Annotated in this window: 38 protein-coding genes (1 of these 38 only partly in view); 14 read left to right on the top strand and 24 right to left on the bottom strand. The window is 66.0% G+C overall.

The window, feature by feature from the left end:
- The coding region (locus AC1DDG_RS11500; RefSeq protein WP_476876170.1) for an HNH endonuclease signature motif containing protein at positions 1–377 on the top strand (377 nt) is incomplete at its 5' end.
- 382 nt (positions 378–759) lie between these two features.
- Here AC1DDG_RS11500 and AC1DDG_RS11495 read toward each other — a convergent pair.
- On the bottom strand, positions 760–1650 hold the full coding sequence (locus AC1DDG_RS11495; protein WP_476876169.1) for a methyltransferase: 891 nt from the start codon (positions 1648–1650) through the stop codon (positions 760–762).
- A gap of 205 nt (positions 1651–1855) precedes the next feature.
- Between AC1DDG_RS11495 and AC1DDG_RS11490 the strand changes: the two genes are divergently transcribed.
- Both AC1DDG_RS11490 and AC1DDG_RS11485 read left to right on the top strand, forming a co-directional pair.
- Positions 1856–2893 (top strand): lactonase family protein, encoded by a 1038-nt coding sequence (locus AC1DDG_RS11490; RefSeq protein WP_476876168.1) that lies wholly within the window; start codon positions 1856–1858, stop codon positions 2891–2893.
- 156 nt (positions 2894–3049) lie between these two features.
- Complete coding sequence (locus tag AC1DDG_RS11485; protein WP_476876167.1) at positions 3050–5863, top strand: alpha-amylase family glycosyl hydrolase; 2814 nt, start codon at positions 3050–3052, stop codon at positions 5861–5863.
- A 45-nt stretch (positions 5864–5908) separates the two neighbouring features.
- Here AC1DDG_RS11485 and malQ read toward each other — a convergent pair whose 3' ends face one another.
- Together malQ and AC1DDG_RS11475 are read right to left on the bottom strand one after the other, a co-directional pair.
- Positions 5909–8356 (bottom strand): 4-alpha-glucanotransferase, encoded by a 2448-nt coding sequence (gene malQ / locus AC1DDG_RS11480; RefSeq protein WP_476876166.1) that lies wholly within the window; start codon positions 8354–8356, stop codon positions 5909–5911.
- Between the two features lie 187 nt (positions 8357–8543).
- Positions 8544–8909, bottom strand: coding sequence for a hypothetical protein (locus AC1DDG_RS11475; RefSeq protein ID WP_476876165.1), 366 nt, complete (start codon positions 8907–8909; stop codon positions 8544–8546).
- Between the two features lie 233 nt (positions 8910–9142).
- Between AC1DDG_RS11475 and AC1DDG_RS11470 the strand changes: the two genes are divergently transcribed.
- Positions 9143–11761: a GH32 C-terminal domain-containing protein gene (locus tag AC1DDG_RS11470; protein WP_476876164.1), complete on the top strand. Its 2619-nt coding sequence runs from the start codon at positions 9143–9145 to the stop codon at positions 11759–11761.
- Positions 11762–12027: 266 nt separating this feature from the next.
- Here the strand turns inward: AC1DDG_RS11470 and AC1DDG_RS11465 are convergent, their stop codons facing one another.
- Positions 12028–12321 (bottom strand): putative quinol monooxygenase, encoded by a 294-nt coding sequence (locus AC1DDG_RS11465; RefSeq protein WP_476876163.1) that lies wholly within the window; start codon positions 12319–12321, stop codon positions 12028–12030.
- An 80-nt stretch (positions 12322–12401) separates the two neighbouring features.
- A complete protein-coding gene (locus tag AC1DDG_RS11460; RefSeq protein WP_230121303.1) occupies positions 12402–13400 on the bottom strand; it encodes a LacI family DNA-binding transcriptional regulator in 999 nt (332 codons plus the stop codon).
- 165 nt (positions 13401–13565) lie between these two features.
- On the opposite strand from AC1DDG_RS11460, the gene AC1DDG_RS11455 reads away from it, so the two are divergent.
- From AC1DDG_RS11455 to AC1DDG_RS11430, 6 genes are all read left to right on the top strand, one after another.
- Positions 13566–14684 carry a substrate-binding domain-containing protein gene (locus AC1DDG_RS11455; RefSeq protein ID WP_230121295.1) on the top strand — a complete coding sequence of 373 codons (1119 nt, stop codon included), beginning with the start codon at positions 13566–13568 and terminating at the stop codon, positions 14682–14684.
- A gap of 148 nt (positions 14685–14832) precedes the next feature.
- The gene (locus AC1DDG_RS11450) at positions 14833–15879 is read left to right on the top strand and encodes an ABC transporter permease (RefSeq protein WP_230121294.1); all 1047 of its coding nucleotides are present in this window, start codon (positions 14833–14835) and stop codon (positions 15877–15879) included.
- A complete protein-coding gene (locus tag AC1DDG_RS11445) occupies positions 15876–16670 on the top strand; it encodes an ATP-binding cassette domain-containing protein (RefSeq protein WP_230121293.1) in 795 nt (264 codons plus the stop codon). Before AC1DDG_RS11450 ends, AC1DDG_RS11445 begins: the two co-directional genes overlap by 4 nt.
- Positions 16671–16754: 84 nt before the next feature.
- On the top strand, positions 16755–17705 hold the full coding sequence (locus AC1DDG_RS11440) for a carbohydrate kinase family protein (protein WP_476876162.1): 951 nt from the start codon (positions 16755–16757) through the stop codon (positions 17703–17705).
- Between the two features lie 218 nt (positions 17706–17923).
- The gene (locus tag AC1DDG_RS11435) at positions 17924–18991 is read left to right on the top strand and encodes a quercetin 2,3-dioxygenase (protein ID WP_476876161.1); all 1068 of its coding nucleotides are present in this window, start codon (positions 17924–17926) and stop codon (positions 18989–18991) included.
- 22 nt (positions 18992–19013) lie between these two features.
- Positions 19014–20624, top strand: a complete 1611-nt coding sequence (locus tag AC1DDG_RS11430) for a glycoside hydrolase family 43 protein (RefSeq protein ID WP_476876174.1) — start codon at positions 19014–19016, stop codon at positions 20622–20624.
- 13 nt (positions 20625–20637) lie between these two features.
- Here the strand turns inward: AC1DDG_RS11430 and AC1DDG_RS11425 are convergent, their stop codons facing one another.
- The 14 genes from AC1DDG_RS11425 to AC1DDG_RS11360 all read right to left on the bottom strand — a co-directional run bounded on the left by AC1DDG_RS11425 (position 20638) and on the right by AC1DDG_RS11360 (position 39969).
- Positions 20638–21150, bottom strand: a complete 513-nt coding sequence (locus AC1DDG_RS11425) for a DinB family protein (RefSeq protein WP_476876160.1) — start codon at positions 21148–21150, stop codon at positions 20638–20640.
- 129 nt (positions 21151–21279) lie between these two features.
- Positions 21280–22521, bottom strand: a complete 1242-nt coding sequence (locus AC1DDG_RS11420) for a DUF3500 domain-containing protein (protein WP_476876159.1) — start codon at positions 22519–22521, stop codon at positions 21280–21282.
- Complete coding sequence (locus AC1DDG_RS11415) at positions 22499–24394, bottom strand: FAD-dependent monooxygenase (protein ID WP_476876158.1); 1896 nt, start codon at positions 24392–24394, stop codon at positions 22499–22501. The genes AC1DDG_RS11420 and AC1DDG_RS11415 overlap by 23 nt, the downstream gene beginning before the upstream one ends.
- Positions 24394–25251 (bottom strand): fumarylacetoacetate hydrolase family protein, encoded by an 858-nt coding sequence (locus AC1DDG_RS11410; protein ID WP_476876157.1) that lies wholly within the window; start codon positions 25249–25251, stop codon positions 24394–24396. Before AC1DDG_RS11410 ends, AC1DDG_RS11415 begins: the two co-directional genes overlap by 1 nt.
- 113 nt (positions 25252–25364) lie before the next feature.
- A complete protein-coding gene (locus tag AC1DDG_RS11405; RefSeq protein WP_476876156.1) occupies positions 25365–26198 on the bottom strand; it encodes an alpha/beta hydrolase fold domain-containing protein in 834 nt (277 codons plus the stop codon).
- Positions 26199–26296: 98 nt separating this feature from the next.
- Positions 26297–27358, bottom strand: a complete 1062-nt coding sequence (locus tag AC1DDG_RS11400) for an alpha/beta hydrolase fold domain-containing protein (RefSeq protein ID WP_476876155.1) — start codon at positions 27356–27358, stop codon at positions 26297–26299.
- Positions 27355–29994, bottom strand: a complete 2640-nt coding sequence (locus AC1DDG_RS11395) for a glycoside hydrolase family 78 protein (RefSeq protein WP_476876154.1) — start codon at positions 29992–29994, stop codon at positions 27355–27357. Before AC1DDG_RS11395 ends, AC1DDG_RS11400 begins: the two co-directional genes overlap by 4 nt.
- Positions 29995–30253: 259 nt before the next feature.
- The gene (locus AC1DDG_RS11390; protein WP_476876153.1) at positions 30254–30613 is read right to left on the bottom strand and encodes a VOC family protein; all 360 of its coding nucleotides are present in this window, start codon (positions 30611–30613) and stop codon (positions 30254–30256) included.
- Between the two features lie 34 nt (positions 30614–30647).
- Positions 30648–31649, bottom strand: coding sequence for an alpha/beta hydrolase fold domain-containing protein (locus AC1DDG_RS11385; RefSeq protein ID WP_476876152.1), 1002 nt, complete (start codon positions 31647–31649; stop codon positions 30648–30650).
- The gene (locus AC1DDG_RS11380; RefSeq protein WP_476876151.1) at positions 31646–34348 is read right to left on the bottom strand and encodes an alpha-L-rhamnosidase; all 2703 of its coding nucleotides are present in this window, start codon (positions 34346–34348) and stop codon (positions 31646–31648) included. Before AC1DDG_RS11380 ends, AC1DDG_RS11385 begins: the two co-directional genes overlap by 4 nt.
- 11 nt (positions 34349–34359) lie before the next feature.
- Complete coding sequence (locus AC1DDG_RS11375; RefSeq protein ID WP_476876150.1) at positions 34360–35367, bottom strand: oligopeptide/dipeptide ABC transporter ATP-binding protein; 1008 nt, start codon at positions 35365–35367, stop codon at positions 34360–34362.
- The gene (locus tag AC1DDG_RS11370; protein ID WP_476876149.1) at positions 35364–37394 is read right to left on the bottom strand and encodes a dipeptide/oligopeptide/nickel ABC transporter permease/ATP-binding protein; all 2031 of its coding nucleotides are present in this window, start codon (positions 37392–37394) and stop codon (positions 35364–35366) included. Before AC1DDG_RS11370 ends, AC1DDG_RS11375 begins: the two co-directional genes overlap by 4 nt.
- Complete coding sequence (locus tag AC1DDG_RS11365) at positions 37391–38344, bottom strand: ABC transporter permease (protein ID WP_476876148.1); 954 nt, start codon at positions 38342–38344, stop codon at positions 37391–37393. The genes AC1DDG_RS11370 and AC1DDG_RS11365 overlap by 4 nt, the downstream gene beginning before the upstream one ends.
- Before the next feature lie 68 nt (positions 38345–38412).
- Positions 38413–39969: an ABC transporter substrate-binding protein gene (locus AC1DDG_RS11360; RefSeq protein WP_476876147.1), complete on the bottom strand. Its 1557-nt coding sequence runs from the start codon at positions 39967–39969 to the stop codon at positions 38413–38415.
- Positions 39970–40265: 296 nt separating this feature from the next.
- On the opposite strand from AC1DDG_RS11360, the gene AC1DDG_RS11355 reads away from it, so the two are divergent.
- A complete protein-coding gene (locus tag AC1DDG_RS11355) occupies positions 40266–41519 on the top strand; it encodes a glycoside hydrolase family 1 protein (RefSeq protein WP_476876146.1) in 1254 nt (417 codons plus the stop codon).
- Between the two features lie 133 nt (positions 41520–41652).
- Positions 41653–42522 carry an IclR family transcriptional regulator gene (locus AC1DDG_RS11350; RefSeq protein WP_476876145.1) on the top strand — a complete coding sequence of 290 codons (870 nt, stop codon included), beginning with the start codon at positions 41653–41655 and terminating at the stop codon, positions 42520–42522.
- Between the two features lie 51 nt (positions 42523–42573).
- On the opposite strand, the gene AC1DDG_RS11345 is transcribed toward AC1DDG_RS11350, so the two are convergent.
- The 5 genes from AC1DDG_RS11345 to AC1DDG_RS11325 all read right to left on the bottom strand — a co-directional run bounded on the left by AC1DDG_RS11345 (position 42574) and on the right by AC1DDG_RS11325 (position 50262).
- The gene (locus AC1DDG_RS11345) at positions 42574–44217 is read right to left on the bottom strand and encodes an amidohydrolase (protein WP_476876144.1); all 1644 of its coding nucleotides are present in this window, start codon (positions 44215–44217) and stop codon (positions 42574–42576) included.
- Positions 44207–45664 (bottom strand): APC family permease, encoded by a 1458-nt coding sequence (locus tag AC1DDG_RS11340; RefSeq protein ID WP_476876143.1) that lies wholly within the window; start codon positions 45662–45664, stop codon positions 44207–44209. Before AC1DDG_RS11340 ends, AC1DDG_RS11345 begins: the two co-directional genes overlap by 11 nt.
- Before the next feature lie 524 nt (positions 45665–46188).
- On the bottom strand, positions 46189–47736 hold the full coding sequence (locus tag AC1DDG_RS11335) for a glycoside hydrolase family 32 protein (RefSeq protein WP_476876142.1): 1548 nt from the start codon (positions 47734–47736) through the stop codon (positions 46189–46191).
- Positions 47737–47952: 216 nt separating this feature from the next.
- A complete protein-coding gene (locus AC1DDG_RS11330; protein WP_230119275.1) occupies positions 47953–49008 on the bottom strand; it encodes a LacI family DNA-binding transcriptional regulator in 1056 nt (351 codons plus the stop codon).
- A 21-nt stretch (positions 49009–49029) separates the two neighbouring features.
- Complete coding sequence (locus AC1DDG_RS11325) at positions 49030–50262, bottom strand: Gfo/Idh/MocA family protein (protein WP_476876141.1); 1233 nt, start codon at positions 50260–50262, stop codon at positions 49030–49032.
- 153 nt (positions 50263–50415) lie between these two features.
- Here AC1DDG_RS11325 and AC1DDG_RS11320 point away from each other — a divergent pair, with 153 nt between their 5' ends.
- Both AC1DDG_RS11320 and AC1DDG_RS11315 read left to right on the top strand, forming a co-directional pair.
- Positions 50416–51360 (top strand): carbohydrate ABC transporter permease, encoded by a 945-nt coding sequence (locus tag AC1DDG_RS11320; RefSeq protein ID WP_476876140.1) that lies wholly within the window; start codon positions 50416–50418, stop codon positions 51358–51360.
- A gap of 12 nt (positions 51361–51372) precedes the next feature.
- Positions 51373–51724 carry the 5' end (the start) of a carbohydrate ABC transporter permease gene (locus AC1DDG_RS11315; protein ID WP_476876139.1) on the top strand. 551 nt of this gene lie beyond the right edge of the window, so 352 of the gene's 903 nt are visible here — the first part of the coding sequence; it begins with the start codon at positions 51373–51375; its stop codon lies beyond the right edge, outside the window.

The raw sequence follows: 51724 nt of genomic DNA, 5'->3' as shown, positions 1-51724 counted from the left end.
CCGTCCGCAAAATCGCCTGCGACGCCGACATCATCCCCATCCTCCTCGGCAGCCAAGGCCGCATCCTGGACATCGGCCGCACCACCCGGATCTTCCCACCCCACCTCCGCAAAGCCCTCACCGCCCGCGACCAAGGCTGCGCCTTCCCCGCCTGCACCATCCCCGCCCCCTGGTGCGAAGCCCACCACACCACCTACTGGTCACACGGCGGACCCACCAACACCGACAACGGCGTCCTCCTCTGCACCCACCACCACCACCTCATCCACAAAGAACAATGGCAAATCCACATCCAAACCGGCATCCCCTGGTTCATCCCCCCACCCCACATCGACCCCACCCAAAAACCCCGACGCAACCACCACCACCGAACATAAAACGCTGCCCCAACGGACCTGGCTGGCATGTCACTCCAACCCGGATCCACCGTTATTCAGACACTCCCCCGGTCCACGGTTGTTCAGACGCTCCGATTTACTTGAATCTCTGAACCACGGTGCGCTCAAGCCAGATGCGGTGCTTAGGAGGAGGCTCATGTGCGGTGTTAATTTCGAGGCACTCGATCGGTTGGCAGTTCACGGACTATGCGGCAGGACGTATGACTAGGGGCAGAGCGGAAAGCAAGGTTTGCCGTGATTGCGGGCGCTGCCCGCCCGCGTGACGGTTATTCTGTGGTCTCCGGGTCCCGCAGGTGCCGAAGCACGGCAGCAGGGCCACCCACAGCGCCGACTACGCGAGCTGGCAGCCTATAGTGGTGGCCTACAGTAGGGGCCGCAGTCCTATGACAACGGTGGCGTCCAGCTCCTCAGACCCGACAATGCGAGGCGTCAACCCACCCTCGGCTACGGCTGTTGCAGTCAGCTTCGCTTGGCGTCGGCTCGTTTCGATGAGCAGGTGACCTCCGGGCCTAAGCCATGTAAGCGCTGCGGCCGCTACGTTCCGCTGGATATCGACTCCGTCCGGCCCGCCGTCGAGGGACACCGTCGGCTCGTGGGCGCGGGCTTCGTGGGGCATGCTGCTGATGGACTCCGTGGGCACGTAAGGTGCGTTGACGGCGAGGATGTCTATGTTCCCTCTAATTCGAGCGGGCAGAGCCGAGTACAGATCGCCTTCATAGACGCTGCCGCCGACGGGATCAACATTTCGCTGCGCACAGCGCACCGCAACAGGGTCGACGTCGGAAGCGTGCAGCTCGATGCCCGCCACGAGCGCCGCCAGCGCCCTGCCTACAGCTCCCGAGCCGCAGCAGAGGTCCACCACGACCGAGCCCTCGCCGGAACCCAGATCGCCGGCAAAAGGAGCCGAACGGCTGCCTTTTGGACTTGCAGGCGCTGACCCCGCCGCGGTCACTGAAACCGCAGACTTCGTTCGCAGGAGCGCTGCAGCTTCGCGGACCAGGAGTTCCGTGCGGCGGCGGGGAACGAAGACCCCGGGCTCCACTGCAATCCGCAGACCGCAGAACTCCGCCCAGCCCAGAATGTGTTCGAGGGGAAAGCCCTCAACCCGCCGTTCAACGGCCGCGCCCAGCTCCTGGGGAGTGAACGGTGCGGCTAAAAGGAGTTCGGCTTCGTCCTCCGCGAAAACACAGCCTGCGGCGCGAAGCTGGGCGGTGACGGCAGAACGGGAAAGAGATGGATGCGCAAACGGCATGGGAGCATCCTTCGGTTGAAAGATGGGCGCTCCGCGCATCGGCTAGCCTCGGCGGTCCGGACGGCGGCGGGCAGGGAGAACCCAGACTGGCATTGCGCTAATGGTTCTCACCTCCCCTGGCTCTCCAAAGCGGCGCACACTTCGACGCCTGCGAATCTTCATGTTAGCTGACCCGGAACCCGGCAGTCGTTGGCAAGATGGAGCCATGACGCCCAGCGAAAACCACCCGCTCATCTGGACCGGCTCGTACACTGCTGACAGCGGTGGGCACGGCGCCGGCATCGGAGCCATCTCGGTGGCTCCTGACGGAACCCTCATCTGGCGCGGCACCGCTGCGAAGGCGGATTCGCCGTCGTTCCTGGCCGCGCATCCCTCCCTGCCCGTGGTCTACGCCGTCGGTGAGAGGGTGCAGTCGGTGCAGGCGTATCGCCGACGCGGCGAGTTCGGCCTGGAAGCCTTCGGCGAGCCGTGGCCTGCCGGCGAGGCTGCCTGCCATGTGGCGGTCGATCCCCGCAGCAGGTTCCTTGTTGTTGCCTGCTGGGGCGACGGGCAGGTGCTGCTCTACGAACTGGATGACGACGGCGCCATCACCGCCCGCTTCTCAGCGGCACCTTCTGCGGATCCCTACGACGGCGGCCGGCCAAGCCGTGCCCAGGCCAGCCTGATGCTCGCCGACGGCCGGGTCATGACCACGGACCTGGGTCACGACCTGCTTCGGGTGTGGCAGTACCTCCCCGAGGCTGGTCTGTCACTGGATCACGAGGTGCTACTTCCCAAGGAGGCCGGCCCCCGCCATCTGGTGCAGCATGCCGACGGAACCGTATTCGTAGTCTCCGAGTACTCCATCGAGGTTTTTGCCGTGCGGGCCGCGTCCGGCACCGGACGGTTCGAGCTCGTCGGCGAAGGTCCGGCAACGGCGGGCGGAGCACAGGAAGGCGATTCGCCAGCGGAGATCGCCCTCTCCCCCGCCGGGCACCATGTGTATGTAGGAGTTCGCGGTTCCAACCGGATCTGTGTGCTGGAGGTCCACGCAACGTCGGGGCAACTTCGCCCTGTCGCAGACTTTCCGAGCGGAGGCGATTGGCCCAGACATCACTTGGTCCGCAACGGCTGGCTTCACGTCGCCCATGAGCGTTCCCACGACGTGACAACTTTCCGGCTTGACCCCGAAACCGGCCTGCCCGGCGACGTGCACCACCGCTTGGTGGCGGGTTCCCCTACGGCCTTGGTTGTGGCAAGCTAAACCGAATCGACAAACCCAATACAGGATTCGTCACTTCTATTACGGCCGCGCATAAACCGTTGTAATGATGGCTTCTGAGGCTGGGCAGGTCGTCACGCAGGTCACCCGGCCGGACCGGGATAAGCAGCAGAGTCGCTTCGCGGAAGGTTTTCAGCCATGTTCACCAACCCTGTCCAGTTCCTCTTGCGCCCGCGTGCAGGCGCGGGTCCGTCTGGCCTCGCCCGTGCCGCCGCGGCCGCAGCATCCGCCCTGGTTCTCGTGGCGGCAGCCGCGCTTCCGGCCCAATCGGCACAGGGCGCAAAGGGGCCCGGGTCGCCATCAGGTGACCGGCCGCCGTCGGGCCTTCATGCCCTGCGGGCCCCGGTCACGGACGAGAACTTCTACTTCGTCATGGCGGACAGGTTCAGCAACGGTGACGCGGCCAACGACGACGGCGGACTCGGTCCGGATCCGATGGTGTCCGGCTTCGACCCCAAGCGCAAGGGCTTCTACAACGGCGGCGACCTGACCGGCCTGCTGGACAAGATCGACTACATCCAGGGGCTGGGAACCACATCCATCTGGCTGACACCAAGCTTCAAGAACAAGGCCGTGCAGCCGGAGGACAACTCCGCCGGCTACCACGGTTACTGGGTCACGGACTTCACCCAGATCGACCCGCATCTGGGCACCAACGCCGAACTCAAGAAACTCATCGATGAAGCCCATGCACGCGGCATGAAGGTGTACTTCGACATCATCACCAACCACACGGCGGATGTCATCGGCTACAAGGAAGGCGCCCGCACCGGCTACGTTTCCAAGGACAAGGCGCCCTACCGCACGGCAGCGGGCGCGGCGTTCGATGACCGCGATTACGCCGGCAAGGCGGACTTCCCCAAGCTTGACGCTGAGAAGTCCTTCCCCTACACGCCGGTCCTGGACCCGGCAGAGAAGAACCTCAAGGTGCCGAGCTGGCTCAACGATCCCACGCTCTACCACAACCGCGGGGACACCACCTTCGCCGGTGAGAACTCCTCTTACGGCGACTTCTTTGGCCTGGACGACCTGTTCACCGAGCACCCCGCCGTGGTGAAGGGAATGACGGAGGTCTACGAAACATGGATCAAGGATTTCGGCGTGGACGGCTTCCGCATCGACACCATGAAGCACGTGAACGACGAGTTCTGGCAACAGTTCGGCCCGGATGTCCTCAGCTATGCGAAAGCGCAGGGCAAGGACGAGTTCTTCATGTTCGGCGAAGTCTTTGACACTTCCAAGAGCTTCACGTCCCAGTTCACCACCCGCGACAAGATGCAGGCGGTGCTGGACTTTCCTTTCCAGGAGGCTGCCCGCAATTTCGCGTCTCGCGGCCAGAATGCCCGGCAGCTGGAGACATTCTTCGCCGGGGACGACTGGTACACAGACGCCGACTCGAACGTGTATGAGCTGCCCACGTTCCTGGGGAACCACGACATGGGCAGGATCGGCAGCTTCATCACCTCGGACAACCCGGACGCGGACGATGCCGAACGTGTTGCCCGCGACGGGCTCGCCCACGAGCTGATGTACTTCTCGCGTGGAAACCCGGTGGTCTACTACGGCGATGAGCAGGGCTTCACCGGCCCCGGCGGAGACCAGGACGCACGCCAGACACTGTTCGCGAGCCAGGTGCCCGCTTACCTCGACGACGATCTGCTCGGCACCGACGCTACCCACGCCACCGACAACTTCAACACCGGGCACCCGCTGTACGGCAAGATCAGCGAACTCGCCAAGCTGACGAAGGATCATCCGGCACTGCGAAACGGTGCCCACCAACACCGTTACGCGTCGGACGGTCCCGGGATCTACGCGTTCTCGCGCACCGACGCCAAGGACCAGCGCGAGTACGTGGTGGCGCTGAACAACAGCGAGCAGCCCCAGACGGCGTCCGTCCCCACCTACATCGGGAAGCGCGCCTACAGCCTGGTCTACGGAGACGCCGCGACCGAATCCAAAACTTCGCCTGAGGGCAAGCTGACCGTCACGGTTCCGCCGCTGTCCGCCGTGGTCTACAAGTCCTCCGGCCGCATTCCGCACTCGAAGGCGGCACCCGCCATCTCCCTGCAGGCGCCGGCTGCGGCGGCAGCCACCGCCACGTCGCAAGGTGACAATGGCCGGATGCAGGTAACGGCCGACATCGACGGCTCGTCGTTCTACGAGGTCACCTTCCAGGCGAAAACGGCTGGCGGGGACTGGGAGTCCATCGGCACCGATGACACTGCGCCCTACCGGGTCTTCCACGATGTCGCGGGGCTCAAACCCGGGACGGCGTTGAAGTACCGGGCAGTCGTCCTGGACAACGGGGGCCACACGTCGGTCAGCAGCCCGCGCACCGCCACCGTGCCCGCGCCGGTGCTGACCATCCAGCAGCCCAAGGAAGGAAGCACCGTTCAAGGCACCGCGGAAGTTGTTGCCACCGCCGATCCGGAAAAGGCCAGCCACGTGGTGGGCTTCGAACGGAGTGTGGCCGGAGGTCCATGGACGGCCATCGGATCGGATGATGGTTCATCCCCCGATTACACCGTGGTTGATGACGTGGCTGCACTGAACCTCGCCGACGGTACCAAAGTGAGCTACCGGGCGACGATGAGCGGCCTTGGCTTCAAGGTGGCCAGCGGCGTGCGGACCGTGGTGGTGGGAGCCGCCCCGCAGCCCGAGTCGGTCACTGTTGCAGGCAGCCTGAACAGCGAGATGGGCTGCCCGGACGACTGGCAGCCGGCGTGCACGTCGGCGTTTATGACATTCGATCCGGTGAACCGCGTCTGGAAGCTGGCCGCGGACCTGCCCGCGGGCACTTACGAGTTCAAGGCGGCCATCAACGGTTCCTGGGACGAGAACTACGGCCAGGACGGGGCGCCCAACGGTTCGAACATCGTTTTGAAGCACGACGGCGGCCCGGTCACCTTCCGGTACAACCACACCACGCACGTGATCACGGCCAGCTGAGGCGGCCCGGCTTTCGCACGCAGGCACAAGTCCGGCCCGGCCGCACTACCCGCGGATCGATTCCTCTACCGCGGCCAAGAGGGAGTTGAACCGGTCGTTCCCGTCCAGGCTGTCGATCAGCACGGAGCCACCGTCGGAATCGGCCAGCGGAACCTGCCAGTTGGGGTACTGGGCAGACGTTGTCCCCGGCTGGTTCTGCACCCTGCGCTCCCCCACGGCGTCCACGAGTGCCACGCCAAGCAGTACGGACGGGGTCTGCGCCAGCAAGCGGTGCAGGGCCTCGATCCGTTCCTCCTCCGTACCGGCGCCATCGGCCGGGAGCAGCCCGCGCTGCCGAAGCAGCAGCATCATCTTTTCGAGCGTCGCGTTGTGCTCGATGCGCTCCTCCTCCGCTGACCGCTCCAGCAGCCCCAGCCCGCTGCGAAGCGTCACGTGGTCGCCGGCGAGGTAGCCCGCCGTCGGCGGAAGGTCGTGGGTGTTCACGCTCGAGAGTGCCTGCAGACGGTACTTTTCGGGTGCGAGCGGAGCATCGCCGTCGTTCTCAAACCACAAAATGGAGGTCCCCAGGATGCCGCGGGCGGCAAGGTAATCACGGACCCACGGCTCAAAGGTGCCCAGGTCCTCCCCGATCACCACGGCGCCGGCACGCTGCGCCTCAAGCGCGAGGATGCCGATCATGGCGTCGTGGTCGAAGCGGACGTAGGCCCCGTTTTCCGGAGAGTTGCCCGCGGGCACCCACCAGAGGCGGAAGAACCCCAGTATGTGGTCCACCCGGATCCCGCCCGAATGCCGCAGAATCGTTGCCAGCATCTCCCGGAAGGGCCGGTAGCCGGCCTCGGCCAGGCGGGTGGGATGCCATGGCGGCTGGTGCCAGTCCTGCCCCAGCTGGTTGTACATGTCCGGGGGCGCCCCGACGCTGACGCCGGAGGCGAGGACTCCCCTAAGTGTCCAGGCGTCGGAGCTTTGGAGGTCCACCCCGACGGCGAGGTCATGCACGACTCCGAGGCGCATTCCGGCGCGCTTGGCTGCGGCCTGGGCGAACTCGAGCTGTTCATCGCAGAGCCACTGAAGCCAGCGGTGGAAATCGATCCGGTCTGAAAGTTCGATCCGCAACTTTTCCACGAGGGGAGAGCCCAGGGCTGCCGCAGGATCGGTCCAGAACGGATCGCCAGCGTCGATATCTTCCCGGATGGCGCACCACACGGCGAAGTCATCCAGGCCGGTCCCGGCCCCGCGGCAAAATTCCTCGAATGCACGCTGCCGGGAGGGCGAACGGCGGACCCCGTAGAGCAACTCCAGCGCAGCCAGCTTGGCGGCATACGCCGTGTCCCGGTCCAGCCGCGAGGAGTCCTTGTTCAGTTTCCGCGCCTGCTTCATCAGGCCGTGGACCACAGCCTGCTTCTTCGGCTTCAGGTACGCCAACTCCGGAATCGACTCGATACGGAGGTAGAGCGGGTTGAAAAAGCGGCGGGTGGACGGTGAGTACGGCGAAGGCTCCACCGGAGGCACGGGGTCAGCCGCGTGAAGCGGGTTCACGAGCACGTAGTCGGCGCCGCGGGAACCGGCGAGCGCCGCAAGCTCCGCCAGGTCGGCGAAGTCGCCCACACCCCAGGACCGCTTGGACCGCGCCGAATACAGCTGCGTGGCCAGGCCCCAGCCGCGGCGCTCCTCGAGCGGCGCGGCAGTGGTCAGCCTCGACGGAACCACCACAAGGGTGGCCTCGGCAACCTTGCCCTCCGACTCCGCGCGAAGCGTGTGCCAGCCTTGTCCGGTGTTCGCCGGCATCTCGAAGGTTGCCCGGCCGGTAGTCACGCCGTCGACATCGCGCGGCTCTATCCAGATGTCCTGCTGCGGGGCGTCGAGCTCACGCCCGTCCTCGGTAATGACGCTGACGCGGACGGCGGAACCGTCCCTGACGTGCACCGGCACCTGGACGGGTGTCCCTTCCTGAACCACGACGGCGGGAGGCAGCATCCGCCGCCACGGCGCCAGTTCCGCTTCGGCCAGGGCATGCTCGATGAGCTGGTCGGTGTGGGCCTGGACCCCAAGGGCCGCCAGGACACGGATCAGGGTTGCGGGTGCAACTTCGTGCGGCAGCCCGTCCCATCCCTGATAGGTGGTCCCCACGCCGTGGGCGTCTGCGAGCCAGTGCAACAGCTCGGGCCTCACGGAACCGGTGCCAACTGGGGCGGAGCCGGCTGCTTCGGCGTCAGTGCGGGCGGAGCCGGCTGCTTCGGCGTCAGTGCGGGCGGAGCCGGCTGCTTCGGCGTCAGTGCGGGCGGAGCCGGCTGCTTCGGCGCCAGTGCGGGCGGAGCCGGCTGCTTCGGCGTCAGTGCGGGCGGAGCCGGCTGCTTCGGCGTCAGCGTGTGCGGAGCCAGCTGCTTCGGCGCGGGCGGAACTGCCGGGCGCATGGACTCCCGCTGCCGGGCCGGCAGCAGATGGATCTGCTGCTACTCCGGAACCTGGCGCTTGCTGCTGGCTGGAAGCCTTCATTGATGTCCGCCTCGTCTGCTTGGATCGGCCAAAACTTGCAGTGCTCCCGTTGCGACCGGCACTATTCGGCTGCCAGGCATCGGTTGGTTCCGATTATTGCAGGGCGGGGAGGGACAGGGGCCACACCCACGGACGGCCGGGCGGGGCGCCCGGCACTCCCGGCCGCTCTCAAGCGACTGCGGGCCCGTCAGTGCAGGTCGGGGCCACCGCGGAATCGGCCGGCAGCGCAGGCCTTCTGCAGCTGTTTCACCGATTCGCTGGGCACTTCGTCTCCGGCTTGGGCGATCTCTTTCAACGGGGCGGTGATCTCGGACGGAACCCCCGCGGTATCGGCACCGGCCACGAGTCCCGTGAGCGCGGCCTTGTCCGAGGCGCTGACGAGGCCGTCCCTCAGCAACGCGCAGATTTGGCTTTTGACTTGGTCGGCCGCGGCGTTGGCAACTCCGGACGCGGCCGAGCTGGCCGCATTCTGCACGGCCTCCTGAGCTTGGCCGCACCCCGCCAGAAGCAGCAGCGTGGGAACCATGACCAGAGCTAGGAGACGTCGTTTCATGCTTCCCACACTAACAACCGGCCGCCCCGGTGTGCGCCGCGGCCGAACAGTTCGCGTGGACAACGGTGTCAGATTTGGGCGGGCGCCGATGTGTCGATGGGAGTCTATATCTATCCGTTGACTTGTCTCGTGGACTTAATTTAGCGTTCCACACACTGACAACGTTGTCTTGAAGAAAGGCACGCGCAATGAAGGGCGACCTCAGCGAAATGCACAGCAAAAAATCTCGAATAATGCAGACATGTTCTGCCCTCACTCTGGTGGGACTCACCCTGGCCGCGGCACTGGCCGGGGCGGGTCCGGCGTCGGCTGCGGAGGCAGTTGGAGACGAGCAGTACAGGCCAGCGATCCACTTCACGCCTCAACAGAACTGGATGAACGATCCCAACGGGATGGTCTACTACAACGGCGTTTACCACCTGTTTTACCAGCACAACCCATCGGGAAACACGTGGGGGAACATGTCCTGGGGCCATGCCACGTCCACCGACCTGACGCATTGGAAGGAGCAGCCGCTGGCCATCCCCACCGATGACCAGCAGGACATTTTCTCCGGAAGCGTGGTGGTGGACAAGAACAACACGTCCGGCTTCGGTACCGCGGCAAACCCGCCCATGGTGGCCATCTTCACCAGCGCCTACAAGGATGCCTCGCCGTATAAAGGACTCCAGGCGCAGTCACTCGCCTACAATCTGGACCAAGGTCAGACCTGGACCAAGTACAGCGCCAACCCGGTACTCAACCGCAACTCCGCGAACTTCCGCGACCCCAAGGTCTTTTGGTACAACTCCCCGACCGGCGGCGGCTACTGGGTGATGGCCGCCGTCGAGGCCACCGAGCACAAGGTGGTCCTGTACAAGTCCGGCAACCTCAAGGACTGGGCGCCCCTCAGCGAGTTCGGGCCGGCGAACGCCACGGGAGGGCTCTGGGAATGCCCCGACCTGTTTCCCTTGGCGGTCGACGGTGATCCCGCAAAGGTTAAGTGGGTCATGGTGGTCAACATCAACCCGGGCGGCGTGGCCGGAGGCTCGGCCGGCCAGTACTTCGTGGGCAACTTCGACGGGACCACCTTTAAGTCGGAGTCAACCAAGGCCAGCGACTCGCTGCCGGCCGGGACGTCCCTGGCCGGCTTCAACGACGGCACTTACAACGGCTGGACAGCAAACAACGAGCCGGGGAATTGGAAGAACGGGCCGTTTGCGGACGCCCCGGCCGGCGGGGCACTAGCTGGGCAGAACGCCGTCACCGGCTTTGCCGGCGCCGGCCTCATCAATTCCTTTAACGACGGCGACTGGCCCTTGGGCTCGATGAGCTCACCGGCGTTCACCGTGAACAGCGATTACCTCAACTTCCTTGTGGGCGGCGGGCAGCATCCGCGTATCTCGGACAAATTGGACAACACGCCACCTCCCGGCGACCTGCTGTTCAGCGGCTTCGAGGTCCCTGACGGAACCACCCTGGCTGACGCCGGCTGGACCGGTACCGGGGATCTGGCCCCCGCGTTCCAGCCCTCAACAGCAGGCGGGGACTTCTACATCGGCGCCAAGCGCATCAACACGTTCGACACCGGAGGCGCACCCGGTGACGACAGGCAGGGAACCATGACATCGCCGTCGTTCACTGTGTCCCGGAACTTCATGAGCATGCTCGTGGGAGGCGGGCACCGAGACGCAGGGTCAGGACAAGTGCTCGAGGTGCAACTGCTGGTGAACGGCACTGTGGTGCGGACTCTCTCCGGTGACGACGCCGGCGCCCTCAACTGGAAAGGCTGGGACGTCTCGGCGTTTGCCGGGCAGACCGCGCAGCTCAGGGTCGTTGACCAGGCCACGGGAGGCTGGGGGCACCTGACGCTGGACCACGTCATGCTCACCGACCAGGCTGCCGTTCCCCGCTCCGACGAAACCACTGTCAACCTCGTGGTCGACGGGAAGGTTGTCCGCAGCGCCACGGGCGCCAACAGTGAAGTGCTTGACTGGGAGTCCTGGAACGTCTCGGAATTCAAGGGGCGGCAGGCGAGCATTCGGGTGGTGGACAACAACCGGTTCGGCTGGGGCCACATTCTTGCCGATGAGTTCGTGGCGTCACCCCGGCCCGCCACGCCCCGGCTGCAGACCTATGACTGGCTGGACTACGGCAGGGACTACTATGCGTCCGTCTCCTTCGGCAACATGCCGCAGGACAAGCGCATCATGCTCGGCTGGATGAACAACTGGGACTACGCCAACAGCATTCCCACGTCGCCGTGGCGGAGCGCCATGTCCCTACCCCGCGAGGTTGCCCTCACGCAGACCGCCGCCGGACCCCGCCTGACCCAGAAGGCCGTCCAGCAGGTGGACGCCCTCGGCACAAGGGTGAGCTACGCCGAAAAGAAGGCACGGAGCATAGCCCCAGGCACCCAGGCCCTGCCGGCAGCAGCCTGGGGCCAGGTGCAAAGGATCGACGTCACTCTCGCGCCGGGCACGGCCGCGAAGGCGGGGATCACCGTGCTGGGCAACGGCAATTCCTCAACGGTCATCGGCTATGACAGGGCGGCGGGCGAGGTGTACGTGGACCGGCGAAACTCCGGAAATACCGCCTTCCACCCGCTCTTCGCGTCGGTTGACTCGGCGCCCGTTAGCCTGGATGCCAACGGCAACGTGACCCTGCGCATCTACGTTGACCGGTCTTCAGTGGAGGTATTTGCGCAGAACGGCCTGCGGACCGTCACCGACCAGGTCTTCCCCGAACAGGGAGCCAGCCAAGTGTCCCTGTTTGCCGAGGGGGGCACCGCGCGGTTGAAGTCCGTGTCCGTCACGCCGCTGAGCAAGTCGATGTTTGTCCCGGCGCCGACGGTCAAGAAGAACCGCCGGTAGCCGAACCGCGGCAACGGCCGCGGCCGGGCGGGAAGCTGCCGCAGAGGAACCACCGCCGGCCGCACTCGAGAAAGGGCTGGGCTTCCTGATCCGCTCCAAGCAAAACGGCCGGTGCCCGCATCAGATGCGGGCACCGGCCGTTTTGCTCACTCCTCTGTGCACATCTTTTGGGCTGTGACCCCAGGCTTGAGCCTTTGCGCGGGACCCCGGGGTTCAGGTTCAGGCCGTGACTCAGGGGCTTCGGCTTTCGGGCGGGACCCCCGGCTTCACGCGACCGGCTGGAGCCAGGTCAGGACCGAGCCGTCCTCCTCGATGTGGTCCGCGAGTTCCCCGTTGAACCGGGCGCCGTAGTCGGCGCTGATGTGCTCCTGGAAGGCGGCATCGTCGTCGTACACCTCGAACACGAAGTACTCCCGGGGGTTGGTTTCCCGGGTGTACGGCAGGAACAGCTGGTTGCCCGGTTCCCGGCGGACGTGTTCTGTCAGTTCGCGCATCATTTCCGCGACCCGGTCTTCGCTTCCGGGCTTGACGGTAAATTCTGCGTACAGCGTTTTGGTCATGGTTTTCCCCTCTTCAAGGTTCGGTATGGGTGGTTGAAATCGTGACGGAACAAGGGCGGACCGGCAAAGGGCGGACCGGTTCAGTGCGGTGGGCGGAGTTCCCCTGATCCACGCTCAATGAGCTCGGACGGAACAACGTACGTCTGCGGGGCCCGCTCATCGCCGTCGATCCTGGCCAGGAGCCGCTCTGCGGCGAGCTTCCCGATTCTCTCGGGATGTTGGGCAATGACGGTGATGCCGGGATCCATCATGTCCGAAAGGGTGAAGTCGTCGAACCCTACGAGTGCCACTTTCCTGCTGGCACCGAGCTCCTTGAGGGCACGCATGACACCGAACGTGATCAGGTTCTGGCTGGAGAAGATGGCGGTGGGCGGATCGTCGGACCTGAGCAGCTCAAGGGCCGCCTGGCGGGCTGACTCCTCGTTGTGGAGGCCTTCGAGCACCGGAACCGAGGACGTCGCGATGCCGGCCCGGCCGAGTTCCTCAATGAAACCGCGCCGGCGTTCGCGGGCCGTCTGGATGTCTGTGCGGTCACCCAGGTAGGCAAGCTTCCTGTGGCCGTGTGCAATCAGGTGGCCGGCGGCCGTGGCGGCTCCGACAGCGTTGTCCGTCACCACGGCGTCCGCCTCAATGCCCACCGGTTCACGGTCGATGAAGACCATGGGCAGGTCGCGTGAGTGCTCTGGAATGACGTAAGACTGGCTCTTCGCGATGGGCGTCAGGACCAGGCCGTCGACACGCCGCCCCAGGAAAGCTGCAACGAGGGCCTTCTCCCGTTCCGGGTCGTCATCGAGGCTGGCGGCGAAGACCGCAATGCCTCGGGCGGTCAGGGAGTCCTCCAGGGCGCGGTGAATCTCGCCGCTGAAGGGGTTGGACACGCTTGGCAGCAGGAGACCGATGGAAAGGGTCTGGCGACCGGCCCGGCGAAGGCTTCCCGCTGCCATGTCCAGCTGGTAATTGAGCTGCTGGGAGGCGCCGAGTACGCGCTGGCGGGTTGCCTCGGACACCCCCGGTTCATCGTTCATCACCCGGGAGACGGTCTTGATGCCGACGCCGGCCAGTGCCGCGACGTGGCGCATCGTGGGCCGATTCTTTGTCGCTTCAGGTTGGTAACGATTAGACACCGTTGTCATTGGCTGGTCCTTCATCATCGAAATTTCTCTTGACTGTACCCCGTGATCTTGATTACATGATGCATGACATCGTTGTCAGGCACCAGAAGTGCCACGAAACCAGGAGATTCAATGTTGAGTTCCAAAGCCCCGCGGACAGTCGCCCACCGCCTGCTTGCCATCGGTGCAGTCCTGACCCTCGGCACGCTCAGCCTCACCGCTTGTGGCGGGAGTTCCCCATCCACCTCGTCGTCCGGAAGCTCTTCGGCCGAGAAGGTCGGTGTGTCCCTGATTGTTAAGACCACCTCGAACCCGTTCTTCGTTTCCATGCAGGATGGTGCAAAGAAGGCCGCCGAAGCCGACGGCGTGGACCTGAAGCTCGCGGCCGGCAAGGCCGACGGCGACGAGGAGACGCAGATCCAGGCCATCGAAAACGCAATCTCCAAGGGTGACAAAGGCATCCTAATCACCCCCAACGGCCCTTCCGTCGTGGATGCGCTGAAGAAGGCCAAGGACGCCGGGCTGTTCGTCATCGCCCTGGACACTCCGCCGGACCCGGCAGATGCCGCCGACATCACTTTCGCCACCGACAACTTCGCCGCAGGTGAACTGATCGGCAAGTGGACCGCCGCGCAGCTGGCCGGCAAGAAGGCCACCATCGCGCTGCTGGACCTGTTCGATGACAAGGTGGTCTCGGTCGACTACAACCGGGACCAGGGCTTCCTCACCGGCCTGGGCATCGACACCGCGGACAAGAAGAAGAACGGTGACGAGGCCAAGACCGGCAAGTACACCGGCGGCAAGGGCGGCGACTACGAGATCGTGGGCAGCCAGGCAACCCAGGGCGCCGAAGACGGCGGCCGGACCGCCATGGAAACCCTTCTCGCCAAGAATCCGAACGTCAACGTGGTCTACACCATCAACGAGCCGGCTGCGGCCGGTGCCTTCGAGGCGCTGAAGTCCGCCGGCAAGGAAAAGGACGTGCTGGTGGTCTCGGTTGACGGCGGCTGCTCCGGCGTCAACAACGTCAAGGCCGGCGTCATCGGCGCCACTGCCCAGCAGTACCCGGTGAAGATGGCGGAACTGGGCGTCAAGGCCATCGTTGAGCTGGCCAAGACCGGCAAGAAGCCAGCCAACTCAGAAGGACTGGACTTCTACAACACCGGCGTCGAACTCGTCACCGACAAGGCCGCCGACGGCGTCAAGAGCATCACCACGTCCGACGCCGCCAAGATCTGCTGGGGCAAGTAGCCCGCGTGAACCTCACACCGCGGGAAGGTGCCGAAAATTCAGTATCTTCCCGCGGTTCACAGCAGGAGAATTAACTGCAGAAGCAGCAGCCGCCGCACCAGCCCCAGCCGAACCAGCCCGAGCAGGACCTTGAAGTTCAGGAGCAACAGTGACCCAGCAACAGACCGCAGGCCCGCCCACCGCAGGGCATGCAGACCCCGCCGAGGAATTCCTCGACCGCCAGACTCCGCTCAGCCGAATCCGTAACATCCTCCACCGCTACCCCGCACTGAGCCCGGCCATTGTCCTGCTTGTTGCGGTGGTGGTCTTCGGGCTCCTCAATGAGAGGTTCCTGCGGGTCGAGAACCTGTCCCTGATCACCCAGCAGGTCTCGGTGGTAGGAACCCTCGCAATCGCCCAGACCCTCATCATCCTCACCGCCGGCATCGATCTCTCGGTGGGCGCCGTCATGATCCTCTCCTCCATGGTGGTGGCACAGCTGGCCGTCGGCAGCGGCACGCCAGCTCCGCTCGCTCTGCTCCTCGGCCTCGTCGTGGGTCTGGCGGCGGGGGCGCTGAACGGTTTCCTGGTCACCAGGTTCCGGCTCCCTCCGTTCATCGTCACGCTCGGAACCCTGAACATCTTCATCGCCGTGACGCTTCTCTACTCCGGCGGCTCCACAGTCCGCGGCTCGGCCATGCCCGGCCTGCTGACGTGGATGGGGAGCACGTTCCCGGTCGGCCCAGTGCGGATCTCCACCGGCGTGGTCATGATGCTCCTGCTCTACATCGCGGTCGCGTTCATCCTCGGCAAGACCGCCTGGGGCCGGCACGTCTACGCGGTGGGCGATGACAAGGAAGCCGCCCGCCTGGCCGGTATCCCGGTGAACAGGGTCCTGATGAGCGTTTACCTCGCAGCCGGGGCCGTGCTGGCCGTCGGCGCGTGGATCCAGATCGGCCGCACGAACGCAGCCAGCCCCAACGCCGGCGTGGACCTGAACCTCGACTCCATCACCGCCGTCGTCATCGGCGGAACCAGCCTCTTCGGCGGGCGCGGCTCCATCTGGGGCTCCCTCCTCGGGGCGCTGATCGTCGGGGTGTTCCGCAACGGCCTCTCGCTGGCGGGCCTCGATGTGCTCTACCAGACCCTCGCCGTGGGCGTCCTCATCATCCTCGCTGTGTCGATCGACCAGTGGATCCGAAAGGTGAAATCATGACCGCCACAGAATTCCAGCCGGCCAAGACCGAGGTCCGCCAGCCGATCCTGCAGGCCAGGAACCTCGTCAAGACCTTCGGCCGTGTGGTGGGCCTGGACGGCGTCAGCCTCGACCTGTACCCGGGCGAAGTCCTGGCGATCATCGGCGACAACGGCGCCGGAAAATCCACGCTCATCAAGTGCCTCACCGGGGCCGAGGTCCCTGACTCGGGCGAGTTGTTCGTTTCCGGCCAGCAAGTTCACTTCAAGCGCCCGCAGGACGCCCGCGTCCACGGCATCGAAACGGTCTACCAGAACCTTGCCGTATCACCTGCACTCGACGTCGCCTCCAACCTGTTCCTGGGGCGGGAAGAGCGGGTTCCCGGACCGCTGGGTAAGATCTTCCGCGTCCTCGATACCAAGGGAATGCGCCGCAAAGCCAAGGAAGAGCTGACCAGGCTCGGCATCTCCACGCTCCAGGACGTGACGGTGCCGGTGGAAAACCTCTCCGGCGGCCAGCGCCAGGCTGTCGCCGTGGCCCGCGCCGCGGCGTTCGGCTCCAAAGTGGTTGTGCTCGACGAGCCGACAGCAGCCCTCGGCGTGCGGGAATCAAACCAGGTCCTGCAGCTGGTCCGGGACCTCCGGGACAGGGGCCTGCCGGTCATCCTGATCAGCCACAACATGCCCCACGTGTTCGACGTGGCCGACCGGATCCACATCCAGCGCCTGGGCAAGTGCGCGGCCACCATCACGCCGCAGTCGCACAGCATGACCGATGCGGTGGCAATCATGACGGGCGCGGCCACCGCCTAGTCCGCAAGAGCACCACCGGTTCTCCCCCAACTCCGTCCGCGGGCCTGCACCAGGTCCGCGGACGGCTCCATGAAAGGCCCCCCAATGCCCCAGACCCAACCCACTGGCACCCCCGCCACAACCCCTGATGTCATCGTCATCGGCGAAGCGCTGGTCGACGTCGTCACCTCCCCGGAAGGCACCGTCGAGCACCCCGGCGGATCGCCGGCAAACGTCGCCTACGGACTCGGACGCCTCGGCGTCCGCGCGGCCCTCCTGACCTCCATCGGCGACGACGACCGCGGCGCAGCGATCCAAGCGCACCTGAGCCGCGCCGGCGTCCAGCTCCTCCCCGGTTCCACATCCCTGGGCCGCACGGCCTCCGCCACGGCCACCCTCGCCGCCGACGGCTCCGCCACGTACGACTTCGACATCAGCTGGGAGCTCCCGGAGGGTGCCCCGGCATTCCTCCCCAAGGTGCTCCACACCGGCTCGATTGCGACCTTCCTGGCGCCGGGGGCCGCCGCGGTCAAGGCACTCATGGAGCAGGCCCACCGCGAGTGCGTCGTCACTTATGATCCCAACATCCGGCCCGCTCTCCTCGGCAGCCAGGCCCAGGCCCGTTCAATCTTCGAGGACCTGGTTCCGCTGACCGACGTGGTCAAGCTCAGCGACGAAGACGCCCAATGGCTCTACCCCGGACTCGAGCTCGAGGACACGGCGAAGCGCATTCTCGAACTGGGCGCAGGACTGGCCGTCGTGACCTGCGGCTCCGAGGGGTCCCTGCTGGCAACCCCGGCCACACAGCTGCACATCCCTTCCATCAGGTCGGTGGTCGCCGACACCATCGGCGCCGGCGACTCCTACATGGCCGCACTGATCTACGGACTGCTGGCCCGCGGAACGGACGGCCTGGCCCCGGCCGTACTCGAAACCCTCGGACGAACCGCCTCCAAGGCCGCAGCCATCACCGTCCGCCGGCCCGGCGCCAACCCACCCACCGTTGAAGAACTGCTGGCGGACCTTCCGGAGGTTGCTGCAATCCCCGCCGCCTGACCTGGACAACGACGACCTACCGCTGGACAACTCAGGCAACGCGGGGTCACTTACGGCCGCTTCCGGACCCAATATGCGGCTGTAAGTGGCCCCGCGTTGCCGGCGGTTCCGCCATTCCCGCGTTTCACTCATTGAAAATTCGGGTCGCGGCCGATCCTGGCAACCGGCATGCTTGGAGCCACGCGCCCGCGCAGCAGACCGACAGGAAGAAGGAAGCGATGTCCCTCAGCGTTGAGGAAATGAACAAGCAGCTCCCGGTGGCGAACGCGCTCCCGGGTGAGGCCGTGCCCTATTACATGGCATCCGGGGAGGGCGCCCGGTACGAACTCAACGGCCAGCTGATTACGGTCATTGCCCGGGCGGCCGATACAGGCGGGATTTTCAGCGCGGCGTACATCTCCGGTGGCATGGGCGCCGAGTCGCCGTTCGTCAGCCACAGCGTTGAGCACAAAACACTGTATGTCTTCGACGGCATCCTGCACGTGTGGCTGCCCGGCGAAAGCCGGATCCTCACGCCGGGCGACTCCGTCGTCATTCCACCCGGAACCCCTCACGCATACCGTATGGCCAGCCACTACACCCGCTTCCTGAACTGGATGACGCCGGGAGGCGCCGAGGCGTACTACGGGCGCGTGGGCACGCCGATCGATTCCCACGTTCCCCCAGTGGTTGCAGGACGAAAGCCCACGCTCCAGGAGTGTGCAGCAGTAGGTGCCGAGTTCGGCATTAGTTTTCCGGACGTGGAGCGCGTAGCGCCCTCACTGCAGCAGAACGCCGGACTCCCGCAGACTGCCAGTCCCTTTTTCCTCAGCGCCGGCGAAGGCGAGCGGCTGGTGAGCTACCAGACCATGTTCACGTACCTGTCGCGCCCGGCCAATACCGGCTCCAACTACTTTGCCGTGCACACGAAGGGTGCAAAGTCCCCTTATATTCCCCTGCATTTCCACGAGCAGCACACCGAGAACTTCCTCTGTACGGAAGGGCGGATGTGGATCTACGCCAACGGCCGCGAGGTCCTGCTCACGAAGGGGGACTTCCTGCACGCCCCTGCCGGAACCATCCATTCGTTCGCCTTCGATTCCCACAACACCCAGATGGTGGGCTTCCTGACGCCGTCGGTCTTCAACGGCTTCTTTGAGTACTTCAACAAGCCCACTGACGACTACATGTACACCGAGGGCGGGGAACCGTACATGGACATGGAAGGGTTCGGCCGGGCCCAGGCTGAGATGGACCTGACGGTGGTCGGTCCCCCGCCGCAGCGGCGCGCGGCGCTGGATATTTAGGGGTCAACGAATCATCGTGCTCATGCCACCAGGGGCGGCCCTCCGAACCTTCCGGTCGGGGGCCGCCTCGCCCGTCATTCCGGGCTTTTTCCCCGATCCCACCATCTGCCGCGTCGGAGACGACTACTATCTGGCCACGTCCAGCTTTGAATACTTTCCTGGCGCACCCCTTTTCCACAGCCGGGACCTGCAGGAATGGAACCAGGTAGGAAACATCCTCACCCGCCGGAGCCAGTTCAGCGCGGGCGACCGCCGGGGATCCGGAGGGATCTTTGGATCGACCCTCCGCCACCACGGCGGCCGGTTCTGGTTTGTCACCACCAACATGAGCGACTTCGGCGGTGGCCATCTGCTGCTCTCGGCGGAAGATCCGGCAGGACCGTGGAGTGACCCCGTCCAGATTCCTGGAACGTTGGGAATCGATCCGGATATCGCATGGGACGACGACGACGGCTGCTTCCTGACGTGGGTGGGCTTCGGACCCGCTGAACACCAGACCGGGATCGTCCAGGCACGGTTGGACCCGGTTGCCGGCGAGCTGCTGGAGGTTCCACGGAAGGTATGGCAGGGCAGCGGACTGGCGTATCCCGAGGGCCCGCATCTCTATCACGTCGGGGACTGGTGGTATCTGCTCCTGGCGGAAGGCGGCACCGAGCGCGGCCATTCAGTTTCCATCAGCCGAAGCGCTGCCCCTCAGGGACCCTTCGAAGGCCACCGGAACAACCCCATCTTCAGCCACCGGAGCCTCGACGCCACGGTGCAAAACGCCGGCCACCCCGACCTCCTGGAAACTGTGGACGGCAACTGGGCGGCGGTGTACTTGGGCGTGCGGCAGCGCGGCACCACGCCTTCGTTCCATGTGCTGGGGCGGGAAACATTCCTCGCAGGTATCAGCTGGAGTGACGGGTGGCCGCAGTTCCACGAAAACCACTACGAAGTGCCCGTGCCCGACACCTCGTTTTCCGATGATTTCTCCGCTCCGGAGTTGCACCACCGCTGGGTTTCGCCCGGCGACGATCCTGCGTCCTTCACGGACCCGACGCCCAACGGTCTGGCCATTTCCGGAACGGACAGGCCGGACGGGCGGAGACGAACCCTCGCCACAAGGGTCCGGGACTTCACCTGGTCGGCGGGGCTCTCGATCAATTCCCTGGACGGCGCCACTGTGCGGCTGGAACTCCGCGTGGATGATGGCCACTGGTACGCGGTGGAAGCCGATGAATTCGAGATCAGGGCCGTTGCCAGGATCGGCCAGCTCTGCCAGACGGTCGGCCGGGCCGCGTTGGATGAACCGGCGTCGGATGAACCGGCGCCGGATGGCCGGGGAATCACCGACCGGACATTTGATCCTGAGCTGGACGGACACAGTGACGCTGGCGTGCCGCTCGTCCTCGAAATTCAATGCACCGACGCGCCCAACGCAGGACGTATGGGAACCAACGCCGGGCCCGATGAAGTCTCTCTTGGCATCCGCCGGAACGGACTTTTTACCCGTCTGGCATCGCTCGACGGCCGGTACCTCTCCACAGAGGTGGCCGGCGGATTCACCGGCCGGGTCCTGGGCATCTCAGCAACCAACGGCACGGCGACAGTCCGGCGGTTCGAGTACCTGGCCCCTCATACGAGGGCTTAGCCAGGAATGGCGGCTACGTGGCGCCATTCCTCTCATTGAGGAGCTGCTCGCGCAGGATGTCCGCGTGCCCGCAGTGCTGGGCGAGTTCGCGCAGCATGTGAAGGTACACCCAGCGGAGCGGGAGCGGGCCGCGCCTGTTGCCGTGGACCACGGCGTCGAGCCCCAGGGAGGACGTCGCACGGCGCGATGACTCGCATGCCTCGCGATGTGCCCGCTGGACGGTGGCGATGGTGTCGCCGTCGTCGAGGACAAATGACTCGTCCGGCGTAGCGGGGATGCCGATCTCCGCGCGGGTCCGGCAGGTAATGGCTTCGTCGAACCAGACCTTCTCAACGACTGTCGCATGCTTCACTAGGCCCAGCAGCGTGGTCCGGGAGGGCACTAAGGATCGGCGCGCCTGCTCCTCGGTCAGCCCATTCAGGGAGTCATTGAGTGCCACGCGGTGCTCATCCAGGAACGCCTCGAACTGCGCCCGGGCTGGTTGATTGAAGACGTCCTCGGCGAACGTCGTGGGAAGTGAAGGCATGGGGCAAAGTATCGCAAGACCGCCGCCCCAGAGCAATTATCGACAGTGCAATTGTCGACAGCGGAATTGTCGACAGCGGAATTGTCGACAGGGCTACTATCGACAGTGCATCGAGATGCGGCGGACCCGTTACGCTCCGGCGACGGCCTGCCGCACCAGTTCACGGCCGTAGTCATTGCCGTTTGGGGTGCGCATAACGGTGTGCATGTGGAACGGCGCTGGGGTGTCATTGCCGAGGAAGACGCCGGTGTGGTGATCCAGCTCCATCACCACAACGGGGCTCTGCAGCCGGAAGTAGAACGCATCCTGGCCCTCCCAGCCGCCGATCCAGCAGAACCAGCTCTCGCCGTAATGCTCCTGTATTTCCCGGCGGCGAGCCGACCGGGGCCCATCAGGCAGGTGGGCGATGAAATCCTCCACGAGCTCGTCCAGCACGGCGAGGGCATCGTCCGGCATGGCGCTGACGGGTATGCCCTCGTATGGAATCACCCTGTTGTCCTGGAAGCATCCTGCCAGGTGCCGTTCATCGCCGGCGTGGATCCGGCCCTCGGGCATGGCAGGATCCACCATGGACTCAAAGAGGGTGGCTTCCTTTCGCAACCCGTCGGGCAGTGCAGCCATCAGCTGCCGGGCGAGCGCAATGCGCTCCTTGAAGACTTTGACGCCCCGGTGCGGGCCGGCGTCGATGACATCCGGTTCTGCACCCAGAAACACGGGCGAGATGACCAGCTGGGTCCCCGCCACAAGGCAGTTGAGCGCCACGTGGTGGCCGAAGAGCTGCCACCCCCACGGCTCGGTCTCCGACGGCTCGCCGTACAGGGCGACGTTGTAGCTGTACTCGTTCATCAGCTGCGGGAGCTCCACGAGTTCACCAAGGAAGCCGTTGATCCTCATCAGGTTCCGGACAAGGTCGAACCCGGCCGGACTCAGGCTTGCCTCCACCAGGGCCAGGATTGCCTCGCAAACAGCAGGATCAACTTCATCAAGGCGCAGGCCGGTATCGTGCTGCATGAACTCCGGATTGGCCCAGCTCTGCCATTCGTGGGCGTCCACGGCATAGCAAAAGCGCCCCGACGTGGACGGCGTCAGGAGGGACAGGAGGCTTCGCGCCGCTGCCACCATCGCCCTGGTGGGAGCTTCCTCGCCCGCCCGCGCCCCAGCCAATGGATACAGTCCAGTGCGGAGAACGCCGTCGTCGGTCACCCCCTTGAAGGCTTCGGGATACAGGACCTCCCAGCCTTTGATCATGGGCCCGGCAAAGGAGTCGCTCTTCGCGGCCTCGGCGTAGGCACGCGCATCCAGGCCGCGAATTCCCGCAACTCGCGGGTGGTCCGGCGGATACAGAAAGTCACGGAATGACGGCACTGACACGGGGGCTCCTGTCCTGTTGTTCCGGGTTAACTGGGTGTTCTGAGCTCAGCCGATGTTCCGGGTTAACTCGGTGTTCTGAGCTCAGCCGATGTTCCGGGCTCATTTGTAGTTTCTGGGCCGGTTCCCGGCGGTGGAGGGGTTCCCGAGGCGTCCAGCCTGCGGCCACAGACAGCGCTGCCGCCGCGGCTTCGGCTGAGCTGCCGCGCCATGCGATGTGCTGGTCCGGGCGGACGAGCACCGCCTCAGCGGCCCACAGGTCCGCCATGGGCGTCCCGTCGTCGGCGGGCCCGACGGCGACGGGCCCGACGGCGACGACCGTCACCGGAATGCCCTGCCGGGCTGCTTCCTCCAGCAGCGGGCCGAAGGCCCGCGTCTCCGGTTCGCCGGCCAAAACGTGTGAATCCACCAGCAGCGTAAAACCAGGGCCAAGGACGTCGTAGACGGACGTTGAGGCATCGAGCCAGGCATGCGGGAGCAGCGCCCCGGGGCTTGCGCTGGCGACGTATCGGATGGGGTCCTCGGCAGGAACGGGAGAACCGTCGGGCACTACCAGGGGGGAAGCGGCGTAGCTGTAGCCCAGCACGAGGCCAAGGGAATCGAACTCACTCTGCTTGACCGCGAGTGCTTCGTGGGCGGCCTGCCTGGCCCGGGCGCCCTCTTCGCTGTTGTCGCGCAGGGCCGGACTTGCGAAATGGTAGGCCAGAGCCCTGCCGTTGGCAGCCGCGTCACCGATGGTCCGCGCCGCGACCGGCCGGCGTTCCCGTTCGTAGCTTCCCAGCAAAGCCGGTCCGGCCCAGCCGTCCAGGACGGCCGCGATCTTCCACGCCAGGTTAGCCGCATCTCCGATGCAGGTGTTGAAGCCGTGGCCGCCCCAGGGCGGGTTCAGGTGTGCGGCGTCACCCACTAGGTACACGCCGTCGCGGCCATACCCGGGAGCGAGGAGCATCCTCGCGGTCCAGGGATCAGTCGCAAGGACCTCCACATCGATCTCGGCTCCCACCAGGGCGCGCACCAAGGAGCCAGCGCCCGCAGCCGGATCAGCGGAAGTCCCTGCGCCCATCTCCAATTCCTGGAGATCCACACCCTGAATGATGGCCCACCACGTGTCGGCAAGGTCCATCCGGCCCACCATCCCGGCGGCATCCGAACCCACCACCCAGTACTGGACGGCGGGGTCAAGGGTGATGGCTGCACCAAGATCCCGGGACCGGAACAGAATGCTGATGTTGGACAACGATGCGGATCCGCCCTCCAGCCGCATTCCCAGGCTGCGGCGCACGGCGGAGGAACCGCCGTCGGCTCCGATAACAAAACCGGACTCAATGGTCCGGGTCCGGCCGGAGGCATCGGCAACCACAACCCTGGAGCGGGTGCCGAGGCCAAGCGCATCTGCGGCGTTGGTGACGACGTCCTCGACACGCCATCCGGTCAGGAGCGTGACCAGAGGAGATGCGGCCACAGCGGCGCGCAGCACTTCCTCCAGCACCGGCTGGGGCACCTGCTGCCCGCATTCCGGCTGCGGGCCATAGCGGCCGGGCACCAGTTGGAACGCCTGGCGGAACCTGCGGATCTCGTAACCCGCGAGCCCGGTGCAGAAGGCCACGTCCTGGGAGTAATCCACAGGCAGTGGTGCGGCGGCTCTGAGCTTGTCCGCCAGCCCCAGCCTGCGCAGGTGCGTCATGGTGCGTGCGTTGGTGGTCTTGGCCCGCGGTCGCGCGGGGTCTACGGATGTCCGGGGTTCGATGACCACGCTCGGGATCCCGCGGGTGGCCAGGTCCAGCGCGAGGAACAGCCCGCTGGGTCCTCCGCCGGAGATCAGTACTGGAACGCCCGCCGGAATGTCGTCGGGCGCGGCGTCATGGATGGTGACCATCAGGCCCGGCTCCTGAGTGAGGGTTCGCCAACGGGTGTGGTGAGCGTGCCGAGACGGTCGATTTCAACCTCGACGGTGTCGCCCGGCTGCAGCAGCCACGGCGGATTCCGGACGTAGCCCACACCCTCTGGGGTGCCGGTGGCAATGACGTCGCCGGGGTGCAGGGTAAAGGTCTGGCTGATCAGCGAGATGATGGCCGGCACCGAGAAGATCATGTCCCGCGTGTTGCCGTTCTGTACCTCAGTGCCGTTCACCCGGGTCCGGACCTGAAGCCCGTCGCGGAGGTCGCCAACCTCGTCACGGCTGACAAGGGGCCCCATGGGTCCGCTTAAATCACCGTTCTTGCCCAGGGTCCACTGGGTGGTGAGCTTCTGGGCGCGGCGGGCGGTGAGGTCGTTGAAGGTGGAGTAGCCGAAAACCGCCTCGGCTGCAGCCGCTTCGTCGGCGGCTTCCACCCGCTGGCCGACATAGGCGGCAGCCTCGCCTTCCCAGTCCAGTCCCGCCTCGCCGGCGGGTACGGGGACCGGCACGCTTCCCACTGACAGGGAAGCGGTCCAGCGCCCGAACAGGGTGGGGTAAGGGGGCAGCTCCTGGTCTTTGTAACTGCCTTCGGCAGCGTGCGCCTTGTAGTTCAGGCCTACGCAAATGACGCGTGCAGACGCCGGCACGAGCGGCACTTCGGTGACGCTGCCGCGCTCAAGCGAGCTGCCGCCGTCGGACGTCAACGAGACAGACTTGTCTTGCCAGCCGGAAGCGTCCGCCCAGAAGTCAGAAACGGGCGCCAGCGGGAAGACGCGGGTGTCCGTCAGGGCCGCGACCCAGGGTTCGCCGCGGTGGTTGATGCCGATGTACTGCATGTGAAGGGCCTTTCATGATCCGCGCTGTGCGGCGGAGTGGCGGTAGGTGGGCACGGCAGGACAGCCCAGGAAAGGAGGGTGCCCGCGGAGGCTGAGCCGTTGGAACGGAGAAGTCAGGGGCGGTTCGACTGGCGGATGAAGAAGGAAATGGTCGCATCCAGCACCTTCTCGGCCGCCGCCGGACTTTGGTCGGGAAGCACCCACATGTGGTCCGCGTCCTCGATCAGGAGGAGTTCGACGTCGGTTCCCGCACCTTCCAGCGCCGCTGCCAGGGAGGTGGACTGCGAAGGAGGAACGAACCGGTCCGCGGTACCGTGCGCCAGGAAGAACGGCGGTGCAGCCGGGGTGACGTAGCTGACGGGATTGGCAGCTGCCGCCCTGCCCGGCTCCTGCGCCAGTGGCGCTCCGATCAGGAGCTCCTCGCGGGACCCCGGTTCGTCGGCTCGGGCGGCCGCGGTGGGCAGGCTTTGTTCGCCCATCCGGGCCAGGTCCGTGGGCGGGTACCAGGCTGCCACTGCGGCGACGGCACTTTCGCCGCCGGCCAGCCCGACGAGGCTGGCCAGGTGGCCGCCAGCCGAGTCACCCCAGGCGAAGATCCGGTCTGGGTCCACGTTGTAGTCCGCGGCCTGGTTCCGGAGCCAACGCACCGCGGCTTTTGCGTCATGCAGCTGGGCCGGGAAGTGCGCCACCGAGCTGAGCCTGTAATCAGCCGAGGCAACCACGAAGCCGGCCTCGACCAAACGCTCGAACGGACAGAAGCCGAAGCGGTCAAGAACGGGCCCCATGGAGGAGCGTTCCCCCACCCGCCAGCCGCCGCCATGAAAATGGACTATGGCAGGCCGTGCCTCGTCCCCTCCCCCGGCGGGCAGATAGAGGTCAAGCAGTAACGGCGCGGCGCCGTCCGGGCTGGTGAACTCGATCCCCTTCAGGATCTGTCCTTCCGTCATCTTCGACTCCGTCCACGGCCGCTGCCGGTATCACGAGCGATCCGGCGTCTTCCATAAGACTGTCGGACCGGCCAATGGGTTGAAAGCGAGGTTTTCAATCATTGAAATGTCTTTGCTGAAGCCAGTTCGTCCGCCAGGAACTGCAGGCCGCGCTGCACGACGCCCAGCCCGGCGGAGTGATTGAGGTAGCCGTGGGTGGCGCCCTGCTCCAGCCGGTACTCCACAGGGACTCCGGCAACGCGGAGCCCGTTGACGAACAGCTCGGCGGAAAAGCGGAGGTCGTCGTATTCACACGCCAGGACGGCTGCCTGGGGCAATCCGGAGGGGTCAGCGTGCCCGGGCATGGCGTACGAGGACGCCATGCTGAGTGGGCCGCCGATGTAGTTCTCCACCATGGCGCGGCAGTCGTCCGCCGTGAAGCGGAGGACCGGCGGCAGGCCTGCCATGGCTGAAGCCACCGGATCCCCCTCGGCGTACAGGTCTGCTGCGTGCAGGTCTGCAGCGGGCAGGTCTGCAAGGTGCAGATCCGCAGCCGGAAGGTCCGGAAGGTCGGCGTGCAGGAACGGGTAGGCTAGCACCAATTTGGCGGGCAACCGCAGGCCGGCATCCTTGAGGTAAAGGGCAGCCCCGACAGCCAGGTTGCCCCCGGCGCTCGCCCCGCCCAGGCACAGTTTCAGCGGATCGGCGCCCAGCTCCCGGGCGTGCTCCACCGTCCACAGCCAGGCGGCCAGAACGTCCTCATGCGGTACAGGGAAGTGGATGCCGTCGCGGGCCAGGCGGTAGCCCACGGAAAGGATGAGGCCGCCGCTTCGGACGGCCACCTCGCGTGCCAACTGGTCGGCTTCGCGCATGTCCAGCCCGCCGGCGGCGAACCCGCCGCCGTGCATCCAGACGAGAGCGGGAGCACCGCCGTCGGCAGTCCCGGACCGCGCGCCGTAACTGTTCGACGCCGGCCCGCCGTAAACGCGGACCGGCACCGGGCCGTTGGGGCCAGGGACCTCCACCGTCCGGACCTGCACATCGGGTGCGTGGTAAGGCTCTGTTCCGGAACTGAAGGCTTCGAGCCGCTGCACGCCGGCCGGGTCCGCCAGCAACTCCGCAAAGGAACCGGCGTCGGCAATGTGGTGCATCAGGCCTGCCAGCTCCGGGTCCAGGGTCACGGCTGCGCCGCGAGCTGAGGCGTTGAGCCGGCCCCTTCGGGCAACCCCAGGACGCAGCCAAACGAGTGCGTCCCTGAACCAACCTCATGCGCGGTTTCTTCGACGTCGGGCAGGATCACCGTCGCGGTACAGCCTGCCGGCACCGTCACCTCCAGCGTGAAGTCCTGACGTGCAAGCTCCCAGCGCACCACAGCCTCGCCGTAAGGGGTTTCGTGCCGGGCTTCTGCCCAGTCCAGTCCTCCTCCCGGCCGGGGCCGGACCAGCAAGTGCCGATACCCGGGCTCGGCCGGTGCGAGGCCAGCCACGCTGCGGTGCATCCAGTCGGCCACTGCGCCGAGTGCGTAATGGTTGAAGGACGTCATTTCGCCGGGGTTGATGGAGCCGTCCGGCAACATGGAATCCCAGCGCTCCCAGATGGTGGTGGCACCCATGGTCACCGAGTAGAGCCACGACGGGCACTGCGTCTGGAGCAGCAGGCGGTAGGCCGCCGTCGAGTGTCCGTAGTCGGTCAGGGCATCGCACACCAGCGGGGTTCCTACGAATCCCGTGGCGATCCGGTAGCCGTCGGCGTCCACGGCGGCAGCCAGACCGGCTGCCGCCGCGGGCCGCTCCCCCGGCACGAGCAGTCCGAAGCTCAGGGCCAGGGCGTAGGCGGTCTGAGTAGGCGGCAGCAGCAGTCCGTCGTCGGAAATGTACTGCTCACGGAACATGGTCGCGGCCCGATGCGAGAGCTTGCTCAGGCCTGACGAATCCTCACCAAGCAGTTCCGCAGCTTGGGCGGCCACCCCCGCGGAATACGCCAGATATGCCTGCGCCACCAGTTGCCACGGGGTTCGGGCATCGCCTGGCTGGTCCGGCGGGGCGGCCGGGTCCAGCCAGTCGCCGAACTGGAAGCCGTGTTCAAATCGGAGCTCCGGCCCTGCAGCCTCAGCAGCTGCTTCCAGCCACGCGATCATTCCCGGCAGCTGCCGGCGCAGGAACTCGAGGTCGCCCGTCCGCTGGTAAAGCACCCAGGGAACAAGGACTGCGGCGTCACCCCAGGCGGCCATCACCGGGCGGTCCGGGAACGGCGGCTTTTCGGCCACCACTTCCGGGACCACCAGGGGCGGCGGCCCGTCCGTCCCCTGCTCCGCGGCCATGTCTTTCAGCCAGGAGGCGGTGAAGCCGGGGATCCGGTACAGGTAGGCAGCCGTGGCTGCGAAGACCTGGAAGTCCCCGGTCCAGCCGAGGCGCTCGTTGCGCTGCGGGCAGTCGGTGGGCACGTCCACGAAGTTCCCGCGCATTCCCCACACGACGTTGGAGTGCAGCTGGTTCAGCATCGGCTCCGAGCATTCGAAGGTGCCGGTCCGCACCAGTTCTGAATGGATCACGACGGCGGTGAAGGCTTCGGGGTCCAGCTCGCCGTGCCAGCCGCTCACCTCCACGTACCGGAATCCGTGGATGGTGAACTCCGGCTCCCAGGTCTCGCCTTCCGGAGCTCCCCGAAGGATGTAGCGGTCGGTCTGCTTGGCCACCCGGAGCGGGCGGACGCCGAGTTCGCCGTGTTCCAGCACCTCGGCGTGCCGGAGCACCACCTCGGTGCCGGCCGGCCCGCTCGCATTGAAGCGCACCCGGCCTACGAGGTTCTGGCCGAAGTCCAGCAGTATCTTTCCTGACGGCGACTTCAGAACCGCCGACACGGGCAGCTCTTCCGTAGCCCGGACGGCCGGACCGTCCGGTGCGACCAGGACCGCAGGATCGAAGCCGTCAACCACCATGGCGGGCTGCAGCGCGTTGTTGCCTGTTTCCGTTTCTGCGCCGGCCCAGCCGCTGTTTTGGAGCCGCGCATCGTACGTTTCGCCGTCATACAGGTCTGCGGACAGCACCGGCCCCCGCCCGGCCAGCCACGATGCATCCGAACCGATCACGGTGACTTCCCCGCCGGCGTCGGTCATTTCCAGCTGGGCGATCACGGCGGTGAGGTTGCCGTACGTGTTGCGTTTTTCCTGGAAGCCCAGGTTGCCGCGCCACCAGCCGTCGGCGAACTCAAGGCCGATCACGTTCGTGCCGGGCCGGAGATACCCGGTCACGTCGTAGGTCTGGTAGCGCAGGCGGTGGTGGTAGCTGGTCCAGCCCGGGGCAAGGATGTCCCGGCCCACACGGCGGCCGTTGATGTGCGCCACGTAGACGCCGTGGGCGCTGGCGTAGAGCCGGGCGGACGCCACTTCGCCATCCAGTTCGAAGGTCCGGCTAAGACGCGCTGCCGGCTCATTGGATTCGCTGGTGTCGTCCCAGGCCGGGCGGATCATGGCTGCCTGCCAGTCCGCTGGGTTCAGGAGCCCGGCTTCGACGTAGGTGACTGGGCTCCACTCGGAGGGTACGTCGTCGGCGTTGCCCCAGACGCGGACCCTGACGGCGACGCGTTGCCGGCTGGTCAGCGGCGGCGCCGGCCATGGTTGGAGGATCTGTTCGGCGGACTCCGTGCGGCCATAGCTTGCCAGGCTGCCTTCACCGGGACCCAGCTCGAGCTCGTAGGCGGTCTGGACCCAGCCGGGGGTTGCCGTGGTGACCTGCCAGGACAGCCGCGGCCGGTCGTCGCCGATACCGAAAGGCTCCTCATGGTGCTCGAAGCGGAGGGCGGAGGGTGTGGTGGTCATCGGGAGGGCGGCGCCCTGGGATGGGAAACGAAGGGTGTTGTGAGTCAACGAGGGCTCGATTCGTTAAGAAGGAGAAAGCTTTAGGGCTTCCCCCAGCGTCCCGGGAACGGCCGTGCGCCCGCTAGCGAAGTTTCATTGACTGAAAGCAGCGTCCGTGAATCGACTTTGCCGCCAGCTCTGACGAGCTCAATCAAGACCATCTACCCTGCCTCCGGCACGGGCGGCAGCAAGACCGCGATACGTCCGATGCCGAATATTCTTAGTCCACGCAGAGGCAGAAGGGGTGGCTTGCCGGGTCGAGGAAGACGCGGAAGGTGGTGCCGGGCTGCGTGTCCGCTTTGGTGGCTCCCAGTTTGATGGCTTCTTTTTCGCCGTCGTCCAGGTCCTCCACCATGAGGTCCAGGTGCATCTGCTGTGGCACTGCCTGGGCCGGCCATTCGGGCGCCCGGTAGCCGTCCACCTGCTGGAACGAAATGCAGTTGCTGCCGTCGTCAGGGCGGATTTCGGCCCAGTCGCCGTCCACCTTCACGTTCCAGCCGAGCAGGGCACCGTAAAAGGCCGCGAGGGCCCCGGCGTCAGGGCAGTCAATGACGAGACCTGGGAAGCGTGCGATAGCCATACGGGAATGCTACCGCCGCACTGCAAGCCTGTCCCTAAAGCTCGCGGAGGAAATAGGCCACCGCCGTGCGGAGGATTCCGTCTACTTGATCTTCCGCACCGAAGAAGCAATGGTCACCGCCGGAGATCGGGACGAGCTCATGGCGGACGTCCGCTTCGGCGAGCGCCGCGGCCAGCAGTTCGCTCTGGGCCAGCGGGACCAGGCCGTCGCTGTCGCCGTGGATCAGCAGGAACGGCGGCGCGTCGGCGGTGACGTAGCCCAGCGGGCTGGCGGCCGCCAGCAGGGCGGGATCGGCGGTGCCGCCCACCAGCATGGGGCCGGGTTCCATGGTCATGCCCTGCGGAACTGCCGCGCTCAACGGCCCGTCCATCATGCCGGGCGGCATGTTCATGGGCGGCATGTCCGGCAGGGAAGACACCCCATAGAAGTCGACGACGGCGTTCACGGCGCTTGAGTGCCCCTGCGCGCCGAGGCCGCCGTCGAGGTCTTCCCTGCCGCCGGTCAGTCCCAGGAATGCGGCGAGGTGACCGCCGGCCGACTCGCCCCAGGCGCCGATGCGCCCGGCGTCGATGCCCAGCACACCCGCGTGCTCACGGAGGTAGCGGACGGCCGCCTTGAGGTCGTGCAGCTGCGCAGGGAACGGCGCCTCCAGGGCGTGGCGGTAGTCAACGGTGGCGCACGCGATGCCCGCCTCGTTGAGGAGCCGGAAGACGGAATCCGGAGCGAAGGTGGGCGGCAGTTCGCGGCGGTCGCCGAGCTGGAAGGCCCCGCCGTGGATCCACACGACCAGCGGAACAGGTCCCGCCGCCGCACGCGGCAGCCAAATGTCCATGGCGAGGCGACGGAAGCCGACGGTGATTGCGTAGCTGACTTCGCGGTGCACGGCGGAGTCTTCAGATACCGCTTCGGCCGTGCCCGGGGGCAGGAATGCCGGGAACGCCGGGGTCGGCAGCCCGGCGGATGCCGTCTGGCCTGTTTGGCCGGGTGCCGTTTCGATGGGTGCTGTTTCCGTGGCTGTGGCGGATTCCGGGGTCATGATGCGCTCCTTGCGAGTGGGGGCTGGTGGTCAATGCCGCCGGCGGTGAAGGTATGGGTGCCGGGCCCGACGACGGCGGCCGGCTGGCCGGTGAGGCGGACTTCCGCTGTGGTGCCGGGCGGGACGGTGGCGGTGAGGGTGATCCCGCCGTCGTCGATAGCCCAGTCCACTTCGATGAGGCCCTGCGGGCCGCGGTGCGAGGTGCTGGCCGACGTCAGTCCGGCGCCGGGCCTGGGCTCGATAATGATTCCTTCGTACCCGGCGCTGCCGGGGGCCTGGCGAAGCCCTGCGGTGTAGCGGTGCAGGAACGATATAACGGCGCCCTTGCTGTAGTGGTTCAGCGAACCCTTGGCGCTGCCATCCGGTCCGATGCCATTCCAGTCTTCCCAGATGGTGGTGGCGCCGCGGTCCACCATCAGGAGCCAGGACGGCGCGGAGTCCTGCATCAGCAGCTGGTAGGCCAGGTCCAGCTGCCCGTGGTCGGCAAGGGCCGGCAGCAGGTAGGGGGTGGCCAGGAAGCCCGTCCCCAGATGGGTTCCGGTACCGCGGATCAGCGCGGCGAGTTGCTGGGCCACGGCGGGGCGGACGTCGTCGGACACGAGGTCAAAGGCCAGGGCACGCACGCAGTTTGCCTGGCTGGAGCCGCGACGGGTTCCGTCGCCCACGTTGCCGTCCGCGTCGACGTATTCCTGCTGCCAGGCGCGGCGGACGTTATCGGACAGCTTGCTGAGCTCCCGGGCCTCAGCTGTCCTGCCCAGGACGGCAGCAATCCTGGCCATAATGGCGGAAGAGTGCCGGTAGTACGCGGTGGCCACAATGCCGTTGTCCATGGACCGGGAGGCGAAAAGGTCCGGCGCCGGGCCGCCGGGCTCCATCCATTCCCCGAAATGGAAGCCGGTGTCCCAGAGGTACTGCTCATGCGGGGCTGGCGAGGCCTGCGCCGCAGCCCTGGCCGGGTGCCGGTTTCCTTCCGCCGTGCTTCGTATGAATTCGAGCCAGCGCCTCATCGCTTCCCAGTTCACTTCCAGGATGGCGGTATCACCGGCGGCCAGATGGATCTCCCAGGGCACCATGACGATCGCATCTCCCCACCCTGAGGACCCGTTCGTGAAGGCCATGAATTCGGCGCCGGTCACCTCCGGTCCGGGCGACGGCGAAATGTTGGCGATGACGCCGTTGTCCCACTGGTCCGCGCGGACATCGTTGAGCCATTTCTGCGAAAAACCGGCCACATCAAAGAGATAGGCCGCGGTGGGCACAAACAGCTGCCAGTCGCCGGTCCAGCCCGCCTTTTCGCGCTGCGGGCAGTCGGTGGGGACCTCACAAGCATTGCCGCGAAAGCTCCATTCCACAATTTCGTGGAGCCTGTTGAGCCGGTCATCGCTGGAGCTGAACGTGCCGAGGCGTTCAAGGTCGGTCTGGACCATGCAGCCCACGATGTCCGCCTGCGTCACGTCTTCGGCCAAACCGCGGACCGACACGTATTGGAAGCCGTGGGTCGTGTGGCGCGGTTCGAAGACGTCACCGGGGACACCGGCGGAGACCACCGAATCCACCTGCCCGGCGTCGAGGAACTGGCCTGGGTTCTTGAAGTCGATGGGGCGCAGATGGTCCTGCGTGACCTCGCCGCCGGCGTCGAGGGCTTCGCCGTAGACAAGGGTCACCTCGGTTCCGGCATTTCCCAGCCGGCTGAGGCGGACCCAGCCATTGATGTTCTGGCCCAGATCCACGATCTGGTTGCCATTTGCCAGGCGGGTGATGGCCACCGGGGCGAGCTCCTCCACAATGCGCGTGGGCGGTGCCACCGGACCGGTAAGTGTGGCGTAGCTACCCTTCCGAAGAACCGCAGGCACCGCCGCTGCGCGGGCAGCACGGAAGTCCACACGCTGGCCGGCCATGAGGTCGGCGCTGATGATTTCCGTCGCCGAAACCAGCCACGAATCGTCGGTGCCGATGACCGTACGCTCTCCGCCGGACTCCATCTCCAGCTGCGCCAGGAATGCCGTCTGCGTCCCGTACATGTCGGCGTCGCGCGTGAAACCGAAGGACCCGCGGAACCAGCCGTCCGTCAGGACTGCGCGCACGCTGTTGGCTCCGGCGCGCAGCAGGCCGGCGACGTCGTACGCCTGCACCTGCAGGGTGCTGTGGTAGCTCGTGGACCCTGGAGAGAGCTGCTGGTCCCCCACCCGCAGCCCGTTGATGAAGAGTTCATAGATCCCGTGCGCGGTGGCGTAGGCCCTCGCGGAATCCGGTGCGGAATCCAGGGTGAATTCCCGGTGCAGGGCATAGCCGGGGTGCTCCCCCGGCGCCCGGGTCTCCGCTTCGTCGGGTCCGATCCACCGGGCGGTCCAATCGGCGGGGTGCACGAGTCCGAGCTCCACGCTCATAGGCACGGCCCAGCCGGAGGCAATTTCGGTGCCGTCAGGGGCCACGTTCCAGGTCCGGACGGTCCACTCGAAGCGGCCACGTGAGGCCAAAGCCGGGCCACCGTACGGCAAATAGCTGTGCGTGCCCGATTCCACCCGGCCGGTGTCCCAGCCGTTGCTGGCGGTGAGCTGGTAGGCGGCCTGCCGGAGTGTGTCCTGCGGAGGCGTCCAGCTGAACCGCGGCGCCGTGCTGGTGATGCCGAACGCCGCCGTCAGGTGGTCGGTCCGAAGATGGGCCGGGCTCAGGGGCTCGCGGCCTGTGTATTCAGTCAAGGTGGGTTCCCTCAGGCGTAGTGGCAGGCGACGTCGGACTCGCCCACCGTGCGCAGCGGTGGACGTTCGGAGGTGCACAGCTCGGTGGCCATCGGGCAGCGCTGGCTGAACGGGCAGCCTCCGGGCTTCGCGGACACCGCGGCGGCTGTGCGAACGCCAAGTGATTCGCGCAGCATTCGCCGCTCCGCCTGTTCCGCGGGCCTCGGCACGGGCGAAGCAGCCACGAGAGCCTGCGTGAACGGGTGCCTGGGGGATTCCGTCACGGCTGCCGCCGGGCCGCTCTCCATCACCTGGCCGCGGTAGAGGACCACAACGCGCTGCGCCAGGAACTGGACCACCGAGATGTCGTGCGCGATAAAGAGGTAGCTGAGCCCGCGTTCGTCCCGGAGGTCGGCGAGAAGGTTGAGCACTTGGGCCTGGGTTGAAAGGTCGAGGGCGCTGACCGCTTCGTCGCAGACCACCAGTTTGGGTTCGCAGATCAGGGCGCGCGCCACAGCGATGCGCTGGCGCTGGCCACCGGAGAACTGGCTGGGGTATCGGTCAACGGCTTCGCGGGGCAGCCCCACGCGTTCCAGCATGGCTTCGGCCTTCTCGCGCGCGTCGATCGCTGACACGCCACGGAGCCGGAGCGGTTCCGCCAGCGAGGCACCGATGGTCCGGCGTGGGTTGAGCGAAGAGTTGGGGTCCTGAAAGACGGCCCGCAATTCACCGCCGAGGGCGCGGCGCTCCGCACCACCGGCGTGGGTGATGTCCTTGCCCTGATAGCTGATGGTGCCGCCGGCGCTCTTCTGCAGGCCAAGGATCGCCTTGCCGATGGTGGATTTTCCGGAGCCGGATTCCCCCACCAGGCCAACGGTCTCGCCGGGTCGGATGGAGAAGCTGACGCCGTCCACCGCTGCCGGAGCTGCTGCGGCTCTCCGGCCGCGGCCGTAGCGGACCACCAGGTTCTTGACTTCGAGCATGGGCTCAGCAAGAACGGGGGCTTGCGTGTCCTCCCTCAGCGGGGTTTCGATGCTCATGCCAGGTCCTTTTCGACGATTTTCAATACTCGGTGAGTGGGCACTTCGGTGGCAAGCCATTCCAGGCCCTCCACGGCCAGTTCATCCGCCTTGACGCAGCGGACCAGTCCATCCTCGGATCCGGAGGACAGCAGAGGCACGGGTGTGGTGCACGCGGAGCCCGCAAACTGGCAGCGGGCCATAAAGCGGCAACCGGTGGGCCAGTCCTTGGGCTGCGGAACCTGCCCGCTGATGGTAGCCAGCCGCTCAGGCATGTCAGCCGCGGTGTTGGCGTGCGGGTCGGCGGCCAGCAGCGCCAGCGTGTAGGGGTGGCGAGGGTTGTCCAGGATGGTTGCGGTCCGGCCGCTTTCCACCACCTGGCCGGCGTACATCACGGCGACGTTGTCGCAGATGTCGGCCACGACGCCAAGGTCGTGCGTCACCATCACCACGGACATCCCGGTGTCCTTCACCAGGGAGCGCAGCAGCGAGAGGATTTCGGCCTGCACGGTGACGTCCAGTGCAGTGGTTGGCTCGTCGGCCACCAGCAGCCGCGGCTGGCCGGACAGCGCGAGGGCGATGGCCACGCGCTGGGCCATGCCGCCGCTGATCTGGTGCGGGTAGGTCCTGAGGATGCGTTCGGCGTCCACAATCCCCACTTTTTCGAGCAAGCTGAGGGCTTCCGCACGTGCCTCAGCTTTGCCCACCTTCAGGAGGCGCCGGACGGCCGCGGTGAGCTGGTAGCCCACGGTGAACATGGGGTCCAGGGCCCGCATGGGTTCCTGGGAGATCAGTGCGATGTCCCGGCCCCGGATGCCTTCCATGTCGCGCTCGGTGGCGGCGGCCAGATTCTTCTCGTCCCAGAGGATCTGGCCGCCGGTGACGGAGACCCCCGAGGGCAGCAGTCCCAGCAGGGACAGCGCCGTCATGGTCTTGCCGCAGCCGGACTCCCCGACGAGGCCCAGCACGGTTCCCTGCTCGACGTCGAACGAGACGTCCGTGACCAGGGGAGTCCCGCCGTCGACCCCCACAGAGAGTCCGCGGACGCTCAGCTGGCCTTTCGCGGGGAGGGCGTGCGTGTCAGCGGCGGAAGCCGCGGCGCCTGCTGCGCCAACAGCACGCGCGCGCTGGCGGCGGGCCGCGGCGGAGGGCAGGTGCGAAGCGGTGGCGTTGGGCGCCTTCCCCAGCGCATTGCCGATGGCGTTGGCCGCCAGCACGGTCAGGGCAAGGACAGCGCCCGTGGGGACCATGAGCCAGGGTGCGTCGTAGACGTGCTGCGAGGCTCCCTGGATCATGCCGCCCCAGCTTGGCTGCGGGATGGGCGGGCCGAAACCGATGAACGCCAGGCCAGCCTGGATGAGCATGCCGACGGCGAAGATGAGGGCCGACTGCACCACGATCGTGTTGGTGAGCCCGGGGAGGACGTGGCGGAGGCTGATCCCCAGGATGCTGACGCCGTCCACCTTGGCGGCGTCCAGGTACAGCTGTGACTGGAGCGACTTGGCCTGGCCCAGCATGACGCGGTAGATGCCGGCGGAGATGAGGACGCCCAGGATGGCCATGATGAGCGGGATGTTGGTTCCCACGGCGCCGATGACCGCGAGGATGATGACGGTGCCGGGCAGCGACATCATGATTTCGGTGACGCGGCTGATCACCGCTTCCGCACGTTCGCCGGCGGCAGCGGCCGCCATTGCCAGGACGGTTCCAAGCCCGACGCCGACAATCACCGTGATCATTGAGGTTCCCAGGGTGCCCGCGGCGGCGGCGAAGATGCGGCTGAGGAGGTCCCTGCCGAGTTCGTCTGTTCCCAGCCAGTGGGCGGCTGTGGGGCCGGAAAGCACCGCAGTGAAATCCTGATCCTCGGTCTTGAAGGGCAGCCACCACTGGGCAGTCAGCGAGGCAACCACCACTGCAGCCAGCCATACGGCACCGGCCACGCCGCCGGGCGACGAGAAGAGGCGGTGGGCGGAAAACCGGGCGAGGGCGTTCTTGCGCTGGAGCGGAGCGGGAGCGGGAGCGGGAGCGGGAGCGACGGAGGGAATCATGAGGCACGCAACTTCGGGTCGAGGAACTTGGTGGCGAGTTCCAGCACCAGGTTCACAGCCACCACCACCACGGTGGCGATCACCACCACGCCCTGCACGGCTGGGGCATCGTGGGTGCTGACGGAGGTCTGGACGGCTTGGCCGAGGCCCGGCATGGCGAAAAGCTGCTCTGCGATCACGGAACCGCCGAACAGTCCGATGAACTGCAGGGCAATGCCGGCAACGATCGGCAGGCTGGCGTAGCGCAGGGCGTGAATGTAGAGGATTTTCCAGGTGGGCGTGGCTGTGGCCCGGAGCGTTCTGATGTGTTCCTGCTGCAGGGCCTCAAGCATGGAAGCCCTGGTCTGGCGGGCGATGAAGGCCGCGCCGCCGACGGCAAGCGTGATGACTGGAAGAGCCAGGGACATGCCCCAGTCCTGCGGTGAGACCTCGAACGGCACGTAGCCGGTAGCCGGAAAGACAGAGGACTGCACGGCGAACAGGTACACGAAAATAATGCCGATCCAGAAGGCCGGAAGGGCGACAGCCAGGCCGCAGATCCCGCCCACGATGCGGTCCGCTACGCCTCCGCGCACGGCCGCCGTCACGCCCAGGGCGATGCCCAGGACCGCGCTCAGCACGGTGGCGCCGGCTGCCAGCGACGCAGTGACGGGGAGTCTGTTGCCCAAATCCGCCGAGACGGAACGGCCGTCCATGAGGGACGTGCCCAGGTTGCCTTGGACTGCGTCTGTGAGCCACCGGAAGAACTGGGCGAGGAGCGGATCGTTCCAGCCGAGCCGGACGTTGACCTCGTCGATGGCCTCCTGGGAGGCGCCGGCGCCGAGCGACACAGCGCCGGGGCTGCCGGGCATCGCGTGCACCAGCAGGAATGCCAGCACGGCGACCACCAGCACGGTGGCCAGCGCCATCAGCAGGCGCTTGGCGACGAACATTGCCATAGTGACATCCATTGGTCAGGACCTCCATTGGTCAGGCCGGACGCCCTCCGTTCGGGGAGAGCGTCCGGCCGGTAGGTGGATCAGTTGGCGGGCGCGTAGGAGGAGAGCAGCGGGTAGGCGTTCGTCCCTGCGAACTTCACCTGCTGAACCTTCTTGGTGTTGTAGCCCTGGTTGGTGAGTGACTCGTAGAGCGGGATCATCCAGCCGGATTCCACCAGGCGGGTGTTGAGCTTGGTGAGGGCGGTCTTCTTGGCGGCGTCATCCTTCGCGGCTGCGGCCTCGCCCGTGGCGGCTGTCAGCTGCTCATCGGTGGCCTTCTGCACGTTAGTGAAACCGTTCAGGACCACGCCGTACATCAGGCCCACCGGGTTGTCCCAGCCGAGCGCGGCGTAGCCGAGCGGCGTGGTTGCGACCGCCGCGAAGGCTTCGTCCGTGGAGGAAGCCATCTTGATGTTCATCTTGATCCCGACGGCGGCCAGATCCTTCTGGACGGCCTGCAGATCCGTCTGGGTTTCAGCGCTGCCTACAATGGTGAACTCGAAGCCGTTACCGTAGCCGGCCTCGGCCAGGAGGCTCTTGGCCTTCGCCGGATCATAGGCGAACTTTGTGTTCAGTTCTTCGGTGAAGCCCGCGGAATCCTTGGGAAGTGCATTCCAGGCCGGGATGTCTCCCTTGTGCAGTGCGTCCACCAGTGACTGGCGGTTAATGGCGTACTGGAAGGCCTGGCGGACCTTTTCGCTGGCAAAGGCGGGGGCGGTCTTGCCGATCTTGTCGAAGGAAACCATGGTGTGCAGGGTTCCACCGATCTGGGACACACCGAGGCCCTTGGACTTTGCGAAGTCCACCGTCGGGGAGGTGAGCATGGCGACGTCGGCCTGGCCGGAGACGAGAGCGTTGGCACGCGCCTGGGGATCCTGGATGACGCTGAACGTGATCTTGTTGTAGACATACTTGGCGGCGTCCGCGTTCTTGGTGTTCTTCTGGAACACGTACTTGTTGCCCTTGACCGTCGCACCAGTGTCCAGGGTGTACGGGCCCGAGCCGTCAGGCGTGGTGGCAAGGCTGGCGCTCTTGGCCGCGGCCGTCTTCCCGACGATCATGCCCATGGTGCCCGTGAGGTTCTTTTCGAACCCCGGCTGTGGCTTGGCGAACTTGATGGCCACCTTCGTGGGGCTGACGACGGTCACTGAGGTCACTTCCTGTGCGCCGCCCTTCGCAATCGCGGAGTAGGCACTGAGAGCCGGGTCGCTGCGGCGGTCCAGGTTTGCCTTCACCAGTACCGCATCCAGGGCGGAGCCGTCCGTGAAGGTGACGCCCTCCTTGAGGGTCAGCGTAAGGACGGTGTTGTCTGCGCTGTAGCTGAACTCCTTGGCCAGGCCCGGTCCAACGGAACCGTCCGCCTTCAGGGTCATGAGGTTCTCGTAGAGGCCTTCAAAAAACTGCCGCTGCGCGTCGGCAACACGCAAGGGATCGAACCCGAAGGAAGCGCTGTCGCTGTCGACGGCGATGGTCAATGCGTCTTTGTTGACGGCGGTTGCCGCCTGGGTCCCGCCGCCACAGGCGGTGAGGGAGCTCATGAGGAGCGCCCCGGCCAAAACGGCCGCGCTCCGTCGTGCGGTGGAGTTCAGAAGTTTCATGTAGTGCGCCTTTGCATTCGGATGGGACAACGATGGGAAGAAAGTCGTGGGGGCCAGGCGGGTGGCCGGCTCCCCTCAAGCATCAGCGGCGGCCGTTTGGCGGAGACACGAGGATTTCATTGATTGAAACACTTATGTGGCGACCGTCACGGTCTGGGCATCGGCCAACCCGACCATTCAGGCGATGAGTTTTTCAACCAATGAAAATAGCCGTCCGTGGGCAGTCATTGACCGCGAAGGATGGATAGTCAGCCCATGCACAGTCGCCTGGCGCTCACATCGAGAGGAACCCCCAGATGACCGACTCTTTTCCCTTCCCGCAGGATTTCCTGTGGGGCGTCGCCACCGCAGCCCACCAGGTCGAAGGAAACAACGTCAACAGTGACTGCTGGCTCCTCGAAAGGCTCCCCGGAACGATCTTTGCTGAACCGTCCGGCGACGCCGTGGACCACTACCACCGGTACCGCGAGGACATTGCCCTGATCGCCGGCCTGGGATTCACCAGCTACCGCTTTTCACTGGAGTGGGCACGCATCGAGCCTGAGGAAGGCTACTTCTCGGTGGCCGAACTGAACCATTACCGCCGCATGCTGGAGGCCTGCCATGAGCACGGGCTCACCCCGGTGGTCACGTTCCACCACTTCACCTCACCCCGGTGGCTTCTGGCGGCCGGCGGCTGGGAAGACCCGCAGACTCCCGATCGGTTCGCGCGCTACTGCGACCGCGCCATGAGGCACCTCGGCGACCTCATCGGCGTTGCCTGTACCCTCAACGAACCCAACCTCCCGTGGCTGCTCAAGGAACTCGGCCTGGGCGGCGAGGCCCCGGAGCGCAGGGCAGACGTGCCGCTGTGGGCGGCGGCGGCGGACCGGCTCGGGATCGATGCCAGCCATGTGGCACCCTTCCAGTTCACGGTCTCCGAGGCAGGCTTCGATATCAAGCTCGCGGCACACCGCGAGGGCCTGGCCGCCATCAAAGCGATCCGGCCGGAGCTACCGGTCGGCTGGACTCTGGCCAACACCGATGTGCAGGCAGCCGAAGGCGGCCAGGAACGGGCGGACAGGATCCGCCGTGAGGTCAACGAACGCTTCCTCGTGGCGTCCCGTGACGACGACTTCGTGGGGATCCAGACGTACGGCAGGACGGTGTTCGGTCCGGACGGAGTAATGCCCGCCCCCGAGGGTGCGGAGACCAACCAGATGGGCGAGGAAATCTACCCCGAGGCGCTCGAAGCGACGATCCGGGAGGCGGCCCGCGTGGCCGGCATCCCTGTCATCGTCACGGAGAACGGCTTGTCGACCGACGACGATTCGCAGCGCCTGGCCTACCTCCGCACAGCGGTGGCGGGCGTGGAGTCATGCTTGGCCGACGGCATCGACGTCCGCGGATACATCGCGTGGACGGCATTCGATAACTACGAGTGGATCTTCGGCTACGGCCCGAAGTTCGGGCTCATCGCGGTGGACCGGGCCACGCAGGAACGCACGCCGAAGGAGAGCGCTAAGTTCCTCGGCAGCCTGGCCCGGACCAGGGTGGCGGAGTCTGTCTGAAACCGGCCCGGCAAACCGGCGTAAGTGGCACCCCGCCCGATAGGTCCGCAACCAGGAAACCCGCTAGGAGTTTCATTGGACGAAACACTATTGTGGTGGGGGTCACTGTCGGCCACGAAGGATCGGTTTTGAAATGACAGCACTACCGGAATGGGGTGCGGACCCTGCCGGGGCGGCCATCCCTGCTTCCGATGCCCCCGCTCCCGCACGCGGCAAACGGCCAAAGCAGGGCGAACCCGTCATTGACCGCGCCCTGAGCCTGCTCGCCGTCTTCACCGACCGGCGCCGCGCCCTCACGCTCTCCGAGATGGCAAGGTACGCGGACATGCCGGCACCGACGGCGCTCCGGCTGATCGCCCGGCTGGTGGCCTGGGGTGCGCTGGAAAGGCTCGACGACGGGCGCTACGTTGTGGGAGTACGGCTCTGGGAGGTCGCGTCACTGTCCCCCCGCGGCCATGGCGTACGGGAGATAGCCCTGCCCTATCTCGAGGACCTTTTTGAGGTGACCCGCCACCACGTCCTGCTGGCTGTGCGGGACAAGGACGAGGCCGTGCTGATTGAACGGCTCTCCTCCAAGCAGGCTACCGAGGTGGCCTACCGGGTGGGCGGCCGGGCACCCCTGCGGTCCACCGCCGTCGGCCTCGTGCTGCTGGCCGGGGCCGAACCGGCCTTCCAGGAACGCATCCTCAAAGCTCCGGCGGACATCGAGCCGGGGGTGGAGGCCATGCCTGAGGGCCAGCTGCGCAGGACTTTGTCCGACGTGCACCGGACCGGCATCGCCATGATCCGGCGGTCGGCGCCGTCGTTGACGGTATCCGTCGCGGCGCCGATCTTCGATGCACAGGGCACCGTGGTGGCCGCGCTTTCGATCGTCGTCCCGGACGGGACCACTCCGGCGAATGTCCTGGCTCCCGCCGTGCGGGCCACGGCGAGGGCTGTCTCACGCAACCTGGGCTTCCGCACGGCGTTGGAGGATGACGTTCGCGCCCACTCGGAAGGCTGACCGTCCTGCCGGGGCACCCTTTCGCCGGCAGCGCGTCGGCGCTGCCACGGTCTACCTGACCGCCTCCACCGCCAGGTGCTGCACCCGTCCGTCCACGAGCGTCGCCAACACTTGAGCGGCAGCCAGGTCATCCGGGGCAACCGAGAGCGGATCGACGTCGAACACAGTGAAATCCGCACGCTTGCCCACGGTGACTGACCCGGCGACCGCCCACTCCCCCGCAGCCATGGCAGCGTGCGAGGTGTAGCCTTCGAGCGCCTGCAGTGCCGTGAGGGCCTGGCCCGGAACGATCGGCTGTTCGCCCGGGTGGCCGGACCGCCGTCGTAGTTGCGCGTCCGCCAGGATGGGCAGCGGTTCGAACGGGGCGATCGGCCAGTCGGAGCCGAGCCCCAGGGTGGTTCCCGCCGCGCGGAGGTCCGCGCACCGCCAGGCATTGTTGGCCCGTTCCGTTCCGAGCCGGGTGGACCAGTTGTCGGTGTGGTCGGCGCGGGAGTAGTGCGTGCAGTGGGTGGGCTGCATGCTGGCCACCAGGCCCGAGCGGGAGAACCTCCCGATGAGGGCGTCCGGGACGGTTTCGAGGTGTTCGATCCGGTGCACGGCGGACGGTGCAACCGACCGCACCGCGGGCGGCAGGGACTCGAAGGCGTCCAAGACTGCGGCCACTCCGGCGTCGCCGATCGCGTGCGTGGCGGTGGGAATGCCGCGGCCGGCGAAGTACCGCACCGCGGCCGCGTACTCCTCGGGGCGCGGCCAGAACGGGGCTACCGACTCTCCGTAGGCGTCGGGCTCGAACAGCCACGCCGTGCCGTTGTCCACCGTCCCGTCAACGAACAGCTTGATGCCTGCCACCTCCCAGCGCCGTCCGCCGAGTCCGATCTGTTCCGCAAGCCGCCGCCAGTCTTCCTCGCCGCTGCCGGGCATGCACCACGGCGAGATCCGCAGGCGCAGCGGGAGCCCGCCGTCCAGGTCGTCTTCGAGTGCCCGGAAAAGCTCCAGTGAACCCTCCCCACAGTCCATCACGTGCGCCCCCGTCAGCCCGGACCGCGCGAACTGTGTGAAGAATTCGGCCAGCCTAGCCTTCCGTTCGTCGAAGGACTCCGCCGGCATTACCTGTGCCACGAGTTCGATGGCGGCGGCCTCCAGCAGGAGCCCGGTGGGCCTGCCGCTGTGGTCGCACACCACTTCCGACGCCTGGTCGAACGCCCGCGGTCCGGTGATCCCCGCCAGTTCGAGTGCCCCGGAACTGGCCAGCGCGGAATGCCCGTCGAAGAGGCGGATGAGGCACGGACGCCCGGAGACGACGTCGTCAATCAGCTCGCGATGGGCCGCGGCGGATCCGAACACATTGGGGTCCAGGCCCCAGCCCCGCACCCAGTCCCCCGAGGGGGCTGCTTCCGCTTCGGCACGCAACAGTGCGCGCACGCCGGGGAGGTCGGTGGCGCCGGACAGGTCGGTGCCGCGCGTCAATTCCAGTCCGAAAACAGGGTGGATGTGGCAGTCCACCAGCCCGGGCGTCAGCACGGCGGCACCGAAGTCGACGACCTCCGCGGCCGGCCAGCTTTCGGCGTCGGAACGGCTTCCGACGGCGGCAATCACGCCGTCCTGGACTGCCACCGCCTGCAGCGCAGGACTTTGGGCGGGACTGCCATCCATCGTGTGGATGGTATCGGCGAGGATGATCAAATCAGGATTCATGGGTTTCGAAGCTTCCAATCTGCGCGAAGATCGCGGGACGGTGGCGGCGCACCCAGCGGGCGGCCAGGAGCCCGGCAGTGAAGACGAGCGGCGTCACCAGGATCAGGATGGTGTTGGTCAGTGCGTCGGCGAACGTGAGCAGCTCGATGTTCAGGCCGATCAGCAGCACCACACCGAAGAGCAGAATCGCCGAGGCCAGGCTGAGCGGCACCATCAGCTTGTGCGTCGCGGCGGCGGGGTTCCGGCGCAGGTAGAGGAACGCCGCGACCGACACCAGGCCCTGGAGCCCCACGATGCCAAAAATTCCCGGCGTGTTCACCCAGATCAGCAGCTGCTGGTAGGGATCTGCGTTGAGCAGGGCGCAGATGGTGATGACCACCGCGGCCAGGACTGTCTGCAGCTGGCCTGCCCGGTGCGGGGACTGGAACCGGTGGTGGGTCCGGCCGAGGAAGGCGGGCAGCACGCCGTCGCGGGCCAGCATGTAGACGTAGCGGTTGATGGCGTTGTGGAAGGCCAGCTGCGAAGCGTAGACGCTGGTGACGATCAGGAGGTACATGACCACTTCCGCCCACGGGCCCACGTAGTGGTTGATGGTCTGGAAGAACATCCCGCCGCCCAGTTCACCCGCGGCTTGCACGGCGCGGTCTTCGCCGTACGCCTGGACCACGGTCCACACAATGAAGGCGTAGAAAACGGACATGAAGCCGACGGCGATGTACATGGCCCGCGGCACGGATTTGTCCGGGTTTCGGGCCTCGGAACGGTACAGCACGGTGGACTCAAAGCCCATGAACGCGGCGAAGCAGATGCCAAGGATGGCCAGGACGCCAGGTCCGAACGCCTGGTCCGGGCTGAAGGAACCCACGCTGATCCCGTGGGCTCCGCCGCTGCTGAGGATGCCCACTCCCATCACGGCGAGGATGCCCGTCTCGGCCACGAGGAGCACCCCGAGTACCTTCGCCCCTACGTCGATCCCCCGGTAGCCGAGGAACCACACGGCTGCGACGGCGGCCAGCGCGATGGCCGGCCACGGCACCTGGAGCCCGAAGAGCACTTTGAACATGTCGTGGGTCTGGACGGCGAAGAGGCCGTACACGCCGATCTGGAGGCAGTTGTAGGAGACGATCGCCAGGATGGCGGAGGCCAGCCCCATGGTCTTGCCCATGGCGAGCGAAATGTAGGTGTAAAATCCGCCGGATGCCTTGACGTGGCGGGTCATGGCCATGAAGCCTATGGCAAAGAGGGTGAGCACGATGCCCGCCAGCAGGTAGCCGGCCGGGGCGCCGATGCCGCCCACGCCGATGGCTACCGGCGCCACGCCTGCCATGACGGTCAGCGGCGCTGCTGCCGAGATGACGAGGAAGGCGATGCCGCCCGTACCGAGGGCATTGCGCTTGAGGGCGCCGTCCGCGGACGACGTCGGTGGTCTGGTTTGGGTATCCGGCACTAGTCCGTCCTTTCTTGGGAGCCCTGCTAAACGAAAGGCTTTCGTTTATTATGGAGGCGTGTGGCGCAGAGCACAATAGCTGACATTTTCCGAAGTCGTTCGCACGCAATGTCCAAAGTCGTCTGCACGGCCACTACAGGTCCGGAAGGGGATCAATCTGCGGACACGCGGCGCATTACCGGGATCGGAGACCAGCGGCTCGACAAGCGAATGGTGGACTCGACAATCGTTGAGTGCCGTCTGTTCTTCACTCCTGGCGAGGACTGCTATCTGCCAGGGATCGTCACGGCGCTTCAAAGCCTCATCACACCTGAGCAGGCGAAGGCTAGGCGCTCCTTGAAGCAGCACGTGGCTCAGGTAGTCGTCGGCCCGCGCATGGGGGCGTCAGGCCCGATCTTTCACTCGGGCCGCCTCGAAATGGACAACGGATTGGGCCCCGGCATCTTGCTTGGCAGTGTTCTGGTCGCGATGGATTACATCGAAGGGATTGCCCTTGGGGAGTCCCACTCATTGGTCGTTAGGCGCTACCGACTCAGGACCAATGGCTCTGCGATTCGCACCGGCGGCTCCACGGGTCGCGTCACTTTCAGGCAGGGGGCGGTGGCGGTCCCCCCTTTGGCGTAGAGCGACAGACGGGTGCTGTCCGGCCCGGGAAATATAAGGCCTGTCATGGTGACCAGCCCGTTTTGGGCGAAGACTTCCACTGAGCAGTGGTCGATGAAGAGGGTGAGGGTGTATGACCCGTCGGAGGCCGGTTTTAGTGGGGCCGTATCGGTGGAAGCAAAGGCGTCATGGAATTCTGTGTTGCCGGAGCTTGTCCGGTCCATGATGAGCCGGTTCTCGGAGGGGCGGATGCCGATGCGTGTTCCATCGGTGCCGTTGCCTCGGATGATGAGTCCGAAGTCCTCTGCTGATTCCGGGACGAAGGTCACCTCGATGATCTCCACCGGCGCTCCGGTGTGCAGATGGCGCATTCCTTCATCTATTGCAAGATCAGACCAGGTGTTCACCGACAGTGCGTTGCCGGTTCGATATTCGTCGGCGACCCGTTGGGACAGTCGGGGCTGGCCTTGGTCTGTGACCAGGGAAATTTCGCGTACGAGTGACATGGAACTGCGCCATGGCCAGGTCGGAATGGCGGCGCCGTATTGCCAGTTGTTCATCCAGCCGACCATGAGACGGCGCCCGTCGGGTGCGTTGTTGAAAGAGACGGCCGCGTAGTAGTCGCGTCCCCAATCGAGCCAGTGGTAGGTGTCGAGGTCGGCCGTTTGGTTGCTGCCGTCGGTGACAGTTGTTTCGGATGTGAAGGCCACGCCGTCGAAGTGGCCGACAAAGTATTGGCCCCCTGATCCGCTATTGGGCCCTCCGGGGTTGAGATTCACGGTGAGAACCCATCTGGTCTGCTCTTCGTCGCCGTCCAGTGGCAAGGGGAAAAGGTCAGGGCACTCCCAGACGCCGCCGGTGGCGTTGGCGGGTCCGAAGCTGCTGAGGTAGTGCCAGTCCCGAAGGTTATCGGAGCTATAGATGACCACTTTGTGCTCGTTTGCTTCGACTGCCACCATGACCCAATAGCTGCCCGGGGGCCCGCTGTAGCGGAACACCTTCGGGTCGCGGAAGTCTGCGGAGTTCCTGTCGAGGACGGGGTTGCCCTGGTGCTTCGTCCAGGTGTAGCCGCCGTCGGAACTCCAGGCCAGGGACTGGGCCTGTGTGCCGCGGCGGGCTGAGCTGTCTTTGTAGGCGCTGGTGTAAATTGCCACCAGCGGGGCGGTCTGCCCGTTGCCGAGGCCGCTGGTGTTGTATTGGTCGATGACGATGCTGCCGGAGAAGATGTCCTCTTCGGCGTCGCAGAGGATGGCCACGGGCTGCTCGTCCCAGTTGACCAGGTCCACCGAGGTGGCGTGGCCCCAGGACATGTTGCCCCAAACGTTCCCGAAGGGGTTGTTCTGGTAATAGAGGTGATAGATCCCCTCGTGGTAGACGAGTCCGTTCGGGTCGTTCAGCCAGGTGTTTTTGGCCGTGTAGTGGATGGCGGGCCTGAAGATGTCATCCTCGTGGGCGGAAATGGCAGTCATGACGTTGGGTGCCTTAACGGGTAGTCGGTGGGGTACGCCGCGGGCAGGTGGCGGCCGCGGCGGCTGCCGGGTGGCTTCCGGTCAGCAAGGAAACGCACCCGCCGGTGGGCGGTTGCGGACGGACGTGCACCCCGGAGGGGCGGGTTCTCCCAGTGCTGGGGGATGCCGGCCCCTCCGGCAGGTTGTCGCCTTAGCGCAGCGTTGAAGCCGTGTGTTTCAGTGGCAGCCGCAGGAAGTGCGCAGTACGAGTTCGGCGGGGAAGATATTGGTCTGAGTTTCTTTTCCGGGCGGCGCCAGGAGGGCATCGAGGGCGGCTTGGGCCATGTCCTTGACGGGCTGGGCGACTGTGCTGAGCCGGGGCCAGGTGTATTCAGCTTCGGGTGAGCCGTCGAAGGAGAACACCGCGAGGTCTTCCGGCACCCGCAGGCCGCCCTCCTGGAGGGCGCAGAGCAGAGCAACTGCCTGCTGGTCGGAGCTGACGAAGACCGCGGTCGGCCGCTCGCTGCGGGCCAGCAGCTCCTGCCCGGCGCGGTACCCGCCCTCGCGGGTGAACGGAACCCGAACGATCGGGCCCGGGGTGAGGCCGGCGTCCTGAATGCCCTGGCGCCACCCGACCTCGCGTGCGTCGAGGTCGCCGCCAGCAGTGTTGCCCATGACCAGCCCGATGCGTTCGTGGCCGTGGCTGATGAGGTGCTCAACCGCCATGCGCGCTCCGTCCCGGAAGGCTACTCCGACGGAGTTGGCGTCGTGGTCTCCCGCGCTGTGTTTCATGACGGCGGGACTGCCTGCTGTGGCAAGGTCGGTGCTGTGGTTCAGGAGCACTACGGGGATGTCTGCCTGTTCAAGGTCCATCAGATCGGGATCGGACAGTTCGCTCCAGAGGAACAGTCCGTCCACCTTCCGGGCGGCGAAGTTCTTGATGAGGCGGCGCTCTGTCCGCAGCGAAGCCTGAGAGTCCGCCAGCAGGAGGGTGTAGCCCCGCTCGGCCGCGGCGTTCTCGACCGCGCGGGCGAGCGAGGCGAAAAACGGATTCAGGGCATCGGGGATGATCATGGCGAGCATCTCACTGGAACCTAAGGCAAGTGCCCTGGCTGCCGCGTTGGGCCGGTAGCCCAGCGCCCTGATTGCCTGCCGCACCTTGGCCTCGTTCGCAGGGGAAACGGCCCGGGGCCCGCCGTTGACCACGTAACTGACGACGGCGCTGCTGACCCCTGCCAGCCGGGCGACATCGTCGCGTGTGATGGGCTTGGCTTGTGAGGTCGGGTGCGGCATGGCAACCATGCTATCGGCGTTTCACTTGGCGGACTCGCGAAGTACCGGGCGGGGCAGCTCTGCCGGAGCGTCGCCGAAGTCGGGCACCGGCAGGCGTTCGCCGCCGCGCAGGGCCGACTGGTGTGCCACGATGCCGGGAAGCGTGTAGCGGGCCGCTTCCCAGGCGTTGACCGGAGGCAGTGTGCCGGTGTTGATGGCGGTGACGAAGTCGTCCACGAGGAAGTGGTGGCTGCCCTCGTGGCCGTTGGGCAGGCCGCGGAACTCGGCCGGCAGTCGTCCGGCGTCGTGCACGGAGGCCATGCCGGAAATAAAGGCATCGCGCAGAGCAGGGGCCACGTCGGCCAGCATGGGGTCATCCGCGTCCATGGTTGCCTGGGTCTCGAGCTGGTCACTGATGTCTGTCACGGCGTGCTTGTCCTGCCAGACGCTGACCAGCGCGAGCTGCTCCATGCTGGCCTCGGTGCCGAAGTAGCGGAACCGGGATTCGCGGATGTGGGACGGGTAGCCCACGCGGCGCATCTCGTTGATCCGCATGGCGCCGCCGTCGTTCATTTCGAAGAGTGCGGTGGCGTTGGAGAAGTCGTTGGCGAACATGCTTACCTCGCGGTCGAAGACGCCGTCCTGACGCTGATCCTTAACGCCGATGCAGCTCACGCTGACGGCGTGGGAGCCGGTCGCTCCGAGCACACCACCCACGGAATGGGTTGGGTAGAGCATGGGCGGGTAGCTGGCGGTGCGCTTCCAGTTTTCTCCGCCGCTGTACTGGTAGGCGTCGTAGAAGCCGAGGTCCATGTCGTGGACGTAGTCGCCCTCGGCGTAGAAGATCCGGCCGAAGGCGCCCTCGGCATTCTTTTTGCGGGCAAAGACGGTTGCGGGGTTGTAGTAGCTGGTCTCACCCATCATGTACGTCAGCCCGGTCTCGCGGACCGCTTCGATAATTTCTGCGATCTCCTCTTCGGAGATCGCCATCGGCACGGCGGAGTAGACGTGCTTGCCGGCGCGCAGCGCCTGCAGCACCAGGGGTCCGTGGGTCCAGCGCTGGGTGAAGATCGCTACGGCGTCGACGTCGCTTTCGAGCATTGCCTCGAAGCTGTCGAACGTCCCTGCCGCGCCGGCGCTGCTGCTTTGGGCCTCTGCACGCTCAGTGATGAGGTCGGTGAGATAGATGTCTGAGATTCCGGGGTGGGCGGCGAAGAGCTTGGCGAATACGCCTGCGAACTGTCCCGCACCAACGATTCCAATTGAAGAAGTCATGGAAAAAGTATGTGCATGAAATCTACGCGCGTCAAGAGTGCCTTTTTGATTAGCCAAAAACCTTTGTTTCTCGGGGAAGGTGTTGCCTTTTTCTAAGCTACGCGCGTAGAGTAGCGGTCAATTGTTACCTGCCTCACAGGAGAGGGATCAAAGATGACCACCATTACCAAGGACCCACCCGCCGCAGCGCATAAGATGCCGCAGCGTTCGAACCGGGGCCGTCGCAGGGCCAAACTGCGTGACGTCAGGATCGCACTGCTGTTCATCCTCCCGGCGATGATCGGCCTCGTTGCCTTTTGTCTGGTCCCGACGATCCGGGGCATCTACCTGAGCTTCACCGAGTACAGCATCCTCGGCGAGCCCAAATGGGTCGGCGTCGACAACTACACGGCGATCTTCAAGGATGAGCTCTTCTGGAACGCGATGGCCGTGACCATCCAGTACGTCGCAATCAACATCGTCTTCCAGATAGTCATCGCCCTCGGCTTGGCGCTGCTGATGCACCGCGTGGCCAAGTCCGCGTTCGTCCGCGGCGCCTTGCTGCTTCCGTTCCTGGTGGCCAACGTGATCGTTGCCCTGCTGTGGTTCTGGATGCTCGACTACCAGATCGGCATCGTCAACGAAATCATCAGCTGGATGGGACTGCCCCGCGTCGCCTTCTTCGGCAGCGAGCAATGGGCGATTCCCACCATCGCGTTCGTCAACGTCTGGCGCCACATGGGCTACACCGCCCTGCTGATCTTCGCCGGCCTCCAGGCCATCCCCCACCATGTCTACGAGGTGGCCTCCCTGGACGGGGCTTCCCCGACCAGGACGTTCTGGAGCATCACCATGCCGCTCCTGCGACCGGTTCTGGCACTGGTCCTGGTGGTCACCGTCATCGGATCGTTCCAGGTCTTCGACACCGTCGCGGTCACCACCGGCGGCGGCCCGGTCAACGCCACCCGCGTCATCCAGATGTACATCTACCAAAAAGCCTTCGGCGAATCGGACTTCGGCTACGCCTCTGCCCTGTCCGTCATTCTCTTCGTGATCCTCGCACTCGTGGCCTTCATCCAGATGAAGTTCCTCAAAGGCAACGAATCGGATCTGGACTAAGGAACCCCTGCCATGACCACTCAAACACTCACCACCCGCAATGCCCTCGACTGGCGCCGCGTCGGCGCCTGGACGCTCGTCGCCCTGGCGCTCATCGTCACCATCTTCCCGTTCCTGTGGATGCTCCGGACGGCCCTCTCCAGCAACCACTCCTTGGCCTCCAACTCCGGGAACCTTTTGCCGGCGGACTTCTCCTGGGGCGCGTTCAAGCGTGTCTTTGGAATGCAGACCACAGAGGAGGCCATCGCCGAAGGAGGTTCCGGGGCAGTCATCGACTTCTGGCTGTACCTGCGCAACTCGATACTCTTTTCCACCGTGACAACCGCAGCCCAGGTCTTTTTCAGCGCACTTGCTGCCTACGCCT

This window comes from Arthrobacter sp. 10L430 (genome assembly GCF_056395245.1).
Note: the sequence above shows the minus strand (reverse complement) of the source record. Positions and strands in the feature narration are given on the sequence as shown.

What these genes read in the sequence shown, in the direction of transcription:
- AC1DDG_RS11485 (WP_476876167.1), top strand. Translation starts at nt 3,050, where the DNA reads ATGTTCACCAACCCTGTCCAGTTCCTCTTGCGCCCGCGTGCAGGCGCG.
- AC1DDG_RS11325 (WP_476876141.1), bottom strand. Translation starts at nt 50,262, where the DNA reads ATGACTTCTTCAATTGGAATCGTTGGTGCGGGACAGTTCGCAGGCGTA.
- AC1DDG_RS11405 (WP_476876156.1), bottom strand. Translation starts at nt 26,198, where the DNA reads ATGACGGAAGGACAGATCCTGAAGGGGATCGAGTTCACCAGCCCGGAC.
- AC1DDG_RS11375 (WP_476876150.1), bottom strand. Translation starts at nt 35,367, where the DNA reads ATGAGCATCGAAACCCCGCTGAGGGAGGACACGCAAGCCCCCGTTCTT.
- AC1DDG_RS11360 (WP_476876147.1), bottom strand. Translation starts at nt 39,969, where the DNA reads ATGAAACTTCTGAACTCCACCGCACGACGGAGCGCGGCCGTTTTGGCC.
- AC1DDG_RS11440 (WP_476876162.1), top strand. Translation starts at nt 16,755, where the DNA reads ATGCCCCAGACCCAACCCACTGGCACCCCCGCCACAACCCCTGATGTC.
- AC1DDG_RS11390 (WP_476876153.1), bottom strand. Translation starts at nt 30,613, where the DNA reads ATGGCTATCGCACGCTTCCCAGGTCTCGTCATTGACTGCCCTGACGCC.
- AC1DDG_RS11465 (WP_476876163.1), bottom strand. Translation starts at nt 12,321, where the DNA reads ATGACCAAAACGCTGTACGCAGAATTTACCGTCAAGCCCGGAAGCGAA.
- AC1DDG_RS11435 (WP_476876161.1), top strand. Translation starts at nt 17,924, where the DNA reads ATGTCCCTCAGCGTTGAGGAAATGAACAAGCAGCTCCCGGTGGCGAAC.
- AC1DDG_RS11320 (WP_476876140.1), top strand. Translation starts at nt 50,416, where the DNA reads ATGACCACCATTACCAAGGACCCACCCGCCGCAGCGCATAAGATGCCG.
- AC1DDG_RS11460 (WP_230121303.1), bottom strand. Translation starts at nt 13,400, where the DNA reads ATGCGCCACGTCGCGGCACTGGCCGGCGTCGGCATCAAGACCGTCTCC.
- AC1DDG_RS11470 (WP_476876164.1), top strand. Translation starts at nt 9,143, where the DNA reads ATGCAGACATGTTCTGCCCTCACTCTGGTGGGACTCACCCTGGCCGCG.
- AC1DDG_RS11415 (WP_476876158.1), bottom strand. Translation starts at nt 24,394, where the DNA reads ATGGTCACCATCCATGACGCCGCGCCCGACGACATTCCGGCGGGCGTT.
- malQ (WP_476876166.1), bottom strand. Translation starts at nt 8,356, where the DNA reads ATGAAGGCTTCCAGCCAGCAGCAAGCGCCAGGTTCCGGAGTAGCAGCA.
- AC1DDG_RS11395 (WP_476876154.1), bottom strand. Translation starts at nt 29,994, where the DNA reads ATGACCACCACACCCTCCGCCCTCCGCTTCGAGCACCATGAGGAGCCT.
- AC1DDG_RS11345 (WP_476876144.1), bottom strand. Translation starts at nt 44,217, where the DNA reads ATGAATCCTGATTTGATCATCCTCGCCGATACCATCCACACGATGGAT.
- AC1DDG_RS11495 (WP_476876169.1), bottom strand. Translation starts at nt 1,650, where the DNA reads ATGCCGTTTGCGCATCCATCTCTTTCCCGTTCTGCCGTCACCGCCCAG.
- AC1DDG_RS11365 (WP_476876148.1), bottom strand. Translation starts at nt 38,344, where the DNA reads ATGGATGTCACTATGGCAATGTTCGTCGCCAAGCGCCTGCTGATGGCG.
- AC1DDG_RS11385 (WP_476876152.1), bottom strand. Translation starts at nt 31,649, where the DNA reads ATGACCCCGGAATCCGCCACAGCCACGGAAACAGCACCCATCGAAACG.
- AC1DDG_RS11430 (WP_476876174.1), top strand. Translation starts at nt 19,014, where the DNA reads ATGCCACCAGGGGCGGCCCTCCGAACCTTCCGGTCGGGGGCCGCCTCG.
- AC1DDG_RS11475 (WP_476876165.1), bottom strand. Translation starts at nt 8,909, where the DNA reads ATGAAACGACGTCTCCTAGCTCTGGTCATGGTTCCCACGCTGCTGCTT.
- AC1DDG_RS11425 (WP_476876160.1), bottom strand. Translation starts at nt 21,150, where the DNA reads ATGCCTTCACTTCCCACGACGTTCGCCGAGGACGTCTTCAATCAACCA.
- AC1DDG_RS11445 (WP_230121293.1), top strand. Translation starts at nt 15,876, where the DNA reads ATGACCGCCACAGAATTCCAGCCGGCCAAGACCGAGGTCCGCCAGCCG.
- AC1DDG_RS11330 (WP_230119275.1), bottom strand. Translation starts at nt 49,008, where the DNA reads ATGCCGCACCCGACCTCACAAGCCAAGCCCATCACACGCGACGATGTC.
- AC1DDG_RS11370 (WP_476876149.1), bottom strand. Translation starts at nt 37,394, where the DNA reads ATGATTCCCTCCGTCGCTCCCGCTCCCGCTCCCGCTCCCGCTCCGCTC.
- AC1DDG_RS11455 (WP_230121295.1), top strand. Translation starts at nt 13,566, where the DNA reads ATGTTGAGTTCCAAAGCCCCGCGGACAGTCGCCCACCGCCTGCTTGCC.
- AC1DDG_RS11350 (WP_476876145.1), top strand. Translation starts at nt 41,653, where the DNA reads ATGACAGCACTACCGGAATGGGGTGCGGACCCTGCCGGGGCGGCCATC.
- AC1DDG_RS11335 (WP_476876142.1), bottom strand. Translation starts at nt 47,736, where the DNA reads ATGACTGCCATTTCCGCCCACGAGGATGACATCTTCAGGCCCGCCATC.
- AC1DDG_RS11490 (WP_476876168.1), top strand. Translation starts at nt 1,856, where the DNA reads ATGACGCCCAGCGAAAACCACCCGCTCATCTGGACCGGCTCGTACACT.
- AC1DDG_RS11355 (WP_476876146.1), top strand. Translation starts at nt 40,266, where the DNA reads ATGACCGACTCTTTTCCCTTCCCGCAGGATTTCCTGTGGGGCGTCGCC.
- AC1DDG_RS11410 (WP_476876157.1), bottom strand. Translation starts at nt 25,251, where the DNA reads ATGCAGTACATCGGCATCAACCACCGCGGCGAACCCTGGGTCGCGGCC.